The 40,478-nt window shown below is 70.6% G+C and carries 42 protein-coding genes; 20 read left to right on the forward strand and 22 right to left on the reverse strand.

All coding sequences use genetic code 11. The annotated features are described in order from the left end of the window. Nucleotides 1-1,176 (reverse strand): acyltransferase family protein (locus tag ESP51_RS16175; RefSeq protein WP_164990557.1); only part of this gene is annotated, 1,176 nt, incomplete at its 3' end. Between the two features lie 220 nt (nucleotides 1,177-1,396). Here ESP51_RS16175 and ESP51_RS16180 point away from each other — a divergent pair. Next, on the forward strand, nucleotides 1,397-1,900 hold the full coding sequence (locus tag ESP51_RS16180; protein WP_129521933.1) for a PaaI family thioesterase: 504 nt from the start codon (nucleotides 1,397-1,399) through the stop codon (nucleotides 1,898-1,900). Nucleotides 1,901-1,925: 25 nt separating this feature from the next. Here the strand turns inward: ESP51_RS16180 and ESP51_RS16185 are convergent, their stop codons facing one another. From ESP51_RS16185 to ESP51_RS16210, 6 genes are all read right to left on the reverse strand, one after another. Next, the gene (locus ESP51_RS16185; protein WP_129521934.1) at nucleotides 1,926-2,597 is read right to left on the reverse strand and encodes a response regulator; all 672 of its coding nucleotides are present in this window, start codon (nucleotides 2,595-2,597) and stop codon (nucleotides 1,926-1,928) included. After that, the gene (locus ESP51_RS16190; RefSeq protein ID WP_164990558.1) at nucleotides 2,594-3,907 is read right to left on the reverse strand and encodes a sensor histidine kinase; all 1,314 of its coding nucleotides are present in this window, start codon (nucleotides 3,905-3,907) and stop codon (nucleotides 2,594-2,596) included. The genes ESP51_RS16185 and ESP51_RS16190 overlap by 4 nt, the downstream gene beginning before the upstream one ends. A gap of 94 nt (nucleotides 3,908-4,001) precedes the next feature. Beyond that, nucleotides 4,002-5,042, reverse strand: a complete 1,041-nt coding sequence (locus tag ESP51_RS16195; RefSeq protein WP_129521936.1) for a YihY/virulence factor BrkB family protein — start codon at nucleotides 5,040-5,042, stop codon at nucleotides 4,002-4,004. A gap of 77 nt (nucleotides 5,043-5,119) precedes the next feature. Continuing rightward, nucleotides 5,120-6,130: an alpha/beta hydrolase gene (locus ESP51_RS16200; RefSeq protein WP_129521937.1), complete on the reverse strand. Its 1,011-nt coding sequence runs from the start codon at nucleotides 6,128-6,130 to the stop codon at nucleotides 5,120-5,122. A 111-nt stretch (nucleotides 6,131-6,241) separates the two neighbouring features. After that, entirely contained in the window at nucleotides 6,242-6,436 is a 195-nt protein-coding gene (locus ESP51_RS16205; protein WP_129521938.1) for a hypothetical protein, read from the reverse strand. Nucleotides 6,437-6,510: 74 nt separating this feature from the next. Beyond that, entirely contained in the window at nucleotides 6,511-7,119 is a 609-nt protein-coding gene (locus ESP51_RS16210; protein ID WP_129521939.1) for a sugar O-acetyltransferase, read from the reverse strand. Between the two features lie 254 nt (nucleotides 7,120-7,373). Here ESP51_RS16210 and ESP51_RS16215 point away from each other — a divergent pair, with 254 nt between their 5' ends. Further along, nucleotides 7,374-9,404, forward strand: coding sequence for a DEAD/DEAH box helicase (locus ESP51_RS16215; protein WP_129521940.1), 2,031 nt, complete (start codon nucleotides 7,374-7,376; stop codon nucleotides 9,402-9,404). 78 nt (nucleotides 9,405-9,482) lie between these two features. Here ESP51_RS16215 and ESP51_RS16220 read toward each other — a convergent pair whose 3' ends face one another. Next, on the reverse strand, nucleotides 9,483-10,025 hold the full coding sequence (locus ESP51_RS16220) for a TetR/AcrR family transcriptional regulator (protein WP_164990559.1): 543 nt from the start codon (nucleotides 10,023-10,025) through the stop codon (nucleotides 9,483-9,485). 37 nt (nucleotides 10,026-10,062) lie between these two features. Between ESP51_RS16220 and ESP51_RS16225 the strand changes: the two genes are divergently transcribed. Further along, the gene (locus ESP51_RS16225) at nucleotides 10,063-10,422 is read left to right on the forward strand and encodes a DoxX family protein (protein ID WP_129521942.1); all 360 of its coding nucleotides are present in this window, start codon (nucleotides 10,063-10,065) and stop codon (nucleotides 10,420-10,422) included. 6 nt (nucleotides 10,423-10,428) lie between these two features. On the opposite strand, the gene ESP51_RS16230 is transcribed toward ESP51_RS16225, so the two are convergent. Then, nucleotides 10,429-11,190 (reverse strand): metallophosphoesterase family protein, encoded by a 762-nt coding sequence (locus tag ESP51_RS16230; RefSeq protein ID WP_129521943.1) that lies wholly within the window; start codon nucleotides 11,188-11,190, stop codon nucleotides 10,429-10,431. A gap of 200 nt (nucleotides 11,191-11,390) precedes the next feature. On the opposite strand from ESP51_RS16230, the gene ESP51_RS16235 reads away from it, so the two are divergent. From ESP51_RS16235 to paaZ, 4 genes are all read left to right on the forward strand, one after another. Further along, nucleotides 11,391-12,590, forward strand: a complete 1,200-nt coding sequence (locus ESP51_RS16235; protein WP_129521962.1) for an acetyl-CoA C-acyltransferase — start codon at nucleotides 11,391-11,393, stop codon at nucleotides 12,588-12,590. A 14-nt stretch (nucleotides 12,591-12,604) separates the two neighbouring features. Next, nucleotides 12,605-13,363 carry an enoyl-CoA hydratase/isomerase family protein gene (locus tag ESP51_RS16240; RefSeq protein ID WP_129521963.1) on the forward strand — a complete coding sequence of 253 codons (759 nt, stop codon included), beginning with the start codon at nucleotides 12,605-12,607 and terminating at the stop codon, nucleotides 13,361-13,363. A 95-nt stretch (nucleotides 13,364-13,458) separates the two neighbouring features. After that, nucleotides 13,459-14,307: a 3-hydroxyacyl-CoA dehydrogenase family protein gene (locus ESP51_RS16245; RefSeq protein WP_277871088.1), complete on the forward strand. Its 849-nt coding sequence runs from the start codon at nucleotides 13,459-13,461 to the stop codon at nucleotides 14,305-14,307. A gap of 26 nt (nucleotides 14,308-14,333) precedes the next feature. Beyond that, a complete protein-coding gene (paaZ, locus tag ESP51_RS16250; RefSeq protein WP_129521944.1) occupies nucleotides 14,334-16,415 on the forward strand; it encodes a phenylacetic acid degradation bifunctional protein PaaZ in 2,082 nt (693 codons plus the stop codon). A gap of 16 nt (nucleotides 16,416-16,431) precedes the next feature. Here paaZ and ESP51_RS16255 read toward each other — a convergent pair whose 3' ends face one another. Further along, nucleotides 16,432-17,265 (reverse strand): SGNH/GDSL hydrolase family protein, encoded by an 834-nt coding sequence (locus ESP51_RS16255; protein ID WP_164990560.1) that lies wholly within the window; start codon nucleotides 17,263-17,265, stop codon nucleotides 16,432-16,434. A gap of 110 nt (nucleotides 17,266-17,375) precedes the next feature. Between ESP51_RS16255 and ESP51_RS16260 the strand changes: the two genes are divergently transcribed. Then, complete coding sequence (locus tag ESP51_RS16260) at nucleotides 17,376-18,587, forward strand: acyltransferase family protein (protein ID WP_206737331.1); 1,212 nt, start codon at nucleotides 17,376-17,378, stop codon at nucleotides 18,585-18,587. Here the strand turns inward: ESP51_RS16260 and ESP51_RS16265 are convergent. After that, nucleotides 18,527-20,662 (reverse strand): RecQ family ATP-dependent DNA helicase, encoded by a 2,136-nt coding sequence (locus tag ESP51_RS16265; RefSeq protein WP_129521946.1) that lies wholly within the window; start codon nucleotides 20,660-20,662, stop codon nucleotides 18,527-18,529. The two genes, ESP51_RS16260 and ESP51_RS16265, sit on opposite strands and share 61 nt — an antisense overlap. A 38-nt stretch (nucleotides 20,663-20,700) precedes the next feature. Continuing rightward, a complete protein-coding gene (locus ESP51_RS16270) occupies nucleotides 20,701-21,747 on the reverse strand; it encodes an LLM class flavin-dependent oxidoreductase (protein WP_241843215.1) in 1,047 nt (348 codons plus the stop codon). Nucleotides 21,748-21,884: 137 nt separating this feature from the next. Between ESP51_RS16270 and ESP51_RS16275 the strand changes: the two genes are divergently transcribed. The 4 genes from ESP51_RS16275 to ESP51_RS16290 are packed head-to-tail and all read left to right on the forward strand — an operon-like array spanning nucleotide 21,885 to nucleotide 24,308. After that, the gene (locus ESP51_RS16275; protein ID WP_129521948.1) at nucleotides 21,885-22,187 is read left to right on the forward strand and encodes a hypothetical protein; all 303 of its coding nucleotides are present in this window, start codon (nucleotides 21,885-21,887) and stop codon (nucleotides 22,185-22,187) included. Between the two features lie 47 nt (nucleotides 22,188-22,234). Continuing rightward, entirely contained in the window at nucleotides 22,235-22,804 is a 570-nt protein-coding gene (locus ESP51_RS16280) for a TetR family transcriptional regulator (protein ID WP_241843216.1), read from the forward strand. Next, a complete protein-coding gene (locus ESP51_RS16285; RefSeq protein ID WP_129521949.1) occupies nucleotides 22,801-23,538 on the forward strand; it encodes an ABC transporter ATP-binding protein in 738 nt (245 codons plus the stop codon). Before ESP51_RS16280 ends, ESP51_RS16285 begins: the two co-directional genes overlap by 4 nt. Then, complete coding sequence (locus ESP51_RS16290) at nucleotides 23,535-24,308, forward strand: ABC transporter permease (protein ID WP_206737332.1); 774 nt, start codon at nucleotides 23,535-23,537, stop codon at nucleotides 24,306-24,308. Before ESP51_RS16285 ends, ESP51_RS16290 begins: the two co-directional genes overlap by 4 nt. Nucleotides 24,309-24,324: 16 nt before the next feature. On the opposite strand, the gene ESP51_RS16295 is transcribed toward ESP51_RS16290, so the two are convergent. Further along, nucleotides 24,325-24,954, reverse strand: a complete 630-nt coding sequence (locus ESP51_RS16295; protein WP_129521950.1) for a TetR/AcrR family transcriptional regulator — start codon at nucleotides 24,952-24,954, stop codon at nucleotides 24,325-24,327. A gap of 129 nt (nucleotides 24,955-25,083) precedes the next feature. Between ESP51_RS16295 and paaA the strand changes: the two genes are divergently transcribed. The 6 genes from paaA (at nucleotide 25,084) to ESP51_RS16325 (ending at nucleotide 29,976) form a co-directional block, all read left to right on the forward strand. Continuing rightward, entirely contained in the window at nucleotides 25,084-26,070 is a 987-nt protein-coding gene (paaA, locus tag ESP51_RS16300) for a 1,2-phenylacetyl-CoA epoxidase subunit PaaA (protein WP_129521951.1), read from the forward strand. Beyond that, a complete protein-coding gene (paaB, locus tag ESP51_RS16305; protein WP_129521968.1) occupies nucleotides 26,070-26,375 on the forward strand; it encodes a 1,2-phenylacetyl-CoA epoxidase subunit PaaB in 306 nt (101 codons plus the stop codon). The genes paaA and paaB overlap by 1 nt, the downstream gene beginning before the upstream one ends. Beyond that, complete coding sequence (paaC, locus tag ESP51_RS16310) at nucleotides 26,372-27,262, forward strand: 1,2-phenylacetyl-CoA epoxidase subunit PaaC (RefSeq protein ID WP_129521952.1); 891 nt, start codon at nucleotides 26,372-26,374, stop codon at nucleotides 27,260-27,262. Before paaB ends, paaC begins: the two co-directional genes overlap by 4 nt. Before the next feature lie 14 nt (nucleotides 27,263-27,276). Then, entirely contained in the window at nucleotides 27,277-27,798 is a 522-nt protein-coding gene (gene paaD, locus ESP51_RS16315; protein ID WP_129521969.1) for a 1,2-phenylacetyl-CoA epoxidase subunit PaaD, read from the forward strand. A 131-nt stretch (nucleotides 27,799-27,929) separates the two neighbouring features. After that, a complete protein-coding gene (gene paaE, locus ESP51_RS16320) occupies nucleotides 27,930-29,066 on the forward strand; it encodes a 1,2-phenylacetyl-CoA epoxidase subunit PaaE (protein WP_241843217.1) in 1,137 nt (378 codons plus the stop codon). A 124-nt stretch (nucleotides 29,067-29,190) separates the two neighbouring features. After that, nucleotides 29,191-29,976: an enoyl-CoA hydratase/isomerase family protein gene (locus ESP51_RS16325; RefSeq protein WP_129521954.1), complete on the forward strand. Its 786-nt coding sequence runs from the start codon at nucleotides 29,191-29,193 to the stop codon at nucleotides 29,974-29,976. A 47-nt stretch (nucleotides 29,977-30,023) separates the two neighbouring features. On the opposite strand, the gene ESP51_RS20690 is transcribed toward ESP51_RS16325, so the two are convergent. From ESP51_RS20690 to ESP51_RS16355, 7 genes are all read right to left on the reverse strand, one after another. Continuing rightward, the gene (locus tag ESP51_RS20690) at nucleotides 30,024-30,194 is read right to left on the reverse strand and encodes a hypothetical protein (protein WP_164990562.1); all 171 of its coding nucleotides are present in this window, start codon (nucleotides 30,192-30,194) and stop codon (nucleotides 30,024-30,026) included. Nucleotides 30,195-30,360: 166 nt separating this feature from the next. Beyond that, nucleotides 30,361-30,717, reverse strand: a complete 357-nt coding sequence (mnhG, locus tag ESP51_RS16330; protein ID WP_129521955.1) for a monovalent cation/H(+) antiporter subunit G — start codon at nucleotides 30,715-30,717, stop codon at nucleotides 30,361-30,363. Further along, nucleotides 30,714-30,986: an MrpF/PhaF family protein gene (locus ESP51_RS16335; RefSeq protein ID WP_129521956.1), complete on the reverse strand. Its 273-nt coding sequence runs from the start codon at nucleotides 30,984-30,986 to the stop codon at nucleotides 30,714-30,716. The genes mnhG and ESP51_RS16335 overlap by 4 nt, the downstream gene beginning before the upstream one ends. Next, complete coding sequence (locus ESP51_RS16340) at nucleotides 30,983-31,633, reverse strand: Na+/H+ antiporter subunit E (protein ID WP_164990563.1); 651 nt, start codon at nucleotides 31,631-31,633, stop codon at nucleotides 30,983-30,985. Before ESP51_RS16340 ends, ESP51_RS16335 begins: the two co-directional genes overlap by 4 nt. After that, entirely contained in the window at nucleotides 31,630-33,213 is a 1,584-nt protein-coding gene (locus tag ESP51_RS16345; protein WP_241843218.1) for a Na+/H+ antiporter subunit D, read from the reverse strand. The genes ESP51_RS16340 and ESP51_RS16345 overlap by 4 nt, the downstream gene beginning before the upstream one ends. Beyond that, nucleotides 33,210-33,662 carry an NADH-quinone oxidoreductase subunit K gene (locus ESP51_RS16350; RefSeq protein ID WP_129521958.1) on the reverse strand — a complete coding sequence of 151 codons (453 nt, stop codon included), beginning with the start codon at nucleotides 33,660-33,662 and terminating at the stop codon, nucleotides 33,210-33,212. Before ESP51_RS16350 ends, ESP51_RS16345 begins: the two co-directional genes overlap by 4 nt. Further along, nucleotides 33,659-36,727 (reverse strand): Na+/H+ antiporter subunit A, encoded by a 3,069-nt coding sequence (locus tag ESP51_RS16355; RefSeq protein WP_129521959.1) that lies wholly within the window; start codon nucleotides 36,725-36,727, stop codon nucleotides 33,659-33,661. Before ESP51_RS16355 ends, ESP51_RS16350 begins: the two co-directional genes overlap by 4 nt. Nucleotides 36,728-36,806: 79 nt before the next feature. Between ESP51_RS16355 and ESP51_RS16360 the strand changes: the two genes are divergently transcribed. Continuing rightward, a complete protein-coding gene (locus ESP51_RS16360; RefSeq protein WP_129521960.1) occupies nucleotides 36,807-37,658 on the forward strand; it encodes a sulfurtransferase in 852 nt (283 codons plus the stop codon). Here the strand turns inward: ESP51_RS16360 and ESP51_RS20695 are convergent, their stop codons facing one another. Beyond that, nucleotides 37,659-38,489 (reverse strand): class I SAM-dependent methyltransferase, encoded by an 831-nt coding sequence (locus tag ESP51_RS20695; protein ID WP_164990564.1) that lies wholly within the window; start codon nucleotides 38,487-38,489, stop codon nucleotides 37,659-37,661. 109 nt (nucleotides 38,490-38,598) lie between these two features. Here ESP51_RS20695 and ESP51_RS16370 point away from each other — a divergent pair, with 109 nt between their 5' ends. Beyond that, a complete protein-coding gene (locus ESP51_RS16370) occupies nucleotides 38,599-39,558 on the forward strand; it encodes an FKBP-type peptidyl-prolyl cis-trans isomerase (RefSeq protein WP_129521961.1) in 960 nt (319 codons plus the stop codon). 49 nt (nucleotides 39,559-39,607) lie between these two features. On the opposite strand, the gene ESP51_RS16375 is transcribed toward ESP51_RS16370, so the two are convergent. Further along, nucleotides 39,608-40,378, reverse strand: coding sequence for an energy-coupling factor transporter transmembrane component T (locus ESP51_RS16375; protein ID WP_129521972.1), 771 nt, complete (start codon nucleotides 40,376-40,378; stop codon nucleotides 39,608-39,610). Nucleotides 40,379-40,478 lie beyond the last annotated feature (100 nt).

Below are 40,478 nucleotides of genomic sequence, written 5' to 3' on the forward strand. Positions count from 1 at the left end.
ATCGACGACGGTGGAGCGCCCGTGCGGCAGCGCGAGGGCCGGCCGGCCGGCCGGTCGCCGCGAGCTCCGCGGCCCTCGCTCGAACCGACCCATCGCGAGTGCCACGGGCACGACGGCCATCGCCGCGACGGTGAGCCAGATCGGCCGGGTCGCCCACCACTCGAGGCTCAGCGGCTCGGGCAGCGGCACGCCGAGCGTCGACTCCGCGACGAGGCTCGCACCCGCGAGCGCGATGAGCACGGGCATGTGCCACAGGTAGACCGTCATGGCGCGCTCGCCGACGGCGGAGACGAGCCGCGAGGCATCCGGTCCATCGGTCACGGCACGCAACCGCGGTCGCACGAGTTGGAAGAGCGCGAGCTGGGCGATGCCGAGCACGACGAGGCACACCGTGGGCGGATTGAGGTTCTCGAGCATGTCGACGTCGTAGGGACCGATCACGGTGAGCACCGCGAGGAAGGCGAGCGACCCGGCGGCCACCGCGCCGAGGGTGCTGCGCCGAACGCGGTCGATCCCGCCGTCGGCGAGCCAGAAGCCGAGCTGCTGCACGAGCAGCCACACGAGGAGCAGGTTCACGAACCCGATCCCCTCGATGCCGGTCGCCATTCGCACGACGTCGACCGATACGACCGCAGCGAGCAGTGCTACGGGGGTGAGCACCCGGGCCCGTTCATGCGCCCGCACGAGCAGCGGCACGAGCGCCGAGGTCGCAACGTAGACGCCGAGGAACCACAGCGGCTGGCCGATGCGGAACCCCGCGGTCGCGACGATGTCCGCCGGCATCCCCGACATCGCGAGGGCGATGAGCGCCACGGCGACGACGACGACGAGCGCGATCGCCGGGCGCACGAGCCGCTCGAGCCGGGCACGCACGTACTCGCTGCTGCTCGCCCCTCGCGCCCGCATCGACTGCCAGTGGCGATAGCTCGAGAAGCCGCCCGCGATGAAGAAGAGCGGCATGATCTGCACGACCCAGCTGACCGGGCCGAACCACGCCTGGCCCTCGAGGGCGTTCTGGAGGATCGGGCCGTCGGGGCCGACGCTCACGCCGACCATCATCGCGTGCAGGGCGAACACCGCGACGAGCAGCACGACCCGGATCGCGTCGATGCTGGAGTCCCGGTGAACCCTGCTGGGGGCGGATGTCGCGAGGGGGCGTGCGAGCGTGTCGGTCATGACCGGGTCCCTTCCTGGCGGTTTCCTCCGCCCATGAGGGCAGGTTAGGAACGTGGTACCGGTGAGCCCATCACCCCGGGGAGCCGTTCCCGACCCCTACCCGGGTAGGGGTGGGCGCGCCTTCTCGAGCGGACCGAGGGCTTTACGCGACGGCCTCGCAGGACGACGCTGGGGTGGACGACTCAGGCGGGCGGTCCGCTTCGTCGGGGAAGAGGGCGCCATGGCCGACGCGACAGCACTCAGGAGCAAGTCGTTCGAGTGGGTCGATCCGCTCGCGATCGCTCACCAGGTGGTCGGCATGAGCGGCCTCGAGTACCTGCACGCGGTGCGCGACGGGACGGCGGCGTGGCCGCCGATGGGAGTGCTCATGAACTTCGAGCTGGCCGAGGCCGAACGCGGGCGCGTGGTCATCACGTGCACCCCTGGTGAGGAGCACTACAACCCGCTCGGCATCGTGCACGGCGGACTGCTGTGCACGCTGCTCGACACGGTCATCGGCTGCGCGACGCACACGACGCTCGAGCGAGGCACCGGGTACACGTCGATCGAGCTCAAGGTCAGCTACCTGCGGCCGGTCACGCTCGAGACCGGCCCGCTGACGGGCACGGGAACCGTCACGAAAGACGGACGACGCGTGGTCTTCGCCGAGGGCACCGTGACCGACGATGACGGCAACCTCGTCGCGACCGCGTCGAGCTCGCTGCTGGTGCTGTCGCCGCGGTGATCGAGGATCGGGGTCAGGATCCGGGTCAGGATCCGGGCTGCACGAGCCCGGTGTCGTACGCGAGCACGACGGCGTGCACGCGATCGCGCAGCCCGAGCTTCTGCAGCACCTTGCTCACGTGCGTCTTCACCGTCTGCTCTGCGATGAAGAGCGCCGCGGCGATCTCGGAGTTCGACAGGCCGCGGCCCACGAGGGTGAGCACTTCGCGTTCACGTTCGGTGAGCGCGGCGAGCCGGGTGCCCGACGGCCGCGGCGGCGGCCCCGACCGGGCGAAGTCCTCGATGAGGCGACGGGTCACGCTCGGGGCGAGGAGCGCATCTCCGCCGGCGACGATGCGCACGGCGGCCACGAGCTCTTCAGGGGTCGCGTCCTTCAGGAGGAACCCGCTCGCGCCGGCGCGCAGCGCTTCGTAGACGTAGTCGTCGATGTCGAACGTCGTGAGCATGAGCACGCGCGGCACGTAGTCGGAACTGCGCGGCGGGGTCTGCAGGGCGCGAGTCGCCTCGATGCCGTTCTGGAGCGGCATCCGCACGTCCATGACGACGACGTCGGGACGCAGGCTCTGTGCGAGCGAGACCGCCTCGACGCCGTCGGCAGCCTGGCCGACGACCTCGATGCCCGGTTGCGCCGCGAGCACCGCGGCGAAGCCGGCTCGCACCATCGCCTGGTCGTCGGCGATCAGCACGGAGATCGTCACGCCATTCCTCCGTCGGGCTCGAGCGGCAAGGTCGCGAGCACCCGGAATCCGCCCCCGGGCTGCTCGCCGAACTCTATGCTCCCACCGAGCAGCGCCGCTCGCTCGCGCATGCCGATGAGCCCCTGGCCGCCGTCGCCCTTCACGTCGAGCGCCGCAGCATCCGGTGACGCGTCGTTCTCGATGCCCACGACGAGATCGCCCGCGAGCACTTCGGCCGACACGTGCGTGGCGGCCCCGGGTGCATGCCGCACGACGTTGCTGAGCGCCTCCTGCACGATGCGATATGCGGCGGTCGCCGCGAGTCCGCCCTCGGGCAGTCGATCGCCGAGCACGAGGGTCACGGGAACTCCGGCGCGTTCGACGGATGCCGCAAGTGCGGGCAACTCGGCGAGACCGGGCTGCGGCGCGGTGTCGGCCGCGGCATCCGCGCTCCTCAGCACGCCGAGGAGTTGGCGCATCTCGGCCATCGCGGTGCGTGCGGAGGTCGCGATCTCGGCGAACTCGGCTCGCGCGCCGTCGCTCAGCCCCTCGACGCGATAGGGCGCACTCGTGGCCTGCACGTGGATGATCGAGAGCCCGTGCGCGACCACGTCGTGGAGCTCGCGGGCGATGCGGGTGCGTTCCTCGACGAGGATGCGGCGCTGCTGCTCGTCGGCGGAGTGCGCACGCTCGCGGAACAGCTCGACGCCGATCACCCGTCGTTGCGCGATCGCCACGGCGACCGCGAGCGCCAGGGCGGTGATCGCGGCTCCCGTCACGGCGTTGCCCGCGGCACCCGCATCGACGAACCCGAAGGGTGCGGTGACGAGCATGGTCGCCGCCCAGGCGGCGAGTCCCTGCCACCACGGCGTGAGGAGTCCGAGCACGACGAGGAGCGCGCCCTGCCCGATGATCGCCGTCACCGGCCACGGCCACGGCGCCCCGTCGGAGCCGGCCGAGAGCAACGCGAACGCGAGGAGGCCTGCGGTCGCGAGGCCGATCGCGAGCCAGGGCAGCCGTATCGCGAGCGGGATCGCCGCCGAGAGCAGGAGGCTCGTGCCGAACGCCGCGAGGAGGTGCACCCCGTAGACGGTCGCGGCGAGCGGTACCGACACGGTGAAGAGCATGAAGGCGAGCAGCGACGTGGTCACCCACATCCACGCGCGGAACTGGCGCTCTTCGTCGGCGCGGTCGACCGCCCCTGCGGCGACCTGCGCGCGCGTCGGTCGCGGCACTCGCGGCACTCGCGGCGGCTTGGGCGGCTGTGGCAGCTTGGGCGGCTGGGGCGCCGTGGGAACGGCGCGCTGGTCGGTGTTCTGGCTCTCGTCCATCGTGCGAGTCACTCTTCCACGCGGCATCCGGAGCTGCATCCCTCCGCCGAACCATTCCGCGGCAGTACCGGGGTAGGGGCTCGGCGAGGTCGGATCACTCGTCGGGCGGCAGCGCCGTCTCCGCCGGCCGCGCGAGTCCGTCGACCGCGGTGTCGGCGCGCATCGCCGCCGAGTCGCGGATGTCGCGGGCCCGCTGCTCGCGGTTCTTCTCGATGAGCCGGTCGTCGCGCAGTGGCAGCTGCACGTGCTCCTCGGCGAGGATGCCGGCGCGAAGCTGGCGGGCGCGCTCCACCTCGGTGTCGAGCACCGCCCCGAACATCATCGCGAGATTCGACAGCCACACCCACAGGAGGAACGCGATGATCCCGCCCACGACGCCGAACGTGCGCTGGTAGCCGCCGAATCCGAAGACGTAGAGCCAGAACAGCGCCGTCGTGACGATCCAGGCGAGCAGCGCGCCCACTGCGCCGACACTGAGCCAGCGGAAGTTGCGGCGCTTCACGTTCGGCCCCGCCCAGTAGAGCACCGCGATCACGAGGATCGCGACGCCGACGAGCACGGGCAGCTTCGCGAGGTCCCACCAGAGCACGACGCCCTCGTCGATACCGATCACGCGAGCGAGCGAGTCCGCCACGGGCCCGCTCACGATGAGCGCGAAGGCCACGATCGCGCCGAGCACGACGATCAACGCCGAGACGCCGATCATCGTGGGTCGCATCTCCCAGAACGGACGTCCCTCGCCGACGCCGTAGATGCGGTTCATGCCCCGGCCAAACGCGCCGACGAAGCTCGATGCCGCCCACACGACGCCGACCAGTCCCGTGATGAAGGCGAGCGCAGCGTTCGAGGCGTTCACGAGCTGCTCGAGCGGCTCGCGCAATGCCTCCGCGACGGATTCCCCGCCGAGATCCCCGATCACCTCGAGCGCGTTCTCGGCGCCGGCTTCGGCGCTGCCGAAGATGCCGACGGTCGCGAGCGTCGCGAGGAGCGCGGGGAAGACCGCGAGCACCGCGTAGTAGGTGAGCGCGGCCGCCAGGTCGTACACCTGGTTGATGCGGTACTCGTGCACCGTGCGCCTGAGGATGACGCGCCAGTCGTCGCGCGACAGCTCGGCAGGTGAGTCGTTGTCGGACATCGTGGTGCTCCCGGGTCGGCTGGCTGAGCCGAGCCTACGACTCGCCCCCCGAACCGTGGCAGGGGTTGCGCTTGGCGTCAGTCGAGGTGCGCGTGCAGGAAGGCCGCGACGCGAGCCCGCAGCGCCTCGTCGAGGATTCCGATCGAGTGGGCCGTCCCGGGCACCACGGCGAGCTCGACCGGCACGCCGGCTGCGGCGAGCGCTGCAGCGAACCGGGTGGACTGGCCGAGCGGAACGGACTCTGCGTCGGCGTGCCCGATGAAGACCGGCGGGTCGCTCGGGTCGATTCGCATGCCCGGCGAGGCATCCAACGCCTGTGGGCACGCCTCGGGGCTTGCCCCCGGCTCGCAACCGAGATATTCGCCGACAATCGTGCGCAGCCAATCGGATGCCGCGTCGGCCTCGAGCTCGGCCGCGCCGAGCCCGACCGGGCCCGAGAGCTCGGCCACCGCGGCGACGCGCGACCCCTCGTCGAGCGCGCCCTCGCCGGTCATGCCGAGCAGCGCCGCGAGATTGCCGCCCGCCGAGCCGCCGAACGCGCCGATGCGCTCGGGGTCGATGCCGAACCGCTCGACCTGCTCGGGCGCGCGCAGCCACTCGACGGCGAGCGCCACGTCGTCGATCGCTGCCGGGAAGCGCGCGTCGGGCACGAGCCGGTAGTTGACGGATGCCGCGACGAACCCCTCGCTCGCGAGCCAGAGGCACACGTTGCGCCAGTCGGCGTTGGCCTTGTCGCCGCGTGCCCAGCTGCCGCCGTGGATCGAGACCACCGCTGGGCGCGCTTCGCCGAGCACGCTCTCGGGCGGGCTGCAGACGTCGAGGGTGAGCAGCGTTCCGTCGTCGCGCACGCCGTATTCGAGGTCGGCGTCGACGACGAGGTTGCCCGGAGGCGTGAAGGTGCGGATGCCGATGACGGCCGAGCCGATGACCTCGCTCGCGGCATCCGTGCCCTTGGGAGATATCTCACGCAGCTCGGTGTGGAATCCGGAGAGCATGATGACGCCCGTGATGACGGCTGCAGCCGTGACGACCGACGCGATCCGCCTGGCGCGGATGCCGGGGCCGCCTGCCATTCGGGTCGAGGTCACACCGGTCTCCGTGTTCAGGGGTGGAGTGATGCTACCTCAGGTTCTCTGCGGCGGATGCATCACCGCAGCACGGCCTCAGTACTCGGCCCGGCGCGGAAGGGTCGGGCCCGATCACATCGGGGTGATCGGCTCCTCGGGGTTCGGTGCGAGCGGTTCCTCAGGGTTGGGCGCGAGCGGCTCCTCGGGCCCGGCGGGCCCGGGCTCGACGGGCTCGGGCCTCGTGGGGACGGGGTTCGGATTCGTGGGGTCGGGGTACGGCAGGTTGGGATCGGTCGGGTCGGGGTTCGGCAGGTTCGGATCGGTCATGGCTGCTGCTCCTTCTGCTTCTTCGCTGATGCGTGCGACGCTACGCCGTCGCCTCGCTCACGGCTACAGGAGGGTCAGAAACGGTCGATCTCGGCACGCGCCGGGATGAGGTCGTCGTCGGTGACCTGCCGAACCACCCGGCACGGGGTTCCGACGGCGACGGTCATGGGTGGGATGTCGCGGGTCACGACACTGCCGGCGCCGATGACGGCGCCGTATCCGATCGTGACGCCGGGAAGCACGACGACGTTGCTGCCGATCCAGACCTTGTCCTCGATGACGATGGGGGCGGAGAACCGTCGGAAGTCGACGCGCAAGTCAGGGTGCACGGGATGCCCCGTCGTCGTCAGCGTGACGCTCGGCGCGATCATGACCCCGTTTCCGATCCGGATCTCGACGTCGTCGACGAAGGTGAGGTTGACGTTGCCGAAGAAGTCGTCGCCGATATACACATTGCTTCCGAATCCCGCGTGGAACGGGGAGAGCAGCACGGTTCGGGCACCCACCGATCCGAGAATCGCCTCGAGGAGTGACCGGCGTCCTTCCGTGTCGCTCGGACGCGTCTGGTTGTAGTCGAAGATCAGGTCGGTGCGGCGTCGTGGGTTCTGGAAGGAGGCCTCCGATTCCGTGTAGAGCAGGCCCCGTCGAATTCTCTCGAGTACTTCGTCGTGCCGATCTGTCATGCGCTTCTCCCTCTGCTCTTCGCGTCGGATGCCTCGTGCGGGCGTTCTCCCAGCGACATCCGCTATTCTGAGACGGTCGGTTCTGGACACCGCGCCGTGCGCGGATGGGTTTGTGAGTCTTGAGGGCCGGTTTCGCAGCAATCAGCTGTGGATAGTCACCGTATGTGAACGGCCCCGGTCGACGATGTTCCGGGTTCTCAGTGTGCTGCGCCGCAGGCGCTGCCATGTACTCAAGTACAACCCAGGAAGTCATCATGCCCAAGAACAAGAAGCCCGCCGGTGGTAGGCCCGCCAAGAACTTCGATCCTTCGTACGCGAAGGGTGGACACAAGGGACCCGTGCGCCACACAGCCGCCGGAGCCTCGAAGCCCGGCTCGCGCAGCGCCGGACACCGCGGCTACCGCCCCGCCGAAGAGGAAGCTCCTCGCAAGGCGCGCTGGTCTGCTGAAGAGCGCGTGGCCACCGGTCGCGCACCGCACCGCGCCGAGCGCGAGGGCCGTGAGCCCGCCGCCGACCGCCCCGCGCGTCGATCCGACCGCGACGACCGCGCTCCTCGCTCGAACGACCGCAACGACCGCGCACCCCGTTCATACGACCGCGGAGACCGCCCGGCCCGCTCTTACGACGACCGTGCCCCGCGCTCGAACGACCGCGGCGACCGCCCGGCTCGTTCGTACGACGACCGTGCCCCTCGTCGCGACCAGGGCGACCGCCCTGCTCGTTCGTTCGATCGCAAGGACCGCCCGGCGGGCTCCTACGATCGCCCCGACCGCGCCCCGCGTTCGCATGACCGCGATGACCGTGCGCCTCGTCGCGACCAGGCCGACCGCCCTGCTCGCTCGTTCGATCGTGCCGACCGGCCCGCGCGCTCGTTCGATCGCGCCGACCGCCCCGCGCGCTCGTTCGATCGCGCCGACCGGCCTGCTCGTTCGTACGATCGTGACGACCGTGCGCCGCGCCGTGACTCCGACCGTGCCGGCTTCAAGCCGTCCGAGCGTCGCGAGTCGAGCTTCTACCCCGCCAAGCAGCCCGGCGAGCGATTCGATCGGGCCGACGACGTCGTGCTCGAGCGCCTCGAGGCCGATGCCATCCAGGCCGAAGCGGTCGACGGCGTGAGCTTCGGCGACCTCGGGCTCGGCGGCAACGTCGTGCGCGCGCTCAAAGACCTCGGTGCCGACGCGCCGTTCCCGATCCAGGCCGCGACCATCCCGGTCGTGCTCGAGGGTCGCGACGTGCTCGGCCGTGGCAAGACCGGTTCGGGCAAGACCATCGCCTTCGGTGCTCCCACCGTCGAGCGCCTCATGAAGCTGTGGTCCGACAGCGGCAAGGCCGGCGGCAAGCGCCAGATGGGTCGCAAGCCCCGCGCGCTCATCCTCGCGCCGACCCGCGAGCTCGCGCTCCAGATCGACCGCACGGTGCAGCCGATCGCGCAGAGCGTCGGCCTCTTCACCACGCAGATCTACGGCGGCGTGCCCCAGCAGCGCCAGGTCGGCGCGCTCCAGCGCGGCGTCGACATCGTGATCGGCACCCCGGGCCGCATCGAAGACCTCATCGAGCAGCGCCGACTCGACCTCAGCGAGGTCGTCATCACGGTCATCGACGAGGCCGACCACATGTGCGACCTCGGCTTCCTCGAGCCGGTGCAGCGGATCCTCCGCCACACCGCCGCGGGCGGCCAGAAGCTGCTCTTCTCGGCGACCCTCGACAAGGGCGTCGCCGCGCTCGTCGAGGAGTTCCTCGTCAAGCCCGCCGTGCACGAGGTCGCGGGTGAAGACCAGGCGTCCTCCACGATCGCGCACAGCGTGTTCATCATCGAGAACCACGAGAAGCGCGACATCGTCGCCAAGCTCGCCGACCGCAACGGCAAGACCCTCGTGTTCGCACGCACGCGTGCGTTCGCCGACGACCTCGTCGAGCACCTCGAGGACCGCGGCATCCGTGCCGTGTCCCTCCACGGCGACCTCAACCAGTCGCGCCGCACGCGCAACCTGCAGCAGCTCACGAGCGGCCGCGTGAATGTGCTGGTGGCCACGGATGTCGCAGCCCGCGGCATCCACGTCGACGACATCGACCTCGTGGTCCAGGCCGACGCGCCCGACGAGTACAAGACCTACCTGCACCGCTCCGGCCGCACCGGCCGCGCGGGCAAGGAGGGTCGTGTCGTCACGCTCATCCCCAAGCAGCGCCAGCGCCGCATGACCGAGCTGCTCGACCGCGCCGAGATCGAGGTCGACTTCCAGCGCGTCTCCATCGGTGACGACCTGGCGGGCGAGCTCACTCGCTGAGGCTGATCCACTGAGCGGCTGATCACCTGAACGAAGGCCCGCATCCTGTCTGGATGCGGGCCTTCGTCATGTGCCCGACTACTCGACCGCGGGCGCGATGCTCGCGAGCAGGTCGAAGACGGCGCGCAACTCGGTCGCGCTGATGGGGGGCGCGGCGACGCTCGCGCCGATGACGAGCAGGTGCGGCACGAGCGCGGCGATGCGTGCGCGCTCGCCGGGCCCGAGGATGGCGACCCAGCGTGCCTCGATCGCTGCGAGGCGCGCAGCGTCGACTCGTTCGAGGGCGGCGAGGGCATCGGCATCCGCGAACGCCCACGCCCTGACGGCGCGCTCGAGTGGAACGTCGAAGAGCGAGTCGAGCACTTCGGGCAACCGCGTGAGCGCCTCGAGCGCGGTTGCCTCGACGAGGTCTGCATCGACTCGGCGCAGGGCTTCGGTGGCATCGGACTCGAAGCGCTCGAGGAGCGCGAGCCGGTACTGACCCGCTCCCGAGAAGTGGTGGTGGAACGAGCCCTTCGTGAGGCCGAGGTGTCGTGCAATGCGGTCGATGCGCACGCCGTCGATGCCGTCTGCCCTGAGCGCCTCGATACCGGCCTCGATCCAGCGTTCTCGTGCTTCCATGCTTGACCGTACCATACGGTATGGTATGTTGATCGACATGACACTCCTTCCCGATCCGGTCTGGCCGGTCGTCGTCCTGGCAGTGATCTCGTTCGTCGATGCCCTGCTCTGCCTGCGTCCGGTACCCTTCATCGCGAAGTGCTTCGACGACGTGGGGTTCCCGCGCCGCTACTGGTGGATGATGCCGCCCATCAAGTTCGCGGCCGCCGCGGGACTGGTCGCCGGAATCTGGGTCCCGTTCCTCGGGCTCATCACGACCGTGGCGCTCGTGGTGTACTTCTGCGTCGCGATCAGCATGCACATTCGCGCGCGCGACTTCGGGCGCAATCTCTTCCTCAACGCCACTGGAATGCTCGTGCTGTGCGTCGCGACGCTCGTGTGGAGCTTCCTCGCCTGACGTCGGTCACCGACTCGTGAGAGACGACGCCTGCCTCCCGCGGTACACCGCCGTGCGCAGTTCCGTCGCCCAGACGTCGCGCCGCGGCATCCGCAGCTGCTCTGCGACCGCGATCTCGGCCTCGATGTCGTACGGCACCCGTACGAACTGGATTCCGAACGGCGCCGGCGCCGCGGCATCCGTCGCGCCCTCCAGGATCACGTACGACGGCGTCGGCTCGTCGAGCGGGTTGCCCACGCTTCCGATGTTGAAGAGCGTGCGCCCCTCGGACGACTCGATGTAGGCGTCGTGGATGTCTGCGTATCCGACGACGTCGGGCTCGGGGCCGGCGCCCGTCATCTCGGTGTTTCGGAACATCGCCGCGAACTGCTCAGGGGTGTGATGGCGGTGCACCCGGACGTGCGGGCTCTCCGCGGACGCGTGGAAGAGCCGGATGCGCCGCCCGCTCATCACGAGGTCGAGGCTCAGCGGCAGCGCGCCGAGCCAGGCGAGCGATTCGGTCGAGAGCTCGTCACGCCACCACACCATCTCCTCCGGGTCGTCGTCGCCGATGGTGCGGAGGAAGTCGTCCCAGTTGCCGCGGATGCTCGTCTCGCACGCCTGGCGGCAGCGCTCGACCGCCGCTTCGCCGCGCGGACCCTTGCCGGCGGTGTCGCCGAGATTGATGATGCGATCGATCCCGCGATGTGCGATATCGGCGAGCACGGCCTCGAGGGCCGTGAGGTTGCCGTGGACATCGGAGATCAACGCGATGCGGTCGAGGGTCACCGGATAATTCTGGCATCGCGGCGAAACACCGTCTCGCGCGGTCGCGAGTGGCGCGCGGGGCATCCGTTTGCCATAATTACTTCCTGAACGGTCGGTCACTAATTCCGGGCGTGCGGATGCCGCGAACCCCCGCCTACGCTGGGTGCAGCGTTCCACTACAGACAGTGCGGTCAGGAGTGGCAGTACCTATGAACAGCAACATGGCGGAGGCCTACCTCGTCGGCGGAGTGCGAACTCCGGTCGGGCGCTACGGCGGAGTGCTCGCGAGCGAGCGACCCGATGACCTCGCGGCGCTCGTCGTCGGCGAGGTTGTGCGGCGGGCGCAACTCGATCTCGCGGGCGAGCTCGGCGCGATCGACGAGGTCATCCTCGGCGCCGCCAACCAGGCCGGCGAAGACAATCGCAACGTCGCACGCATGGCCGTGCTGCTCGCCGGGCTTCCCGACGAGGTGCCCGGTATCACGGTCAATCGCCTGTGCGCCTCGAGCATGTCGGCGATCACGATGGCCGCGCAGGCGATCCGCGCCGGTGACTCGCATCTCATCGTGGCCGGCGGCGTCGAGTCGATGACGCGCGCACCGTGGGTGCAGGCGAAGCCCGAGAAGGCGTGGGCCCGCCCTGGCGCGACGCACGACACGTCGATCGGCTGGCGTTTCCCGAACCCCGAGCTCCTCGCGCGCGACAAGGCGACGTACTCGATGCCCGAGACCGCCGAAGAGGTCGCTCGCATCGACGGGATCACGCGTGAGGAGGCCGACGCGTTCGCGCTGCGCTCGCAGCAGCGCGCCCTCGCGGCCATCGCGGGCGGGCGGTTCGAAGCTGAGATCGTCGGCGTGCAGACGGCGCGCGGCGAGGTGCTCGTCGACGAGGGTCCGCGTCCCGAGACGACGCTCGAGGTGCTCGCCGGACTGCGACCGGTCGTGCCGGGAGGCTCGGTGGTCACGGCGGGCAATTCGAGCGCGCTGAACGACGGGGCATCCGCGATCCTCGTGGCGAGCGGCGAGGCCGTGGAGCGCTACGGGCTCACGCCTCGTGCCCGCGTGGTCGTCGGCACGAGCGCGGGACTCGCCCCTGAGATCATGGGCCTCGGGCCCGTGCCCGCCACCGAGAAGGCCCTCGAACGCGCCGGGATCGACCTCGACGAGATCGGCTCGATCGAGCTCAACGAGGCGTTCGCCACCCAGTCCATCGCCGTGATGCGCCGGCTCGGGCTCGACCCCGCGCTCGTGAATGCCGACGGCGGGGCGATCGCCCTGGGGCATCCGCTCGGCTCCTCGGGCGCACGTCTCGTCGTGACACTGCTCGGCCGCATGGAGCGCGAGGGCTCGCGCTACGGGCTCGCGACCATGTGCGTCGGCGTCGGCCAGGGCACCGCACTCATCGTGGAGCGCGTGTCGTGAGCAACCCGGCGCCGATGCGGCGGTTCGACGATCCCGACGCCCCGATCCTCATCGAACGGTTCGACGACCGGGTCGTCGCGACGCTCAATCGCCCCGCGGTGCGCAACGCGATCGACCAGGCCACGATCGACGAGCTGCACGTACTGTGCGCCGAGCTCGAGGCGATCCCGCGCACCCTCATCGTGACGGGCGGGGGCGGCGTGTTCGCGTCGGGCGCCGACATCGCCGAACTCCGAGAACGGCGAGCGGATGACGCGCGCGCTGGTATCAACGCCCGCGCCTTCATTCGCGTGGCCGAACTGCCCATGCCCGTCATCGCCGCGATCGACGGCTACGCGCTCGGCGGCGGCGCCGAGTTCGCCTACGCGGCCGACATCCGCATCGCGACGCCGTCGGCGAAGATCGGCAACCCAGAGACCGGGCTCGGCATCATCGCTGCTGCCGGTGCGAGCTGGCGCCTGAAGGAGATCGTGGGCGACGCGCGCGCGATCGAGCTGCTGCTCACCGGGCGCACGGTCGACGCCGAGGAGGCGCTCGCCATCGGGCTCGTGAGCGCGGTGCATCCGGCCGACGAACTGCTCGTCGCGGCGCACGTGATCGCCGACCGCATCGCGCGGAACGACCGCGCGGCGACGATCGCGACGAAGCGTGTATTCCGCGCGGCGCGGTCGGATCACCCCGAGGTGGACCTCGAGGCGCAGGCCGCGCTGTTCGAGCGCCCCGAGAAGTATCGGCGCATGAGCGAGTTTCTGGAGAGGAAGCGGGAGCGGTGAGCGAGGAGCGGGGTGCGCAAGGTGAGTGGGGTGGTTTCGATACGCGGCCGGCTGCGCCGGGCGCTACTCAACCACCGGAGCCAGAGGCGCCCGGGGTGCCGGGGGATGTCGGGGTGCTCGGCGGCGGACGCATGGGCGCGGGCATCGCGCACGCGTTCCTCGTCGCGGGCTCGCGCGTCACGGTGGTCGAGCGCGACACGGATGCCGCGAGTGCGGCCGTCGGTCGCGTGCGCGAGTCCGTCGAGGCATCCATCGCCCGAGGCACGATCGACGAGAGCTCGGCCGTCGTCGCCTCGCGCTTCGCCACGAGCACCGACGTCGCCGACTTCGCGCGCTGCGCGCTCGTGATCGAAGCCGTGCCCGAAGACCTCGAGCTGAAGATCGACGCGCTCACTCGCGTCGAGTCGGTGCTCGCCCCAGGCGCGGCGCTCGCGTCGAACACCTCGTCGATCTCGATCGACCAGCTCGCCGCACTCCTCGAGCGACCCGGCCGATTCCTCGGCATGCACTTCTTCAACCCCGTGCCGGCGTCGACGCTCGTCGAGATCGTGCGCGGTGAGGCGACCGACGGCACGCTCGTCGCCGAGGCGCGCGAATGGGTGCACGCGATCGGCAAGACCCCGATCGTCGTCGCGGATGCCCCGGGCTTCGCGTCGAGCCGGCTGGGCGTCGCGCTCGGGCTCGAGGCGATCCGCATGCTCGAAGACGGTGTCGCGAGCGCGGAGGACATCGACGCGGCCATGACACTCGGCTACAAGCATCCGCTCGGTCCGCTGCGCCTCACCGACATCGTGGGGCTCGACGTGCGGCTCGGCATCGCCGAGTACCTCTCGAACTCGCTCGGCGAACGCTTCGCACCTCCCGCGCTGCTGCGCCGGATGGTCGCCGAGGGCAAGCTCGGCCGCAAGACCGGCGAGGGCTTCTACCTGTGGGACGCGCCGTGAACGGACGCGCCGTGAAAGGAATGGCGATGACCGAGATCCTGCCGAGCTACGTGAAGGGCGAATGGTGGACGCCGGATGCCGCAGCCGGCGCATCCGCCCACGAGGTGCGCGATGCGTCGACCGGCGAGCTCGTCGCCCGCGTGAGCACCGAGGGACTCGACCTGCCCGGAGCGCTCGAGTATGCGCGCACGGTCGGGCACGCGAGTCTCGGCGAGCTCACGTTCCACCAGCGTGCCGTGCTGCTCAAGCAGATGGCGGTCGCGCTCTCCGAGCGCAAGCCCGAGCTCTACGAGCTCTCCGTGCGCTCGGGCGCGACGCAGCAGGACTCGTGGGTCGATATCGACGGCGGCATCGGGGTGCTCTTCACGTACTCGTCGAAGGGTCGCCGCGAGCTGCCGAACAGTCGCGTCTACGTCGACGGCGCCGTCGAGAGCCTCTCGAAAGACGGCTCATTCCTCGGACGGCATATCTACACGAGGCTTCCCGGCGTGGCCGTGCAGATCAACGCATTCAACTTCCCGGTGTGGGGTTCGCTCGAGAAGTTCGCGCCTGCCTTCCTCGCGGGCATGCCGACCCTTGTGAAGCCCGCGACGCCCACGGGCTACGTGGCCGAGGGGTACGTGCGCATCCTCGTCGAGTCGGGCCTGTTGCCCGAGGGTTCGCTGCAGCTCGTCTCGGGCAGCGTGCCCGACCTCTTCGACCACTTGCGGCTCGGCGACCTCGTGGCCTTCACCGGATCCGCCTCGACCGCCGAGCGGCTGCGCACGCACGAGTCGGTGCAGACGGGCGGCGTTCGGTTCACCGTCGAGACCGACTCGATCAACGCGAGCGTGCTCGGCACCGACGCCGTCGCGGGCACTCCCGAGTTCGACGCGTACGTCAAGCAGCTCGTCGTCGAGATGACGTCGAAGGCGGGGCAGAAGTGCACGGCGATCCGTCGCGCGATCGTGCCCGACGCATCCGTCGACGACGTGATCGAAGCGGTGCGCGCCCGAATCGCCGAGCGCGTGGTGCTCGGCGACCCCCGCGCCGAGGGCGTCACCATGGGCCCGCTCGCCTCGAAGGCGCAGCAGGAGGAGGTGCTGCGCCAGGTCGGCAAGCTCACGGCCGCGGGCGGTGAGCTCGTCATCGGATCGACGGATGCCCCCACGGTGACCCTCGCCCACGGCACGGCCAGCGTGGCCTCCAACGGCGCCTTCGTCGCGCCCATGCTGCTGCGATTCGCGGATGCCACGGCGCCGGCCGTGCACGAGGTCGAGGCGTTCGGACCGGTCGCGTCGATCATCGGCTACTCCTCGCTCGACGAGGCGTCCGCGCTCGTCGCGCGGGGCGGCGGCTCGCTCGTGACGAGCGTCGCTACGCACGACCCCGAGGTCGCGATGCGGCTCGCGAGCGGCATCGCCGCGTACAACGGGCGCGTGCTGTTCCTCGACCGCGATGACGCGCGATCGTCGACGGGCCACGGTTCGCCCGTGCCGCACCTCGTGCACGGCGGGCCCGGGCGCGCCGGCGGGGGCGAGGAGCTCGGCGGCATCCGCGCGGTGCTCCACCACATGCAGCGCACCGCGGTGCAGGGCTCGCCCGAGATGCTCACGGCGCTCACGGGCGTGTGGCATCAGGGCGCGGCTGCGCGGTCGGGCGGCGAGCACCCGTTCCGCAAGTCCCTTGCGGAGCTGAAGATCGGCGACCAGGTCGTGTCGGGGTCGCGCACGGTCACGCTCGAGGACATCGAGACGTTCGCGGCCTTCACGGGCGACACGTTCTATGCACACATGGATGAGGCCGCGGCATCCGCGAACCCGTTCTTCCCCGGCCGTGTCGCGCACGGCTACCTGCTCGTCTCGTGGGCGGCCGGTCTCTTCGTGGATGCCGCGCCGGGCCCCGTGCTCGCGAACTCGGGCCTCGAGAACCTGCGGTTCGTTACGCCCGTGTCGCCGGGCGACTCGATCCGTGTCGAGCTCACGGCGAAGCAGATCACGCCGCGCGAAACCGACGACTACGGCGAGGTGCGCTGGGACGCGGTGCTGCGCAACCAGAACGACGAGCTCGTGGCGTCGTACGACGTGCTGACGCTCGTGGCGAAGGAGCTCGAGCCGGCCGGAGCGTAGCCGATCGACAGCGGGCTCACCTCGTGAGCGCCTCGATCGCGCTCACGAATCGCGCCGCGAGGTAGGCGTAGCCGGCGTCATTGAGGTGGAGCCCGTCGCCGACATCGAATCGGTCGGTGTTGCCCGCGTTGATCCACGGTCGCGGCTCGGAGGGGTCGATGAAGACGGCGCCGGACGCGATCGCAGCAGTGCGGATGGTCTCGAGGTTCCTGAGGTTGTGGTCGCTCGCCGTCGGCGCGGTCGGACCGAACACGATGACGGCAGCGCTCGGCCACTCCCGTTGGGCCGTCTCGATGGCGGCGTGCACCCTGGCGGATTCCACCGACGAGTCGACAGCCCAGTCGTTGAGCCCGCCCTGCAGGACGATCACGTCGTACCGCTCGTCGTTCCGCGCGTGCGCTTCGAGCCGCGGCCCGAAGTCGAGGCCGGCCCGCCCGTCGGTCGCGAGGTCTTTCGTGAAACCCGTTCCGCCGACCCCGTCGATCGTGGCGTGCCACCCGAGCGTGCCCGCCGCGATACTCGCCCAGCCCGCGCCGGGGCTGCTCGCCCCGAACGCCTCGGTGAAGGAGTCCCCGATGATGAGCGCGGCGGCATCCTGCAGAATGCCGCGATGGTCGGGTGAGTCGATGGCCGCCTCGTCGAGAACGCCGCCGGCAGAACCGGCTGGCGGTGAGGTCGGACCGACCGGTGGACGTGCGGCCTCGGTCGGTGATGAGGTCGCGGCATCCGTTCCGCGAGCGGCAGGCGCCTCGGCTATGGGGCCGCAGCCGCTCAGCAACGCCATGCACACGACCGACGAAGCCGCGATCGACCGCACGCGCCGAAGCCGCGTCTTCCCCTGCAGTTCCATCGACCCCGATGGTATCGGGGCCGCTGAAACGGATGGGTGATCGTGGTCTGATATTCTCGCCGTTCCGCTGTCCCCCGAATGCGGTTCGCCCCTACACGATCGGTATCGAGATGGATCATTCGCGCTTGCGCGCCCTCGATGGACTGCGTGGAATCGCCGCGCTGATCGTGCTCGTGCACCACTCATTGCTCGTCGTCCCGGCCCTCGCCGCGCCATACTTCGGGCAGGTCGACATCGGCGGATGGGCTGGATTGCTCGTCAACACGCCCCTCCACCTGCTGTGGGCGGGTACCGAGGCGGTCTACCTCTTCTTCATCCTCTCGGGCCTGGTGCTCGCCTTCAGCGTGAAGTCGGGATCGTTCACCTGGTCGTCGTACTTCCCCTCTCGCTTCGCGCGGCTGTACCTTCCGGTCTTCGGTGCGGTGGTGCTCGGCGCGATCGTGATCTGGGCCACGCCGACGTTCGACGCGGCAGACAGCCTCTGGGTGCGAAACCGGCCCGAGCAGTACGAGCTCCGCGAACTGCTGGCCGACCTTACGTTGCTCGGAGGGCCCTCGAACGCCATCACGCCGCTCTGGTCGTTGCAGTTGGAGCTGCTGTTCTCGGCGCTCCTGCCGCTCTACATCTATGCGTCGCGACGGGTCACTCCGGTGCTGCAGATCGCCGTCTACCTGGCCCTCGCCACGCTCGGCGCGTATGCGGCGGTGAGCTCGCTCACGTACCTGCCCATGTTCGGCATCGGCGTGGCGCTCGCCTCCCTGTGGCCTCGGATATCGAGTGGCCTGTCGCGCCTTCCTGCGCGCTTCAGCGCACTGGGCTGGTCGCTCACGCTGATCGCCGCGGTGCTGATGACGACGTCGCACTGGATGCTGCGACCCGTGTTGCCCACGGAACTGGCGGGCGCCGTGACGTTGCCGATCGTCCTCGTCGGAATCTGCGGAATCATCATCGCCGCCGTGCATGCCCCGCTGCTGCGCGCGCTGCTCTCGAGCAGGCCGTTCGCGTTCCTCGGCCTGATCTCGTTCAGCCTGTACCTGATCCATGAACCGATCGTCGTCGCCCTGTCTCAAGTGGTCGCCGCGCCGATCGTCACCGTCTTCGTCGCCGTTCCGTTCTGCATCGCCGTGGCCACGGTGTTCTGGTACCTCGTGGAGCGGCCCTCGCATCGCCTCTCGCGCCGCATCCGTGCCGGCGTCGACTCGGAGCTGCGGCTCGCGGCGTACACGTCGACGGGGTCGACCGGTGGAGGTGCTGCGTCGTCTCAGCCGCGGAGCGCGAGCACGAACGGCAGCACGTCGGTCGCGCCGGCCTTCCGAAGGTAGCGGGCGGCGACGGTGAGGGTCCACCTGCTGTCGGCCTGGTCGTCGACGAGCAGCACCCCGCTCGAGGGCACGTCGAGGCCCTCGGCGCTGAAGCGATCCCAGAGCCCCGCGAGACGGAAGGCGCTGTTGCCGCCGGGCTGGCCGGTGGGGCCGCCGTTGGCGTGGGCGAGCGCGCCGAGATAGGGCAACCGCCCGACGTCCGCGAGGCCCCTCGCGAGTGAGTCGACGAGCTCAGGCCGCGAGCGCGACGGCATCGAGACGACCGCGACCGGACGCTCAGCCCAGCCCCAATCGGCGAGCACGCGGACGCACGCGCCGAGCACGTGCGGCGGCACGGGGCCGTCGGGGGTTCCCGGCGCGAACAGCTCGCGCAGCGTGCCGCCCCAGCCGAGGTCGGTGAGGCGGGCGAGCGCTCGCCCCTCGCCAGCTTGCTCGCCGGGATCGATGCGGCCCTTCACCGGAACGCCGAGCCGGTCGGCGCCGGTCGGCCACTGGCGGCGCGGTTCGATCGGCACGCCGACGCGGTCGAGCGACGCGGCGGCCGTCGCGCTCGCGGATGCCGCGATCTCGCGGGGGTACCAGATGCCTGCGCAGTTGTCGCAACGGCCGCAGGGCGCTGCCGTCTCATCGTCGAGGGAGCGCTGGAGGAACTCCATGCGGCATCCGCCGGTCTGCTCGTACTCGATCATGTGCTGCTGTTCGGCTTCGCGCTCGGCGGCGATGCGTCGGTAGCGCTCCGCGTCGTAGACCCACGGAACCCCGGTGGAGACCCAGCCGCCCTGCACTCGCTTCACGGCACCGTCGACGTCGAGCACCTTGAGGAGCAGTTCGAGCGGCGTGCGGCGGATGTCGACCATCGCTTCGAGCGCCGGTGTGGAGAGCGGCACGTCGGAGAGCGCCGCGATGACGCGCTCGGCGCGGTCTTGGTCGGGCATCGAGGCGGTCGCGAAGTAGTGCCAGATGTCGGGGTCTTCGGTGCCGGGCAGGAGCAGCACGTCGGCGCTCTCGCTCGCGCGACCCGCGCGGCCGACCTGCTGGTAGTAGGCGACGGGCGACGAGGGCGCTCCCAAGTGGAGCACGAAGCCGAGGTCTGGCTTGTCGAAGCCCATGCCGAGCGCGCTCGTCGCGACGAGCGCCTTGACCTCGTTGCGCTTCAGCATGCCCTCGGACTCGGTGCGCTCGTCGGTGTCGGTCTGCCCCGTGTAGGCGCGCACCTCGTGGCCGCGCTCGCGCAGCAGCCGCGCGGTGTCGACCGCCGCCGCGACCGTCAGCGTGTAGATGATGCCCGAACCGGGGAGGTCGTCGAGGTGGCTGAGGAGCCACGCCAATCGGCTCGGCGAGTCGGGCAGCCGCAGCACGCCGAGGCGGAGCGACGTGCGGGCGAGCGGGCCGCGGATCGTCACGACGCCTTCGCCCGGGTCGGTGCCTGTCTCGCCGTGAGGGGCGGCGGTGCCGAGTTGCTCGGCGACATCCGCGACGACCCTGCTGTTGGCGGTCGCCGTCGTGGCGAGCACCGGCACCTCGGCGGGCATCTGCGAGATGAGGTCGCGAAGCCGCCGGTAGTCGGGCCGGAAGTCATGGCCCCAGTCGCTGATGCAGTGCGCCTCGTCGACGACGAGCATGCCGATGCGGCGCACGAGCGCCGGCAGTTGCTGTTCGCGGAAGGCCGGGTTGTTCAGTCGCTCGGGCGAGACGAGGAGCACGTCGACCTCGTCGCGGTCGAGTTGCTGCTGCACCTCGGCCCACTCGTGCGGATTCGTCGAGTTGATGGCCACCGCTCGCACGCCGGCGCGCTCGGCGGCGGCGATCTGGTCGCGCATGAGTGCGAGCAGTGGCGAGACGAGCACGGTCGGCCCGGCGCCCTGCCGGCGCAGCAGCAGGGTCGCGACGAAGTAGACCGCCGACTTGCCCCAACCGGTGCGCTGCACGACCAGCGCTCGCCGACGCCCTTCGACGAGCGACTCGATCGCCTCATACTGCCCGTCGTGGAACGCGGCGTCGTCACGGCCCACGAGTTCGCGCAGCGCCAGGAGTGCGGCAGCGCGCGTGTCGGCTGATGGTGCGGCGAGGGTCATGCCCCCACTCTGGTCGATGCGGCCGACAACCGCCTGTGTCAGTCGGCGGGCGACCACCCGATCGCCGGCGCGATGTGCTCGGCGATCGCCGCGAGCAGCCGCGCGTTGTAGTCGACGCCGAGCTGGTTCGGCACGGTGACGAGCAGGGTGTCGGATGCCGCGACGGCGGCGTCCTGCGCGAGCTCGGCCGCGATCTTGTCGGGCTCGCCGATGTAGCTCTTGCCGAAGCGGGCGAGCCCGCCGTCGAGGTAGCCCACCTGGTCCTGGCTGTCGGATGCCTCGCGCTCGCCGAAGTACATGCGGTCCTCGTCGGTGAGGATCGGCAGGATGCTGCGCGACACCGAGACCCGCGGGGTGCGCTCCCACCCGGCATCCGCCCATGCATCGCGGTAGATCTGGATCTGCTCGGCCTGCAGCTCGTCGAAGGGCACGCCGGTGTCTTCGGTGAGGAGGGTCGAGCTCATGAGGTTCATGCCCTGTTCGGCTGTCCACTTCGCGGTCGCACGCGTGCCGCTGCCCCACCAGATGCGGTCGGGAAGGCCAGGGGATTGCGGCTGGATCGGCAGGAGCCCGGTCGTTCCCGTCATCTGCGGATTGGCCTGCGCCACGCCGGCGCCCGCGATGGCCGCGCGGAACACCTCGGTCTTCGCGCGGGCGATGTCGGCGTCGGTCTCGTCGTCACCCGGCACGTAGCCGAACGTCGCGGAGCCGTTGAGCGCGGTCTCGGGTGAGCCTCGGCTCACGCCGAGCTGCAGCCGGCCCTCGCCGCCGGCGTGCGCGCTGATGAGGTCAGCCGCCGCGGCCTCCTCGGCCATGTAGAGCGGGTTCTCGTAGCGCATGTCGATGACGCCAGTGCCGATCTCGATGCGGCTTGTGCGCGCGCCGATCGCCGCCAGCAGCGGGAACGGGCTCGCGAGCTGCCGGGCGAAGTGGTGCACGCGGAAGAACGCCCCGTCGATGCCGAGCTCCTCGGCCGCAACGGCAAGATCGATCGCCTGCACGAGGGCGTCGCCGCCGGTGCGAGTGCCGGAATGCGGCGACGGATGCCAGTGGCCGAACGAGAGGAACCCGATGCGTTGCTTCACTCCTGATAGAGCGCCCTGAGGCATCCGCCCATTCCCCTCTGCCCGAGAAGCCGCGCGAATACGGCATCTGCCGGATGCCAGGCGGCCGCCTTAGCGAGGAGCTTAGGGGAGTAGGACGACGACGAACCGGAGCCGACATGTTGATCTCAGAACTGAGTTTCCCGCACCTGCAGGCGGAGCGCGAGGCGCGCCTGACGCGCGAGCTCGAGCAGCGTCGCGTCGTGCGTGAACGGCTGGCAGTGTCAGGCCCCCGTGGTCGAGTGGCGCCGCCGAAGGCGACCCTCCCCGGTGGTCGAGTAGCGCCGCCGGAGGCGACGCGTATCGAGGCCACACACAAGGTGATCTCGCGCCGCGCCTCGGCATGGGCGGTCTTCCGTCGAACGCCGCGTCGCCCGAGTGAGGCGACCGGGAAGCCGTCCGAGCACTCGCGCGCGGTCTAGCCTCACCGAGGGTTGCACGCTTGAATGTTAGTCACTAACATTCAAGCGTGTCCCAATCGGAAACCAGGCCCTCCAAGCGCGAACGCACGCTCATGGCGCTCGTCGAGGCCGGGCTCGACCTCTTCGAGCAGCAGGGCTACGAGGCGACCACGGTCGCCGAGATCGCGCGCGCCGCTGGTGTGACCGAGATGACGTTCTTCCGCTACTTCCCCGCGAAGGAGCACCTTCTCCTCGACGATCCGTACGACCCCGAGCTCATCGCTGCCATCGGTGCGCAGCCCATCACCGACCCGCCCTTTCTGCGCGCGGCCCGCGGGATTCGGGCTGCCTGGCGTGCCCTGCCCGAGCCCGAGACGCCGATCATCCGTCGCCGCGTGCGCATCACCGCACAGACGCCGTCGCTCCGAGGGGCGATGTGGCGGTCGACCGGCAACACCGAGCAGGCGATCGTGGCCCGACTCGTGGCCGACGGCACTTCGCCTCACGTCGCGCGAGTCGCCGCGGCATCCGTGCTCGCAGCGCTCGTCGCCGGCCTGTTCACGTGGGCCGAAGACGAGTCGGCCTCGCTCGCCGACGCGATCGAGCGCGCCCTCGACGTGATCGAGGTGGCGTCGTGAGCGCGCCCGCGGCTCGGATCGAGGCGAGCGCGCTCGTGCGCGAGTTCCGCGGCGGGGCGGGTGTTCACGGCCTCGACCTGACGGTCGCGCCGGGGGAGGTGCACGCCATCGTCGGGCTGAACGGCGCGGGAAAGACCACGCTGATGCGTCTCCTGCTCGGGATGCTGCGTCCCGACCGCGGCGACGTGCGCATCGACGGCGTCGACGTGCAGAAGGCTGGCCCTGAGACCTGGCGCAGGGTCGGGCACCTCGTGGACCATCCGTTGGCCTACGCCGAACTCGATGCGCGTGCGAACCTGCGCGCGGCCGCGCGGCTCCATGGCCTCGACCGACAGGAGGCGGCCGCCGCCGTCGACGCGGTCATCGCCGAATTCGACCTGGCCCGCTACGCCGACGTGCGTGCGAGCCGGCTGTCGCTCGGCAACCGCCAGCGCGTGGGGCTCGCCGCCGCGCTGCTGCATGGCCCGCGGCTCATCGTGCTCGACGAGCCCACGAGCGCGCTCGACCCCGCGGGCGTGATCCTGCTCCGCGAATCGCTCCTGCGCCGGGTCGCGGCGGGTGCCGGGGTGCTCGTCTCGAGCCATCACCTCGACGAGGTCGCGCGCATCGCCGACCGCATCACGATCATCAACGACGGGCGCGCCATCGGCACGCTCGACCCTTCAGGCGTCGACCTCGAGCGCGCGTTCTTCGCCGCCGTGCACGCCGACGACCGGGCGAGGAGCGCGGCATGAACGGGATGCTCCACGGATTCGGCGTTGCATTCGCGTTCGAGGCGCGGAAGGCCGTCGCGTCGCGAGTGATGGTGTCGATCACGGTCCTGCTCCTCGCGGGCGTGGCCGCGATCGCGCTCGGAATGCTCCTGGCTGCGGCATCCGGCCAGGAGCAGGTGCTCGCGAAGCTCGGCCCGATCGGCGAACTCGACGGGTGGGCGCGCCTGGTCGGCGTCGTGGTGCAGGTCACCGCCGCCGGTGGGCTGGGTGCGTTCGGCGTGGCGCTGAGCTGGATGTTCGGCCGAGAGTTCGCCGACGGCACGGTCTCCGCGCTCTTCGCCCTTCCCGTCTCGCGCCCCACGATCGCCCTCGCGAAGCTCACGGTCTTCGGCGTCTGGGCGGCCGGCGTCGCCGTGCTGCTCACCGTCGTCGTTGCCGTGCTGGGCTTCGCGATGGGATTCGGAGCGACGGATGCCGCGGGCGTTGTAGAGCTCGCACGGGTGCCCGCGCTCGCCGCGCTCACCGCCCTCATCGCGGTGCCGGCAGCGTGGGCCGCGACGATCGGGCGCGGGCTGCTGCCCGGGATCGGGGCGACCGTCGTCATCATGGTCGTCGCCCAGGTGCTCGCGGTGTCCGAGCTCGGCACGTGGATTCCGATCGTGGCGCCTGCGTTGTGGGCGATCGCACCGGCGTCGGTGCCGACGGCGGCGCTGCTCACGGTGCCGTCGGTGCCGCTCGTCTTCGGGGCGCTGTGCGCGCTCGCGTGGTCGCGGCTGCAGCTCGATTGGTGACGGTCGGTGGTCTCGCTCAGCCGAGCAGCTCCTCGATGCGGTTCGAGGTGGGCATGCGCAAGCCGTCGAGTGCGACGGCGATGACGTCGTCGGCGAGGCGGTCGGCGTCTTCCTTGCCGCCCGGCCGGTACCACTCGACGATCGAGTTGATCATGCCGAAGAGCAGGCGTTCGACGATGCGCGGGTCGATGTCGCTGCGCAGCGACCCCTCGTCGCGCGCCTCGGTGACGAGGGCCATGACCCGGCGGTCGAAGGCGCGGCGTCGCTCGAGCGCGCTCCGTTCGACCTCGGTGTTGCCGCGCACGCGGAGCAGCAGGGTCACGTAGGGGAGCTTGTCGACGAGCACGTGCACGGCACCCCGCAGCACGTGATCGAGGCGATCGGCAGCACGGCCGCGCGCGGCGTCCGCTTCGTCGAGCACGCCCTCGAGACCGCTGAGTGCTTCGTCGAGTGCGCGCTCGAGGATCTCGTCTTTCGACGCGAAGTGGTGGTAGATGGCCGACTTCGAGAGGCCGAGCCGATCGGCGAGCACGCCCATCGACGTCGCGTCGTAGCCGAACTGGTTGAACGCGGCGACGGCGACCTCGAGGATGCCCTGCTGGTCATAGCCGGGGCGGCCTCGTCGAAGTGATCCATTCTCAGACATCGACCTCAGTCTCGCATCCGTGGGCGCCGTTGCTGCGGCGCTTGAGAAGACTATATACTAACTGAACGATCGGTTAGTAATGTCTGATGCCTCGAGCATCGGATGCCACGAAACACTCAGGAGTCGACGATGACGACCGCACCCGCAGACCTCAGCGTGGCCGGTGACCAGCACGGCGACGAGGCCGGGCAGGCGCTGTTCGACGAACTCATCGCCCGGGACTCTCGCATCGAGCCGCGCGACTGGATGCCCGAGGGGTATCGCAAGACGCTGATCCGGCAGATCTCTCAGCACGCGCACTCCGAGATCATCGGAATGCAACCCGAGTCGAACTGGATCACCCGCGCGCCGAGCCTCAAGCGCAAGGCGATCCTCATGGCCAAGGTGCAAGACGAGGCCGGCCATGGGCTCTACCTCTACTCGGCGGCGCAGACGCTCGGCATCACCCGCGAGGAGATGATGGACCAGCTCATCACGGGTCGCGCGCGCTACTCGTCGATCTTCAACTACCTCACGCCGACGTGGGCCGACATGGGAGCGATCGGCTGGCTCGTCGACGGCGCCGCCATCTGCAACCAGGTGCCGCTCTGCCGGTGCTCCTACGGCCCGTACGGGCGGGCGATGGTGCGCATCTGCAAGGAGGAGTCGTTCCACCAACGACAGGGCTTCGAGATCCTGCTCGAGCTCATGCAGGGCACCGAGGAGCAGCGCGAGATGGCACAGGATGCCGTGAACCGCTGGTACTGGCCATCGCTCATGATGTTCGGGCCGCCTGACGACGAGTCGCCGAACTCGGCGCAGTCGATGGCGTGGAACATCAAGCGCTTCTCGAACGACGAACTGCGCCAGCGTTTCGTCGGCATGCTCGTGCCACAGTCCGAGGTGCTCGGCGTCACGCTGCCCGACCCCGCGCTGCGGTGGAACGAGGAGACCGGGCAGTACGACATGAGCGAGATCGACTGGGACGAGTTCAACGAAGTGCTCGCGGGTCGCGGGCCGGCCAACGCCGAGCGCATCCGTCGCCGGCGTGAGGCGCACGACGATGGCGCCTGGGTGCGCGAGGCCGCTGCGGCGTACGCGGCGAAGCAGGCTGCACGGCAGGCGGAGGTCGCGTGATGAGCACCCCCGGCGAACTGGGAACCGAGGCCTGGCCCCTCTGGGAGGTCTTCGTGCGCGCCAACCGCGGCCTCTCGCACGTGCACGTGGGTTCGCTGCACGCACCCGACGCCGACATGGCGGTGCGCAACGCCCGCGACGTGTACACGCGCCGCAACGAGGGCGTGTCGATCTGGGTCGTGCCGGCCGACGCGATCACCACGAGCGACCCCGACGCGAAGGGCGCGTTCTTCGAGAGCCCGGCCGGGAAGAACTACCGTCACGCCGTCTACTACACGAAGAGCGAGGGGGTGAAGCACCTGTGAACGACCCGAAGCCCGGTCCGCCCGGTGGCCGAGCAGCGCCGCCGGAGGATGCGCACGGCGACGTCTCCGTCGACCGGCTCGCGCTCGCCGAAGAGCTCACGGGCGCGGGCGTCTCCGGCGCCGGCGCGACGGCCTCACCGGAGGTCGCGGAGTACGCGCTCCGGCTCGGCGACGATGCCCTCATCCTCGCCCAGCAGCTCGGCATGTGGATCGCGCGTGCGCCCGAACTCGAAGAGGACGTCGCCCTCGGCAACATCGCCCTCGACCTCATCGGCCACGCCCGCTCGTTGCTGCACTACGCCGGCACCGCGTCCGGCCGCAGCGAAGACGACCTCGCCTATTGGCGTGACGAGCCCGAGTGGCGCAACGCCTGGCTCTTCGAGCAGCCGAACGGCGACTTCGCCCACACGATCGCACGGCAGCTCGCGGCATCCGTCTATCTCTTCGAGCTCTACGGCGCGCTCATGGAGTCGACCGACCCGACGCTCGCGGCGATCGCCGCGAAGGCGGTGAAGGAGGTCGACTACCACCGCGACCACGCGACCCAGTGGGTGCTGCGGCTCGCGGGCGGCACCGAGGAGTCTCGCCGGCGCATGGCCGTGGCGCTCAACGACACCTGGCCGTATGTCGACGAGCTGTTCCACGACGACGAGCTCGTCGCGCGACTCAGCGACGCGGGCACCGCCGTGCTGCCGTCGAGCCTGCGTGGGCCCTTCCAGGAGATCATCAGCGCGGTGCTCGTCGAGGCCGAGCTCGAGCTGCCCACGGGCCGCACCGCCTTCACGGCATCGGGCGGCGGTCGCGAGGGTCGCCACACCGAGCACCTCGGTCCCCTGCTCGCCGAGATGCAGGTGCTCGCCCGCGCACACCCGGGGGCATCATGGTGACCGCGACGACGCCCATGCAGGTCGAGGCCCGGCCCGTTCCCACCGACCCCGCCGCGCGCCGCGCGTGGAACGTCGCGGCGACCGTCACCGACCCCGAGGTCCCGGTGCTGACGATCGAAGACCTCGGAGTACTCCGCTCGGTCGAGCTCGACGACGCCGGCCGCGTGCGCGTGCAGCTGACCCCCACGTACAGCGGATGCCCCGCGCTCGACGCCATGCGCGACGACGTGCTGCTCGCGCTCACGCATGCCGGCTACGCCGACGTGCGCGTCGACGTCGTGCTCTCCCCCGCGTGGACGACCGACTGGATGAGCGAGGCCGGCAAGGAGAAGCTGCGCCGCTATGGCATCCAGGCGCCGAGCGGGCGCGCCGCCGCGCGCGGCACTGGTCCGGTTCGCGTGCAGCTCGCGGTGAAGTGCCCGCGGTGCGATTCGCTCAACACGCGGGAGCTCGCGCGCTTCGGCTCGACGTCGTGCAAGGCGCTCTACGAGTGCCGCGACTGCCTCGAGCCCTTCGACTACTTCAAGGTGCTCTGATGGCGGCGCGCAACCTGGGCGGCTCCGGTGGTCGAGTAGCGACGCCGGAGGCGACGCGTATCGAGGCCACCTCTGGTTTCGATACGGCTGCTTCGCGGCCTACTCAACCGCCGGGAGTCCGGGATGGCGCGGTGGCATCCGCCTTCCTGCAGAGCACCGTCGGCGGCGAACATGTGGCCAAGCGCCACCGCGCGCGCTTCCATCCGCTCGAGGTCGCCGAGGTGCGACGCCTCACCGACGACGCCGTCGAGGTGACCTTCGACGTGCCCGACGAACTCGCCGACGACTACACCTACCTGCCCGGCCAGTACGTTGCCCTGCGCAAGGACTTCGACGGGCACGAGTTGCGGCGCAGCTACTCCATCTGCCGACCGCCCGAGCGCGGGAGCATCTCCGTGGCGATCAAGCGCGACCTCGGCGGCCAGTTCTCCACGTGGGCGAACTCCGAACTGAAGGCGGGCGACACGCTCGACGTCATGAGTCCGCAGGGCACGTTCACCTCGACGCTCGATGCGCTCGACGGCAAGCACATTGTCGGGATCGCCGCGGGCAGTGGCATCACCCCGCTCATGGCGCTCGCGCACACGGTGCTCGCGCGCTCCGAGACATCCGAGTTCGAGCTCGTCTACACGAACCGCTCGACGCTCGACGTGATGTTCCTCGAGGAGCTCGCCGAGCTGAAGGACCGCTACCCCGCACGACTCGCGCTGCACCACGTGCTGTCGCGTGAGCAGCGCACGGCACCGCTGCTCTCCGGACGCATCGACGCCGAGAAGCTGCGGACGATGCTCGACGTGCTGATCCGGCCCGAGACCGTCGACGAGTGGTTCCTCTGCGGTCCGTTCGAGCTCGTGCAGCTCGCGCGCGACACGCTCGAGGCGGCCGGAGTCGCGACGAAGCACGTGCGGTACGAGTTGTTCACGACCGACGCCGACCGCGTCGAGCCGCGGCACGGACGGCCCGTCGTCGTCGAGCGCGGCGAGGCCACCGTGGCGATCGAGTTCACGCTCGACGGGCAGTCGTCGACCGTCGAGAGCCCGGTGAGCGCGAACGAGTCGATCCTCAACGCGGCGCTTCGGGTGCGGCCCGACGTGCCGTTCGCGTGCGCGGGCGGCGTGTGCGGCACATGCCGGGCCAGGCTCGTCGAGGGCAGCGTGAACATGACCGAGAACTACGCCCTCGAGCCCGACGAGCTCGAGCGCGGCTACGTGCTCACGTGCCAGTCGCACCCGAAGTCCGAGCGCGTCGTCGTCGACTACGACGTGTGATGTGTGCTCACCGGCCCGCCGCATCCCGCGAACGCGTCATCTTGCGACGGAATCGGCATTCCGGCGGGCATCCTTGTCGGAATATGGCGCGCTCATGGAGTGCTTGAGAACTGGAGGATCGACGATGATCGAACTGAGCGTGGCCGGCCGCGTCGCCGAGATCGTGCTGAACGCACCCGAGAAGCTCAACGCGCTCGGCCCGGCCGCGATCGCCGAGCTCTCCGAGGCATATGCAGAGGCCGAGCGGATGGCGCACGCCGGCGACGTGCGGGCGCTCGTGCTCCGCGGCGAGGGCCGGGCCTTCTGCGCCGGCCGCGACATCTCGGGCGTCGACCCCCGCGACGACGACGTGCTCGGCTACCTCGGCGGGCTCGTCACCCCGCTGTTGCAGCGCATGAGCACCTTTCCGGCGCCCACGTTCGCCGTCGCGCACGGCGCGTGCCTCGGCGTCGGGCTCGGGCTGCTCATCGCGAGCGACATCGTCTACGTCGCCGACACCGCGAAGATCGGCTCGCCGTTCGCGAACCTCGGTGCGACGCTCGACTCAGGCGGCCACGCCCTCTTCGTCGAGCGCCTCGGCGTGCACAAGACGATGGACCTCATCGTCACCGGGCGGCTCATGTCGGGCACCGAGGCCGTCGCGTCGGGCCTCTTCTCCCAGGTGTTCCCAGCCGACGAGGTGACGGATGCCACCCGCACGGCGGCCCGCGCTGCGGCATCCGGGGCCACCCAGGCCTTCCTCGCCTCGAAGCGGCTCGTCGCCGCGCTCCGCGACGAGCGCCTCGGACTCTGGCAGTCGATGGACCAGGAAAACCGGGCCCAGGCCGCACTCTGCGACACCGACGACTATCGCGAGGGCTTCGCCGCCTTCCAGTCGAAGCGCAAGCCGGAGTTCACCGGTCGGGGCTGACGGCGATCGGCGCGAGGTCGGTTCGCGGCAACACGCCGGCTGACGGGTCAGCGGCGCTTCGTCAGAACCCACGTCATCGCGGTAGCGGCGAGGAGCACGACGGTCACGAAGAGGGCCACGAAACCGACGCCTTTGCCGACCGGCCAGGCGCCGTTGATGAGGAAGACACCGGCGACCGTCCCGGCCGCGGTCGAGAGGGCTGCCAGCACGACGGACACCCAAGCTCCCCGAATCGGGCCGTCGTCGTCCACATGGCCACAGTAGCCCCGCGGTGCGGGAGCTTGGAGACCCCAACTCGCCGGCGGCTTTCCCGATGCTCATGTGAGCTCAGCCTCATGTGAGGCGGAACTCACATGAGCAGGAGAGAGACACTCGGCCGATTGCTCACGCCGCGGGATCCTGGTCGTGCTCGGCGATGTCGCGGCCGAGGTCGTCGGCGATGAGGAGGTCGCGGCGCACGTGGTCGCTGCGGTAGGCCGCGCGCCCGAGCATGTGCGCCGTCATCGGCTGCGTGAGCAGCTGGAAGGTCATGATGAGCACGACGGTGGTCAGCACGCCCCACGTCGGCACCTGCAGCACGACGGCGAGCAGCACGGTCGCGAGTCCGAGCACTTGCGGCTTCGTCGCAGCATGCAGCCGAGTGAGAACGTCGGGGAACCGCACGACGCCGATCCCGGCGGCCATCGAGAGGAACGCGCTCACGAGGACGAGCACGCCCACGGCGATCTCGGCCGCGGTCATGAGGCATCCTGCTTCGCCATGAAACGGGCGATGGCGATCGAGCCGACGATGGCGAACATCGAGAGGATGAGCAGCACGACGAGCGTGTCGGTGTGCCGGTTGATCGCCATCTCGGCGCCGAGACCGCAGATCGCGATCGCGAGGAGCACGTCGGTGGCGAGCGCTCGGTCGAGGATCGACGGGCCGCGGATGATGCGAGACATCGCCGCGATCGCGCCGATGCCGAACATGACTCCCGCGAGGATGCTCACGAAGGCGAGGAACGTCATGAGCGTCCTCCTTCAGGTGGTCGGTCGGATGTGGCCAGTGGCCGGTCGGATGCAGGGGGCTCGCCCCGTGTGCGACGAGCACGACGATCACGACGAGCGGCCCGCACGGATGCCGCCTGTTCACGCGTGCCGATCGCGAGCACGATGCGCTCCTCCGTGCCGAGCACCTCGCGATGGGTGCGCTCGAGGTCGGCCTCGGTGCGCGTGCCGATCGCGTGCAGGTAGAGGAGCCCGCGCTCGCGGTCGATGTCGACGACGACGGTGCCCGGCACGACCGTGATCGCCTCGGCGGTGAGCGTCGTGACGAGGTCTGAACGGGTGAGCAGCTGCACGGCGATGATGGAGTTCATCGGCGTCCAGCGCGGGTTCACGGCGAGGAGGGCGACTTGCACCGAGGCGACGACGACGTCGAACATCATGCGCAGCCCGAGCAGCAGTGCCCGCCACGGGTTGAACCGGCCGCTGAGGAGCACGGGCGGCAGGTAGAGCACGCGCGTCACGGCGATCGCGAGCAGGATCCCGGTGACGATCGTGAGCACGTCGATGTGGTCCCAGAGGAACATCCACAGGGCGACGAGCGCGACGAGCAGGGGCAGCTGTCGCCACACCGAACGCCAGGGCGAGAACACCGGCTCGACTCCCGTCAACGGATGCCTCCCGGGAACACGAGCGAGACGTAGACACCTGGATCCGTCAGGCTCTCCGCGGCGCGGCTCGCGAGATCGAAGAGCGGACCGGCGAAGACCGTGAGGCACACGGTCACGACGACGAGCGCGGTGGTCGCGACGACCATGAGCACGGGCGTCGTGCGGGACGCGGTGACGGTGTCGCCGCCGGGAGCCTCCTGCACCGAGCCGAGGAGCACCGACTCGTAGCCCTCGAGCTCGCCGCGTCCGCGCCAGAACGCCATGTTCCAGAAGCGGGTCAGGGCGTAGAGCGTGATGAGCGAGGTGATCGCGCCCGCCGCGATGACGGCCCAGACGAGCCATGCGGTGCCGGCGGCATCCGTGTTCGCGGAATCGGCGCCCGCGAGGAACAGGCCGGTCTTGCCGAGGAAGCCCGAGAACGGCGGGATGCCGCCGAGGTTCAGCGCCGGAATGAAGAACAGCACGCCGAGCAGCGGCGATGCCTTGAGCAGCCCGGCGAGCCGGTTGATCGACGTCGCCCCGCCGAACCGCTCGATGAGTCCGGTGGTGAGGAAGAGGGTCGTCTGCACGGTGATGTGGTGCACCACGTAGTAGATCGTCGCCGCGAAGCCGAGCACTCCGCCCAGGGCGATGCCGAAGATCATGTAGCCGATGTGGCTCACGAGCGTGAACGACAGGAGTCGCTTGATGTCGGCCTGGGTGAGGGCGCCGAGGATGCCGATGAGCATCGTGAGCCCGCCGATCACCATGAGCAGCACGGTCACGTCGTTCTCGGAGAAGATCACCGTCTCGGTGCGGATGATCGCGTAGACGCCGACCTTCGTGAGCAGGCCGGCGAAGACGGCGGTGACCGGGGCGGGCGCCGTGGGGTACGAGTCGGGCAGCCAGAACGACAGCGGGAACACCGCGGCCTTGATGCCGAACGCCATGAGGAGCAGCAGGTGCAGGATGAGCTGCACGCTCTCGGGCAGCTCGGCGATGCGCACCGAGAGCTGGGCGATGTTGGCGGTTCCCGTGGCGCCGTAGATGAGGGCGATCGCGCTGAGGAAGAAGAGCGAGGAGACGAGGCTCACCACGATGTAGGTGACGCCCGCGCGGATGCGCTCGCCCGTGCCGCCGAGCGTGAGCAGCACGTAGCTGGCCGCCAGCAGGATCTCGAACCCGACGAACAGGTTGAAGAGATCGCCCGCGATGAAGGCGTTGAAGACGCCCGCCGACAGCACCAGGTAGCTCGGGTGGAAGATCGACACGGGCGTCTCGCGGTGGCGGTCTGCCACACCCTGCCCCACGGCGTACACGAGCACCACGAGCAGCACGATCGCCGAGATCACGAGCATGATCGACGAGAGCCGGTCGACGACGAGCACGATGCCGAACGGCGCCTCCCACCCGCCGACCGCCACGGCGACGGGGCCACTCGTGTCGACCGCGACGAGGAGCACGGCTGCGATCACCACGACCGACGCGAGCACGGTGATGCCCACTGCCATCTGGGCACGTCGACGCCGCCCGAGGATGAGCGCCGCCGCCGCCCCGAGGAGGGGCAGCAGCACCACGAGCGGCACGAGCGCGGCGATCATCGGGGCACCTCCTCGTCGCTCGCGTCGAGGAGCTCCTGGATGGCCGCGTCATCGGCCGCGGAGCTGCGGATGAGGTCGGCCGCCTCCTCGGCATCCTCGAGGTCTTCCGCCTCGTCGTCGACGAGGTCGCCCTTCTCGCCGAGCTGCGCGAGCCACCACGAGCGGTAGACGAGCGCGAGCATGAACGCGGTGATGCCGAGGTTGATGACGATCGAGGTGAGCACGAACACCTGCGGGAGCGGGTCGGAGATCTCGTCGGGGTCGAGGCCCTCGCCGAGGATCGGGGCCGTGCCGGGTGCGCCGCTCATGAGGTAGATGAGGATGTTCACGGCGTTGCCGACGAGGAGGAATCCGATGAGCACGCGGGTGAGGCTGCGTTCGAGCATGATCGAGATGCCCGCGCCGAAGAGCACGGCCATGAGCACGACGAGCGTGAGTGACGCGGTCATGTGCGGGTCTCCCCGGCTCGGCCTGCTCCCGTGAGCGGCGTCTCCAGTTCAGCGTCGACGTGTTCGGGGCGTTCGGCGATCTCGGGGCCCTCGCCCTGCTCGAGGTCGTCGACGTCGCCATCCAGCTCGCCGGTCTCGTCGCCCGCCTGTTCCTCCTGGCGGTCGACCTCGCCGCCGAGCGCGCGAAGGATGTCGAGCACGAGACCCACGACGACGAGGTACACGCCGAGGTCGAAGAGCGTCGAGGTGCCGATCGAGAGGGTGCCGAGCACGGGGACGTCGGTCTCGAACCACGCGGACTCGAGCGGAGCGCCACCGAAGAGCAGCGGCGCCGCCGCGGTGCCGGCCGCGAGCAGCAGCCCCGTGCCGAGCAGGCGGCCCGCGTCGACGGGTGCGGCCTCGCCGAGCTCGTAGCGCCCGCCCGCGAGGTATCGCGCGACGAGCGCGAGACCCGCGAGGAGTCCGCCCGCGAAGCCGCCGCCCGGTGCGTTGTGGCCCGCGAAGAGCAGGAACACCGACACGACGATCGCGGGGTGGAAGAGCAGCCGCACGAGCACCTCGATGAGGATCGAGCGGTTGCGGGGCGAGAGGGTGCGACCGGCGAGGAGCCACGTCTGCCGGGTGCCCGCGGCGTCGGCAGCGGCATCCGTCTCGCCCTCGGTGTTCGCGAGGCTCGTGCGCGGGGCACGAATGCTCGACGCGGGTTCGGGCACGGGGCGGAGCCGCTCGCGCCGGTCGACGGGCTCGACGTCGTCGCCGAGGTCTTCGAGCCTCGGGGCGCCGCCGGTGCGTCCTGACACGAAGATGAGGCTCGCGACGCCCGTGGCCACGGCGACGAGCACGGAGATCTCGCCGAGCGTGTCCCAGGCCCGGATGTCGACGAGCATGACGTTCACGATGTTCTTGCCGTGGGCCTCGAGTGCTAGCGCGGGCAAGCCGTCGGCGATCGTCGGCTGGATGCGGGCGCCGATCGCGACGAGTCCGATGACGGCCATCACGACGCCCGCGAGCGCGCCGATGATGCCGCGCGCGAGCTTGTGCACCGGCGGGTTGCGCTGCGCGATCCGCTGCGGGAGGCGGCGCAGCACGAGCACGAACACCACGACCACGACGGTCTCGACGAGGGCCTGGGTGAGGGCGAGGTCGGGAGCGCCCGACATGCCGAAGAGCAGCACGAGTCCGTAGCCCGTGACGCCCACGAGCAGCACGGCGGTGAGGCGCTGTCGCACCGTGGCCGCGGCGATGCCCGCGACCGCCATCACGAGTGCCAGGAACGGCTGCGCCGGATAGTCCCACAGGCGCACGCCGTCGGGCCAGGTCGTGTTCATGACGGATGCCACGCCGAGCCCGCCGATGAACACCGCGACGATGATGGCGAGGTATCCGGGGAGCCCGCGGTGCTGGATCGCGGTCGTGACCGCCGCGGCGAGCCGGTCGACGACCGACACGACGCCGAGGTAGCCGCGCGCCGAGTCGAGCACGGGCGTGATCGAGGCCTGCAGGCGGGCGACCCGCTGGCGCCCCCACACGAGCAGGGCGCCGAACGTGAACACGGCGGCCGAGACGGCGAGCGCGGGCGCGAGCCCGTGCCACAGCGCGAGGTGGAACTCGTGCGGCCCGGGGAGCTCGTCGGCGTACGCGGCGAGCAGCGGCTCGACGAGCGGCACCGCGAACGCGAACACGAGGCTCGCCGCGGCGAGGAGGCCCGGTGCCGCGATGATCGCCCGGCCCTCGCCGTGCAGGGGAGTGGGCGCGGCATCCGCCTTCGTGGCGAATGCGCCCCAGACGAACCGAACGGTGTACGCGACGGTGAGCACCGAGCCGAGCACGGCGCCGACGAGCGCGATCCATGCCCACTGGTCGCCCTGCGCGACGGCGTCGAGGAATGCCGCGAACACGGCCTCCTTCGCCACGAATCCGAAGAGCGGCGGCACGCCCGCCATCGACGCGGCGGCGACGATCGCGATCACGGTGATCACCGGCATCCGTCGCCCGAGGCCCGAGAGCTTGCGCCAGTCGCGGGTGCCGGCGGCGTGGTCGACGATGCCGACGACGAGGAAGAGCGCGGCCTTGAACAGGGCGTGGGCGACCAGCAGGGCGACGCCCGCGAGCGCTGCGTCGCGCGTGCCGAAGCCCGTGACGAGCACGAGGAATCCGAGCTGGCTCACCGTGCCGTAGGCGAGCAGCAGCTTGAGGTCGTACTGGCGCAGCGCCCGCCAGCCGCCGACGAGCATCGTGAGCACCCCGAGCGTGATGACGATCGGATGCCACACCGTGAGGTCGGCATAGCCGGGCGCGAGCCGCGCCACGAGGTAGACGCCGGCCTTCACCATCGCGGCGGCGTGCAGGTAGGCCGAGACCGGCGTCGGCGCCGCCATCGCCGCGGGCAGCCAGAAGTGGAACGGCACGAGCGCGCTCTTCGAGATCGCGCCGACGAGCACGAGGGCGATGCCCCACGCGCCCGCGACCCCGTCGACGGGGTTCGCGACGAGCTCGCTGAGCGAGCTCGTGCCGCCCGCCGCGACGAGCAGCACGAGGCCCACGAGCATCGCGAGCCCGCCGAGGGTCGTGACGGTGAGCGCCTGCAGCGCGGCGCCGCGGCTCTCCTTCCGCCCTGTGTAGTGGCCGATGAGCAGGTAGGAGAGCACGCTCGTGGCTTCCCAGAACGTGAACAGGATGAACACGTCGTCGGCGGTGACGAGGCCGAACATCACGCCGGCGAACGCGAGCAGCAACGCCGCGAACCGGCCGAGCGCCGGTTCGTCGTCGGCGAAGTAGTGCATGCAGTAGAGCAGCACGAGCGCGCCGATGCCCGTGACGATGAGCGCGAGCAGCAGCGCGAGGGCGTCGACGCGGAAGCTCAGGGCGATGTCGAGCGCCGGGATCCACGGCACGGACTCGACGACGGGCTCGCCCGCGAGCACACCCGGGAGCCACGTGAGCAGCAGCACGAACACGGCGGCCGGCAGCAGCGCGAGGATCGCGAAGACCCGGCGGCCCATGAGCCTCGTGAGCAGCGGCGTCAGGACCGCCACGACGGCGAAGGCTCCGAGGCAGGCGATCATTCACCCTCCCCGCGCTCGCAACCGTCCGACCAGTTTAGCGAAGCGTGTTTTCGCGCCCCGGGCCGGGCAAGATGGATCCATGCCGATCCTCATCTCTGCAGACGAACTCGCCGCACGACTCTCGTCGGGTGAACGTACCGTGGTGCTCGACGTGCGCTGGACGCTCGCCCAACCCGACGGGAGCGAGGCGTTCCGCGCCGGGCACGTCCCGGGCGCCGTCTACGTCGACCTCGATCGCGAGCTCGCCGACCACGACGTGCAGGGTGCGGGGCGGCATCCGCTGCCCGGCGAAGCTGGGCTCACCGCGGCGATGCGGCGCTGGGGGCTTCGCGACGGCGACACGGTCGTGGTCACCGACGACCTCGGCAACCAGTCCGCCGCTCGTGCGTGGTGGCTGCTGAAGCACGCGGGCGTGGCCGACGTGCGGATGCTCGACGGCGCGCTCGCGGGATGGCGCGCAGCGGGGCATCCGCTCGAGACCGGCGAGACCACGCCCGAGTCGGGCGACGCCACCGCGCACTTCGGCTCGATGCCCGTCGTCGACATCGACGGGGCAGCCGGCATTCCGGCCGAGGGTGTGCTGCTCGACTCGCGCGCTGCAGAGCGGTATCGGGGCGAGGTCGAGCCGATCGACCCGCGCGCCGGACACATCCCGGGCGCAGTGTCGGCGCCCACCGCGGCCAATCTCGACGCCGACGGCCGATTCCGCACGCCCGAGGAGTTGCGCGAACGCTTCGCCGCGCTCGGCGTGCACGGCGACGCTCCGGTCGCCGCCTACTGCGGCTCGGGCGTCACGGCGGCGCACCAAGTCGCGGCCCTCGCGATCGCCGGCATCGACGCAGCACTCTTCCCGGGCTCGTGGAGCCAGTGGTCGAACGACTGGGCGCGGCCCGTCGCGACGGGAGCCGAGGCCGGCCTGACCGTGAAGTAGCTACTCGGCCGCCGGCGGGGGAGACGGGCGGCGGCCCACCGCGATGAGGGTCGTGACGTCGACGGTCTGCACGTCGCGCTCCTCGAGGCCCGCGAGGTAGCGCTCGCGTACGCCCGCCACGGCCTCGTCATCGAGGTCGCCGAGCGCGAGGCGAAGGCCCGTGCCCTCGACGAGCCCCCATGCGAGCTCGGGCGTGAGGTCGAGATGGCGCCGCACCGCCTCGGCCCGCACCTGCACGAGCCCGAGCCCCGTGAGCCAATGCGCGAGGTTTCCAGGCGTGCTTGCGATGTCGATCGCCGGCGAGCGCAGGTCGCCGAGCTCGGATGCCGCGCCCTCGGGCAATGCCGATGTCAGCACCTCGGCGAGCGGCTCCATCGCGCCGGCCGCCCACACCGTGATCGCGACCCGCCCTCCCGGCCGTGCGCGCTCGATGAGGTGGCGGGTTCCCGCGTCGAGGTCGTCGAAGAACAGGATGCCGAGCACGCACTGCACGAGGTCGTACCCGGTGGTCTCCCAGGTGGCGACGTCGGCGACGTGGAAGCGCAGCTGCGGCATCCGCTCGCCCACTCGCTCCCGGGCGAGCTCGATGAGCCCCTCGGCGAAGTCGACCGCATCGACGAGGCCACCGGTGCCCACGAGCTCGGCGGTCGGCACCGCGGATGCCCCGTCACCGCAGCACGCGTCGAGCACAAGCTCACCGAACTGCGGGTGCGACCGCAACACGGCGGCGGTGGAGATCGGATTCCAGAGCGCGTCGTCGATCTCCGCGAAGGAGGCCGCCGCAGCGGCGAAGCCTTCCGCGAAATCGGGCACCCCTGTTGTCTCCCCCATGTGCCCATTGTGTCCCTGATCGGCCGAGAATCGGGGATTCAGGCAATCGAAAGCCAGGAACGTGCAGACTGGGGAGACGTGTCTCCCGATCGAAACGAGATCTCCCCCTATGAATCGTGTCCTGCGCCGCGCCGCGCCCGTCGCGCTCGCCGCCACCGCAGCCCTCTTCCTCGCCGGTTGTGCCGGCAGCCCCGAGCCTGAGCCGACCGAAACGCCAGATGCCACCGCCGAGTGCATGGAGGTCTCGTCGGGCGAGCTGAGCGACGGCGTCACGGTCGAGGGCGCATTCGCCGAGGCGCCGACCGCGACGTTCACGACGCCGCTCGAGGCGGAGTCGCTCGAGCGATCGGTCGCTATCGAGGGCGACGGCGACGAGACCGCGCCCGGCGACCCGATCAACGCGGTCATCAGCGCGTTCTCGGGCACGACGGGTGAGCGCGTCTTCTCGCAGCCCACCACCATCACCGTGGGCGACTCCAAGCTCTTCGACGCGTTCCTCTCGGGCATCGACTGCGTGCCGGTCGGCTCGCGCACCGTGACGGTGGCGCCGGCCTCGACGCTCTACGGCGACGAGGGCAACGAGTCGATCGGCATCGCCGGTGGCGAGACGATCGTCATCGTCGTCGACGTCGTCGAGGTGCAGGAGCCGCTCAAGCCCGGCGAGTGGACCGAGAACCCGCCCGAGGTGAAGTTCGGCGCCGAGGGTGAAGCGCCCACGGTCACGCTGCCCGACTCGGCTCCGCCCACTGCGCTCCTGCTGAAGGTGCTCGAAGAGGGCGACGGCGACACGGTCGGCACCGGCGACAACGTGACCGTGCAGTACCAGGGCACGAGCTGGGAGACCGGTGAGATCTTCGACCAGAGCTACGGCGGCGAGCCGGCGACGTTCCCGACCGACGGCGTCATCCAGGGCTTCGGTGCCGCGCTCGTCGGCCAGAAGGTCGGCACGAAGCTCATCGTGACCATCCCGCCGGAGTACGGCTATGGAACGGATGCCGCTGCGCACGAGCTCGGCGCGCAGACGCTCGTGTTCCTCGTCGAGATCGAGGGCACCGCGCCGGCCGAGTAGCCCGCACGCGAGCAGTGAAGGGCCGGGTGGCGTTCGCCGCCCGGCCCTTTCACGCGCCGAGGCCCGACGCCCACCACGCGAGCGCCGCACTCGCCACGAGGAAGCACGCGACGAAGACGGTGTCGCGAACGCGCCAGGGCATGCGGTGCCGTTCGGTGCGGGTCGGGTGTGCGCCGAACGCGCGGGCGTCCATCGCGAGGGCGACGCGCTCGGCATGCCGGATGGCGCTCGCGAGCAGGGGCACGGCGTAGCCGATCGCGCGCCAGAGGGCCGCGATGGGGCCGCGCCCGGCATCCGTTCCGCGCACCCGGTGTGCCGCCCTGATGACCTCGAGCTCGTGGCCGAAGCGCGGCGCGAAGCGGTACGACGCCAGCACGGTGTAGCCGATGCGGTACGGCACGCGCAGGTTCTGCACCATGGCGCGCACGAGGTCGGGCCCGGTCGTCGTGAACCCGGCGGCGAGCGCCAGCAGGGCGATGCTCGCGAATCGCAGCGCGGTGGCGAGACCGAGCAGGTAGGCGGCGAGCGTGAACCGCAGGTCGCCGAGCTCGAGGAGCACGACGCCGGCGCCTGGGTCGTCGGCGCCGATGCGGCCCGGGTCGATCCAGATGCCGAAGCTCACGCCGACGACGAGCGTCACGACCGGGATCGCCACGAGCACGAGCAGCAGGGCCCCGCGAGACAGCCGCGCGCCGATGAGGAGCAGCGCGATCGCGAAGATCGCGAACGCGAGCGGCACCGGGATGCCCCGCGAGAAGGCGATGAGCACCATCACGGGCACCGGCGCGAGCACCTTCGCGAGCGGATTGAGGTGGTGCAGGAACCGCCACGCGGGTGCCGGTGCCGCCGGGGCGAAGGGGTCGAGCCGGCCGCCGGATGCCGCCGCGGCACCGGGAGCCGCGGGCGAGCCGCCCGTCGAC

Origin of the sequence: Agromyces albus, assembly GCF_004134825.1 — a bacterium.
Taxonomy (GTDB): domain Bacteria; phylum Actinomycetota; class Actinomycetes; order Actinomycetales; family Microbacteriaceae; genus Agromyces; species Agromyces albus.

Coding starts and splice junctions, on each gene's coding strand:
- ESP51_RS16260 (WP_206737331.1), top strand. CDS start 17,376: ATGGATCATTCGCGCTTGCGCGCCCTCGATGGACTGCGTGGAATCGCC.
- ESP51_RS16205 (WP_129521938.1), bottom strand. CDS start 6,436: ATGACCGATCCGAACCTGCCGAACCCCGACCCGACCGATCCCAACCTG.
- ESP51_RS16190 (WP_164990558.1), bottom strand. CDS start 3,907: ATGGACGAGAGCCAGAACACCGACCAGCGCGCCGTTCCCACGGCGCCC.
- ESP51_RS16370 (WP_129521961.1), top strand. CDS start 38,599: ATGAATCGTGTCCTGCGCCGCGCCGCGCCCGTCGCGCTCGCCGCCACC.
- ESP51_RS16295 (WP_129521950.1), bottom strand. CDS start 24,954: ATGTCTGAGAATGGATCACTTCGACGAGGCCGCCCCGGCTATGACCAG.
- paaB (WP_129521968.1), top strand. CDS start 26,070: ATGAGCACCCCCGGCGAACTGGGAACCGAGGCCTGGCCCCTCTGGGAG.
- ESP51_RS16255 (WP_164990560.1), bottom strand. CDS start 17,265: ATGGAACTGCAGGGGAAGACGCGGCTTCGGCGCGTGCGGTCGATCGCG.
- paaZ (WP_129521944.1), top strand. CDS start 14,334: ATGACCGAGATCCTGCCGAGCTACGTGAAGGGCGAATGGTGGACGCCG.
- ESP51_RS16215 (WP_129521940.1), top strand. CDS start 7,374: ATGCCCAAGAACAAGAAGCCCGCCGGTGGTAGGCCCGCCAAGAACTTC.
- ESP51_RS16240 (WP_129521963.1), top strand. CDS start 12,605: ATGCGGCGGTTCGACGATCCCGACGCCCCGATCCTCATCGAACGGTTC.
- mnhG (WP_129521955.1), bottom strand. CDS start 30,717: ATGACCGCGGCCGAGATCGCCGTGGGCGTGCTCGTCCTCGTGAGCGCG.
- paaD (WP_129521969.1), top strand. CDS start 27,277: ATGCAGGTCGAGGCCCGGCCCGTTCCCACCGACCCCGCCGCGCGCCGC.
- ESP51_RS16345 (WP_241843218.1), bottom strand. CDS start 33,213: ATGATCGCCGCGCTCGTGCCGCTCGTGGTGCTGCTGCCCCTCCTCGGG.
- ESP51_RS16350 (WP_129521958.1), bottom strand. CDS start 33,662: ATGACCGCGTCACTCACGCTCGTCGTGCTCATGGCCGTGCTCTTCGGC.
- ESP51_RS16265 (WP_129521946.1), bottom strand. CDS start 20,662: ATGACCCTCGCCGCACCATCAGCCGACACGCGCGCTGCCGCACTCCTG.
- ESP51_RS16275 (WP_129521948.1), top strand. CDS start 21,885: ATGTTGATCTCAGAACTGAGTTTCCCGCACCTGCAGGCGGAGCGCGAG.
- ESP51_RS16220 (WP_164990559.1), bottom strand. CDS start 10,025: ATGGAAGCACGAGAACGCTGGATCGAGGCCGGTATCGAGGCGCTCAGG.
- ESP51_RS20695 (WP_164990564.1), bottom strand. CDS start 38,489: ATGGGGGAGACAACAGGGGTGCCCGATTTCGCGGAAGGCTTCGCCGCT.
- ESP51_RS16355 (WP_129521959.1), bottom strand. CDS start 36,727: ATGATCGCCTGCCTCGGAGCCTTCGCCGTCGTGGCGGTCCTGACGCCG.
- paaA (WP_129521951.1), top strand. CDS start 25,084: ATGACGACCGCACCCGCAGACCTCAGCGTGGCCGGTGACCAGCACGGC.
- ESP51_RS16210 (WP_129521939.1), bottom strand. CDS start 7,119: ATGACAGATCGGCACGACGAAGTACTCGAGAGAATTCGACGGGGCCTG.
- ESP51_RS16235 (WP_129521962.1), top strand. CDS start 11,391: ATGGCGGAGGCCTACCTCGTCGGCGGAGTGCGAACTCCGGTCGGGCGC.
- ESP51_RS16335 (WP_129521956.1), bottom strand. CDS start 30,986: ATGACGTTCCTCGCCTTCGTGAGCATCCTCGCGGGAGTCATGTTCGGC.
- ESP51_RS16360 (WP_129521960.1), top strand. CDS start 36,807: ATGCCGATCCTCATCTCTGCAGACGAACTCGCCGCACGACTCTCGTCG.
- ESP51_RS16225 (WP_129521942.1), top strand. CDS start 10,063: ATGACACTCCTTCCCGATCCGGTCTGGCCGGTCGTCGTCCTGGCAGTG.
- ESP51_RS16290 (WP_206737332.1), top strand. CDS start 23,535: ATGAACGGGATGCTCCACGGATTCGGCGTTGCATTCGCGTTCGAGGCG.
- ESP51_RS16195 (WP_129521936.1), bottom strand. CDS start 5,042: ATGTCCGACAACGACTCACCTGCCGAGCTGTCGCGCGACGACTGGCGC.
- ESP51_RS16325 (WP_129521954.1), top strand. CDS start 29,191: ATGATCGAACTGAGCGTGGCCGGCCGCGTCGCCGAGATCGTGCTGAAC.
- ESP51_RS16180 (WP_129521933.1), top strand. CDS start 1,397: ATGGCCGACGCGACAGCACTCAGGAGCAAGTCGTTCGAGTGGGTCGAT.